Origin of the sequence: Mycobacterium sp. 134 (genome assembly GCF_048282715.1) — a bacterium.
Classification (GTDB): Bacteria; Actinomycetota; Actinomycetes; order Mycobacteriales; family Mycobacteriaceae; genus Mycobacterium; species Mycobacterium septicum.
The window spans coordinates 4,192,764-4,250,434 of sequence record NZ_JBLVUN010000008.1 but is presented as its reverse complement, the minus strand read 5'-3'; the positions used below and the strand labels follow the sequence as shown (position 1 = coordinate 4,250,434).

Here is a 57,671-nt window from a genome sequence, read left to right as displayed (position 1 = left end):
GTCTGGGCTCTGCATTACTACTTTGGGAACTCGCTCGCCCAGATGGATTTCGGATCGTGACATCACCGAGCGCATGTCTACAGAGTTGTGCTGTCGTGCGCGATCCGAAACCGAAACGTTGACCATCGTCGGCGACAGTCGAGCACACCTGACAGGAACCTACGGATCACCGTTCAGCACTCTATTCGAATTCTGCGTCCGCGTGGTGCGAGCCGAGAGTGATGGTGCGGGTTCCTACACTTCCGGCTGGCCGTTGGCAGCCAGAAACGCTTGCACGCTGGGCGGAGGCCCCCACCACCTTCCGCCGAAAGAAAAGGATTCCTGCATTGTCCGGCGCACCACATCGTGAATCGCGGCGGCGATCGTCGGGTCGTCGGCGTTGGGGAATACTGCTGATCGCACCGCTTTGTCTCCAGATATTCTCACCAGGGCTGGATCTGCCCTCGCCTCGTCGAACGCGGCGCTGGACGGGTACATACTCTTCACCGAAGTGGGGCCGTCGACCACCACCAGCAGACAGTACAGAATATCGAACTGACACAGGCTATTTAGCAAAACATCTTCGGGCGCTCCAGAGCGCGCCAGCATGCTCTCGGGGATGTCCGGATGCATAGTGGGCTCGGTTGTCTGTAGTTCCCGGCTCGCGGCGATCAGATACCCTCCGTCGCCATCGTCGGTCCTGGTTAAGCCGGCACGGGCAGCTTCGACGTGACCGTGTCGAATCCACGAAGAATGGATGTAAGCAGTATCGGCTTGGTGAATCTTCGCTGGCTTCAACACAATAGAACGCATGGTTGACCAATCGTCCAATCGCACCGCGAGGCTTCCCAGGATGTACAGTCGAATCACAATGGCCAGACGCTTTTTCGCGAGCTCTTGTCCCGGGTCGTGATCGGCCAGATAGCCCTCGTACACCTCGTGCAGCAGTACCAGAGCGGATTCGACGATGTCGTGGCGTTCGAAGTTGAGCGCCTGGCACGTCACGATCGTCCATTTGTCGAGTGCTTGCTCAGTTTCAGCGAGCGTGTTGTGTGCGCGGAGGTGATGCTGCAGCGACCGGAGGAACTGCCGCAGTGCGACGTCCTTGTCAGCCATTGCCAGACTCCAGATGCTCGATTACAGCGGCGGCGAAGGTGTTGTTGTCCATATCCATCAACAGCGGAGCTGGAGCCTTCGGCGACCGCGCGTTGGCCCTTTCCTCCAAGAACGTCCGCAGCATCCCTTGAGCGACTTTCTCCGCTTCGGCGCGGACCTGTGCATCATGTTCCTTGAGGATGTCCTTCCAATGCACATGCCGTAAAAGAACATTCGCTGGACCCTCGCGTACGAGTACATCGCCCTCGCGGAATACCACTTTGTCCCTGTTCTTATGGTCTTTGTACTGGCCTGTTGCGCTCATCGGCACCGGCAGCCCATCGCGATGGTGCGGGACCCACACGAGGACGAAGTCATGCTCATCAATGGTGTGTAGCTGGGACACTATGTGAATCTCGGCTTCGATGAATTTTCTGACCTGCTGATTAAGATTTGCACCGTCGAACTGGCGCGGGTTCACCAATGTTCCTGCGGGGATGGCTGGCTTGCCGTCATCGGTTACGCCGATGAGGATGTATCCGCCTGGCGGACGGTTAGCCATGGACACCGCATCTTTCACGAACTCGATCCGGTCCTTGGTGTTCGAGAAATCAACACTGGACTTGAAATCCAGGTGTGTTTCTTCAGGCGCAACGAGCAGCTGCTGCAATTTCTCCGCGTCGGTCCGCCCATCAGCAACGATCATCGAACACCGCCATCAGGCACTGCCGCGGCGCAGGGCAGGCCAGACGCCCGCCCGCGCTGGCACGTTTGTTGCTCTTGGTCGGATCGCAATTCCCACCTCATCACGTCAACACAAAGAACGAATAGACACGATACGGTCAGTCGCGGTTGCCGGGCCCGCCGTTTCTTTCAGGTCTAGGTCACTGTACGACCGCTCTCCGCCGAGGTCCGGCGACATGCTTGCTCGTGGAGTGTAAACACACTGACAGTAGACCTACTAGTAGTACACTCGCGATCGGCTCGCTTCGCCCGACACTGAAGGAGGGCCAGGTGCGAAAGCATAGGAGTGGCTCCGAAACTCGGCAACGCACAGAGCAATTGACCCTTCGTCTCCTGCCTGCCGAACGGGAGGCGTTGTCGATCCTGGCACGTCGGTCTGGCCACCGGACCATCCAATCGTGGATACGAAAGGAGATGGAGCCGTATTTCGTAGCGCTTCGCGCCTCTAGGCCGGGTTCGGCCACCGCACGCATGGACGGTGGGAGTTTTTGCGGCGTCAGCGGAGAACCGCTCGGGTAAGTACTACTAGTAGTGCTACGCTTGGTGTGCGGGGGTCTCCGGAGTGGCTAGTACTGAAGTGCCGGGACAGACGAGGTGGCAAGCCGGCCGCGCAGGTTGCAGGAATCTGCATACAAGTCGCCCTCGATTGCCCTCCGGGGACTCTCGCCTCGGCTTGTACTGTCTGTTGCGCGGGTGCAGATGCGTCGATGCGTCGGTGGCCTAGAATGGCAATTTTGAATAGCAGAAACAAATGGATCGCAATAAACCTGCAGGTTGGTTGAATTTCATTTGCAGCGCTGTTCTGGAAAGCGACGCCAGGCTGCACGAATGGTCGTTGACGACGAGTGGCGCTCGACGCCGGGTGCGGTCAGCTCCTAGATGCGGGGAGATGACGCTCAGCGAGTTGGCGGAACTCTTCGTCGTCGAGCAGCCCTTGGTGGAACGCCATCTCGACGTCGTCCCAGTCGCCACGTTCGTACGCGTCGGTGGGCGCATCGTTAAGGCGGATGACGCCGCCGAATGAGTATGACTTGTGCATGAGTTGGTTCATCATCTCGTCGCTGTCGATCAGGCCGGCCGTGCGGCGGTCGATGATCTCGGCGGGTGCCTGCTCAAACTGCGACGGACCTAATTCCAGGATTCGACGCAGGCTACGTTGTGCCGACGGCCGCAAGGAAACGCCAGTAATCTCGTTGATTTGCCGGTCGGAAAGCCCTCCGGCGGTGGCGGCTTGATAGATGGCGCGCAGAAGTTCCCGTTCTTGGACACGAACCAACGCCGCCAACCGTAGTTGCGCCCGCGTGTGAGCGGTGGCCATTTGTTTGCGCCCCTCATTGATTCATTGCGCTTCCAGAACCCAGTGTAGGCAGCCCTACGCACTCGGGCACCAGCTCCATTTTGCTCGCGTGCTGCTACCTGAGTCCATGGCTCCCCTCCAAGATCTGTCCGCGTCAGAAGGCTGAGCGGACCTCCTGGCCTCTGGATCTTGGGAAAGCGGCAATTCTGGCTTCGTCCCCGGGTAATCGCCACGGCAGGGGACCCACGGATAAACCGTCGTCAGGCCTCCGAATGCCGCGTCGGTGATGTGTCGACTAGCAATTCGGTCACGGGCACCTCCAGCGCGTCGGCAAGATCGTAGAGGCGTTCGAAGAGCAAGCTTCGCCGCCCGAGTTCGACGTTGATCAGCACGTTGCGTGTGACTCCGGACCGAATCGCCAAGGCCTCCTGGGTGAGGCCACGCTCCAGGCGCAACTGCCGGATGCGTGACCCCACCGTCTCACGTCGGTTCGCCCACACGGCTGCACGTTCCGGATCGGTCTGGCTGGGTCGGGTGGGCACCCGACAAGTAGCTGGTAAATATGCCAACAAGTCTGCCCTACTAGTAGGGCATTCGGAGTGAGTTGCCACATGTTATGCGAGCGAGTCGCGCGGAGTGGTCGCGCGAGACGTGCCGCCCGGGAACGAGTGTGGCTCTGTCTCGGCTCGCTCGGCTCGGACATGGGTGCACGTGGATCTTCCATAGTTGTGGCGCGCCGTCGCCGTCGATGAAAACTCTCGCCATCTTTCGATCCGGTCGAGGGCATTGTTTGTGCTGCTGCTGCTGCTGCTGCTTGGTTGGTTGCACTGTTGGGTAACCGAAATCGGAATGTTCGATGACCGGTGGGGTCAGTGGACCGACCCCGGCACCCGCCCGATAGCCGAGCATCTGTTGACTCACGGCGAGGCGATGTCTGTCCGTGAGACGGTGTCCAAAGGAAGAGGCAAGCGCGTTCGCTGTACACCGGCGGCGTCTTTCGGGCCACCTCGGTGGAAGGGTCGATGATTGCTCACGCAGCGACGGCCACGCCGGGCGACCCGTTCTCCAGGTCTCAGGGCATGGAGGGCTGTGCAGCAAGGTCTGAAAGGTCTGGCGGTTGCATTCCTCGTGAGGCGTACGCATCGGTGGTGAGCCGCGGAGCATCGACCTTCCAGAATTTCCCGAGACGAGCGGTGAGTTCGTCGATCATCAGTCCAAAGTGCTGCAGCTTGATTTGTAAGAGGCGCTGGTCGAGTTCGGAAGGAACGGAGCGCACTGAGTATGCCCGTGTCATAGCCGCGAACGAACTTCGCAACGCCACCGCGATATCGCCGACAGTTGCGGCGTAATGCACTGCCTGCATCTGTTTTGAGTCGCGCCACATGAGCTCATACAACGACGTCAGATCGCGTGGTGACGCGTGTGCGAGACCAGACAGTCTGCGGTATGAACCTTCAGCTACGGCCTCGTGGGTGAAATCGGTGAGCAAGCTAGCCACCGCCTTGGTGATACTGCCGAACGGAGGGGATGGTGTGGGTAGCGATGCGCCACTGTGCCAATCGTTGAGGACTCGGTTCACGGCGACGTACAGCTCATGGACGCCCGGTGCCGGCAGGTGTTTCTGCAAAAGGCCCTTTTTGTACATGCTCAGCATCTTGGCTATCCGCATCTCCCGCGAGTCGTGCGGATCGCACAGATAGTAGGCACTCGCGCTGTACTCGACAATCTGGCGAGTTAGCACCGCGGCAGGAATATGCGAGTGTGCATGCTGGCTGAACATCTGCGAAAGCGCAAACAGCCCGTCTCGCACGCCATTAAGATAATATCCGATCAATTGATGCGTGTATGAGAGCGGCGCGGAAAAAATGGCCGAGGAAAACGCCTCATCAATTTCCTTAATTTCACCGCCCGGTTCGTGGGGCGCATAGTGTGCGGTATCGTCAATTAGTCGTGCGATGGACAAGCAGTACTCACGAACTGTGCCATCGTCAATGCCGGTCACGGTGGCGGGGGTGTCGGAAGTGGGCTCGTTAATTTCGGTCATGTCCTCGTACCTTCACCTGAAGGGTCTTGGATAGATATAGCGTAATCCGGGGGCGTCTCAATACCTCTGAGACCTTGGCCAGCTCCATCGACTGGCAAGTAGGAGCGGGCGAGTTCTGGGCGAGCCCCACCCCTGGCCGAATGGAGCATCGACCGGAATCTGCGAGGGTTTGACTCGTCACCTCTGGGCCGTCGACGTTGTTGGGGATCGGACGGACAGACTTCGAGCTGCTGATGGAAGCCGTCGAGTGATGAGGATGCAGATCGATCTTCACCTCTGGCGGAAGAATCGGACTCACCTCAGTCGCGGTGTGCTGGGAGGCCCGGGCCGATGTATCGATGCGGCTACACGACCCGTGGGTGCCCAAGTCAACTAAAGTCCGCAAGGACTTCGTGGTACGCAACTTGTGCATCATGGCCTCTGCCGACCTTGATCGGAGGCAATGTGGGGTGGCCAATCCTGGGGGATTACGACGGCGGGCATTGCCAACGGGTCACCGTCCCAAGCGAAGTGGACGTTCCAACGCTCAGGGTCGTTGAACGACACTGTGCCGTCGCCGGCGAAGGTGGCCGTCTCGAAATCGATGCGGCCGTCTGGCATCGCCTCAAAGTCCACTCCATCAAAAGCAATACGGCTGTCGCGGGAAGCGGCGACAAATTTGGTGTCTGGGAATGAGATATGCCCGGTACGAGCTTCGAAGTGCGTGCCGAAAAAGGTTATGGTGCCGCCACTTTCAGCGGCGAACGTAGTGGTCTGGAACAGAATGCTTTCCGGGCGCTTGGTGTGGAGGTGGCGGTCGCGGCTCCGATCGGAGCTGAAGAGCGCCCGGTCGAAGGTCACGCGACCTTGATTTGATGCCGTGAATTCCGTTCCGTGAAACGATATTCCTCGCTCATAGTCTGCGAAAAAAGCTGTTTCGTTGAAGTCGATGATTCCACCACGGTCTGCGCAGAATAGCGTCTCGTTGAAGCTGACTGCAGCGCCTACCTTCCCATGAAATGTTGTTCCTTGGAAGCTGATAGTAGCCGAGTTGCCGTCCGCAATAAACGTAGCTCGGTTGAACTTGATGGCGCCAGGCTTTTTTCCTCTGAATTGAGCGTCGTCGAACAACGCCTTTCCTTTAAACACGGTGCCAGAAAAATCTGCGGCGTGGATGAGGGCCCAGGACAGGTCGGCATCGTAAAGGTGGGCACCCGAAAGGTTGAGGGTGGCGTCCGACCAGCTGGGCGATGCATCTGGATGGAGGTGTTGGCGCAGTGTGGCGTAGATGGTTTCGCGTACCGCACGTTCCTCGGCGAGGTGTGTCGTCTGTTTGTCGGTCGCGTCGTAAGCGGCGCCCCCATCGGTGCCGATGTCATTGTCGGGTGCCCATGGCTTTCGAAGGTAGGAGCACAGCACGTCGAGACATGTTTGGATGTGGCGGCTTTCAGGATCCAGCGCGTGCCAGTCGTCTGCGAGGGCGACGATCGCATGGACACCCGCTTGCCGGGTCATCAAGGTTTTGCTGTCTAGCTGGGCGGTGGCGGTAGTGAACCGGGCGTGAAGATCCCGGCGGATCTCATGAATTCGTTCGTCACGGTGGCGGTTCTGTTCGGTGTCGTGGCGGGCTTTCTCCGCTTCTCGGGTGTAGTGGCCGTTGTAGTAGGCGAGCACACCGGCGGTGATGGCGCCGATGCCGGCCGCGAGTGTGGCGTAGGGCTGCGCGGCCTGTTCCCAGAATGTGTCCCACTTGACTGGTCGTTGGGCCAACCATGCATACAGTGCCGGTGGCACGGCGTAACAGGCGATCGCTGCGGAGCCGAGGACCGACAGGGTGCGTTGTAGACCCACTCTGCGTATCGGCTGTCCAGCATCACTTGACGTGTTGGTCATCAATGCAGGCACTGTCCTTTCGACTCCTGGCGGGCCGTCTGATCTTTGGGCTCACCGCCCGCGGTGTCCTGCCGGGGCTGCTTCGGAGATCACCATGCAACGATTCGGTGCTTCCGCCATCGATATTTGATTCGACAGCGGTGAACACATGCGAATCGTCCCAACAGCCCGCGTGCCGGCCGGCGAGCCGTACGGCGATGAGCGCGTCGCGCATCTGAACGCCCCCGGGATCGGCCCGAACAGCGTGCGTCAGTGGCAGTGTCATAGCGTCGGGGTAGCAGCCGGCGTGCGAGTGGGCGACGAAGGCCATCGAGTGCCGGGGCTGCGATTCAATGGCGGGCTGGGTCTGCTCCATCACGGGATCCATTGTCGCCTCTGGATTGCCAGGGTGCTGACGCTAATCGGGCCGTCTCATGGATCGGGCGGATCCGTGCCGGGCGTCTATCGGCAATGACGCCTATGTTCGAAAGTTCTCGCGTCTGCGTTCGTTTGTCGTTGCATGTTTCGTCTTGGAGCGTGGTGAGTGTTGTTTGGAGTTTGCGATTTGGGCGTCCCGAGGGTTGAGATCTGCGCTGCTGTACGGCGGTCGTCGCGTCGACGTTCGAACTCGTTTGGTGAGGAGTCGGTACGCGCTGTAGCGCGCGACGCATGAGATGCAAGTATCTTGGCGTCCTCATGGATGCGCTGATGGGGCTCGCCACGCGGCAGTGCGGTCGGCGCGGGCGCAGATATGGTTCGTCGCTGTGACGGGTTCTGCAGCGGGCCGCCACACTGTCGGCACCGTGGTGTTCACGGCGACCGGCGGTCCGCCGAACCGATCGGCTCCTCGAATAAGCTTGTTCTGCAGGGTTTCTCAGTGTCACGGGTTTTCTGGCACAATCAGGCACGAAACGCTGCGAAGTTGGCTATTGCGAACAGCGCCGGCGAGCCTGACTGCCACCAGAGATACTTCCAGCACGGTGGCGTATGTGGGCAACGCCCACTGGCTGCCCGCGATGTCACCTGTCTGTTCTCACGCTGCGTGTCATTTTCTCCGCGCCCATGTCATGTAGTCGTCACCCGAATCGAGTCGGTGTCATCCACCGTGAGACCGACCACCACTCGTACCCCTCGGTCGCACCCACCAATACCCCAACCCCGACGGGGATACAGCCCCAGCGCCTCTCGAATCGCAGTCAGCGATTTCGCTGCGACACCGACGCCCGAATTCGTGATCAAACGACTCCTGAATCGGCCGTCAAAGTCAGACATGGTTGGAGTTCTGGGTCGGCGGCAAGAAAGTTGGTGCGTTCGTTGCTGTTGAAGGGGTTGTATCGTGAAAAGGCGCATTCAGCCGATTGCTGTTGAGTGCGCAATCGTTATGCGGGAGGGGGTAGATGATGGGAGACCATCTAGGAGTCGATCCGGTCGACCTGCACATGTCATCGGATCACATGGACATGCACCATGCTGACTTGTCCGCTGCTCACGCGGCCGCAGATGCTGATATCGAGGCCGCACAGTCGGGGTGGGTGGGGGCATCGGCCGTGGCGTTACGTGCGAAGTTTGCCGAGTGGCAGGCCGCATCGCAGGAGATGCAGGCCGACGTCGCTGCCCACGGCACAGCTTTCCGCGCGGCAGCTCATGGTTACACGACTGTGGATACCGAAAGTTCACAAACCATCCAAAAGAGCTCAGAAGCCATCGAAAAACAACCCTGATGGGCCTTACCCTTGCTGACATCGAGCGTTGGGACGCCTCGACACTTCGGGAGGTCGCTGCTGCGCTCGGCAAGCGTGGTGCCAGCGCCAACGACGTCCGTTCCGGTCTGACGAAACTCCCGCTCATCGAAAGTTGGCAGGGCGGTGGGGGAGACGCGGCCCGTGCCTCATTGGACACACTGAGCGCCTACCTCGCCTCCCATGGCGAGGAAATGGCCAGGGTCTCGTCGGCGACGAGGTCCAGCGCTGACGAGATCGAAGGCGTCAAATCAGCACTGCACCGCATCTACGAGGACGCTCGCAACGAAGGATTCAGCATCGACCCCGTCTCCGGGGAAGTAACCGCTACCGACCAGTCGAAGGTCGGCGATCCGCTGTATGCGCTGCAACAGGCGGACCTTGAAGTGCGGATCAAGGATCTGCTCGTCGCAGCAGATGAAGCCGACGACGGCTTGGCGAAGGCCATCACGGATGCGGGTGGGCATTCGGCTGGCACCGATCCGCCTGATGTGCGTGGCGCCCTTGCGAAGCCGGTTCCCGATGATCCAAACCAGTTCCGTGATTTCTGGGAAGGTCTGACTCCCGAAGAACGTGACGCGCTCTATCAGCGCGATCCCACCATCGCCAACCACAACGGTATGCCTGGCGTCGACCAGGATTACTACAACCGCCAGACGTTGGACCGCGAACTGCCCCAGGCACAGGCTGCCCAGGACCGCGTCGATGCACTCAAGGCGCAGCACCCGGACTGGGCTGACGGCAAGAACATCCCGCCCCCTAATGAGCCCGGCGCCATCTTCGCTGACCGGCCCAAGTATGAGGCGTGGCAGCGGGAACTGAGCGACGCCCAGAACGGCGCCAAGTACCTGCCGGACCTGCAGGCCATCGACAGGGCTGTACGCGACAATCCCGAACGCAAACTGATGCTGCTGGACACCAAATCCGGCGAGCAGGTCCACGCCGCAATCGCTGTGGGAGACCCTGACACCGCCGATCACGTCTCGGTGACGGCTCCTGGCCTGAACACCACCGTGCACGGTTCCATTGAGGGCATGGCCAACGAGGCGATGAACGTCCGGAAGGAAGCGCTTGACCAACTCGATTTGGCCGAGCGTGGCGACGAGACCGTCGCTGCCATTGCGTGGATCGGTTATGACATCCCGCAGGTTCCCGGCTGGGATCAATTTGGCACGTCGGCGGACGGTGTGTGGGACGTCATGCATGACGACCTGGCTCGTGCCGGCGCGCACGACCTGGCCGGGTTCTACGACGGCATCAACGCAGCACACCAGGGCCCGTTGGACCTCACCGCGATCGGGCACTCCTACGGTTCGCTCACCACTGGTCTGGCCCTGCAGGAACCCGGCAACCACGGTGTCGACAACGTCCTGTTCTACGGTTCACCCGGTATCGAAGCGTCCACACCGCAAGATCTGCAAATGCAACCCGGCCACGTCTACGCGATGGAGGCCCCTGACGATCCCATTCAGGGTGTGTACGACACCAGAGCCGTGATTCAAGGAATCCCGATTATCGGTTCTTACCTGAACAACGAATTCGGCGACTTCGGCCCGAACCCCGCCACCAATCCCAACTTCACCCAGCTCGCGACCGCCCCCACCACGTTGCCCATACCCGACGGCCGCACGCTAGAAGGCGTTAGCGGTCCGCACGCGCACAGCCAGTACCCTCAACTGGGCGATAACGGCCAGCCCCGCATCAGCGGCTACAACATCGCCGCCGTCGTGGCAGGCACAACACCGATCCCGGACAAGTGAGCACAGCGCCTATGACCTTGAACCGCACCGTCCGCCACCAAATCAGCGCGATAACCTGCCTCGCCTCGATCGCGCTACTAGGGACAGGATGTCACGTGAGCAATCCATACAAGCCCACCGATGCCAGCCAAGCCAGCCACGCAGCAGACGCGCTGAAAACTCTGCCATCGCTTGAAGACACACAAACGCAAGTGGAGTCTGCGATCGTAAAGCTGGGCCAGCAGATCACCGCCATCGCTCCGTCTGTGACATGGGAATGGCGACGCACAGACAGCAAAGGCGGCTGCAATCCACCCTACGAGCAATCCGACGGCCAACTGATACTGCTACGAAACTACGTATCCGACAACCCAATTCCCGAACGGAACTGGAAGCAGGCCGTCGACCTGGCGCAACAAGCCGCCTCTTCGTTGGGCGCAACCGAGCTCACCGTATTCAAAGACCATCCCAACAATCACGACCTACAATTCACCAGCGACACCGGGACAACGCTGCGCTTTGGATCCCAAGCCGCAGCACTGATCACCGGCAACACCGGGTGCAGACTGCCAAGCAAATACAAGTAGCGGCCCCACTATCGTCGGAGTGCGCATGCTGCTCACCAAGTGGGTCGGGGAACTCATTGCACGCTCTGTCACTGACCGGCCTCGATAGCTGCCACTTTTACTGCTGCGTCTTCTCCGCAGAGGCGTTGCAGGTCGACAGGTCCTGCGGTAAGCAGAGCGTCGATACGTGTATGCAGATCCCCGGATACGAGATGAGCGTAGAGGTTGGCGCCGGGGCAGGCGGTGTCGGCGAAGTCTCGATGCCCGCCGAGGGTGCCGCTGGCCAGGTGGAACTGTTGCGCAGCCCACGCGAATGCTGTTGCAGCACCGTTAAGTTGAGCTTCAGAGACGGATTCCTGGTCGAAGTCACCCTCGCAGAGAACCAGGAAATGCCCAGCTGGGTCGTAGTTGGTTGCGGTATCGCCAGCGAGTTCCGGGCTGCGCAATTCGTAGATGTTGCCGTTGCGGTCAACGCCGACGTGGTAGGCGATGTCGATCCATCCGCGGTCGTTCTGGTGGAAGCGTTGGTGCTGACGTAGTCGGCTGGGGGCATTGCGATTGTCGCCGAGGACAACGGCGGTGTGGTGCAGCGTCATTCGCGTAATGGTGTGCGGACGGCCACCGGTCTTGGCCGGTGCCGCGCCCCAGGCTTGACGGCAGATCTCCACCATCGGCTTTCTGCTGGCCATAGTGGCGGTGGGTGGGCCAGGTTCCAGTGGTAGCGGACTGACCGCGATCGGTTCCGGAGGTAGGGCCGGCGTCGTGTGTGTCGGCGATGCTGCGGGCGTCGAAGTCGATTCGGTGTTGCCGGCGCAAGCACCGAGTGTTGCGGCCAACCCGAGGCTGCCACTGAGCTGGAGCATCCGCCGCCGACTCAGAGCGTCAAGTCGCGGCCCGTATCCCCGACTGGGCTGCATCTCCATCGTCGTCACGATACGCAGCAACTCAGCACGCCAGGGGGCGGTTGGCAAAAGCGGCCGGCATCCGGCACTGAGGGAATCACGCACGATGATGGGCCGTAAAAGGCCTGATCAACTCGGTGCGGTTGGGTAATATGCGCCCATGTCGATTGCCGAAGGGCAGGTGTTCGCCGGCTACCGCATTCTGCGATTGCTGGGAACCGGGGGAATGGGCGAAGTCTATCTCGTGCAACACCCACGGCTGCCCCGTCAGGAGGCGCTGAAAATTCTGCCTTCGGCAGTCAGCGCGGACCCGCAGTTTCGTGCTCGGTTCGCTCGCGAGGCCGATATCGCCGCGACGTTATGGCATCCGCACATCGTGGCCGTCCACGACCGCGGTGAGGACGACGGCCAACTGTGGATCACGATGGACTACGTCGACGGTGAAGACGCCGCCCAGCTTCTGCGGAACCGCTACCCGCACGGCATGCCACCCATCCAGGTGTTCGAAATCGTGTCAGCGATCGCCGAGGCGCTCGACTACGCCCACGAACGGTACCTGCTGCATCGCGACGTCAAACCCGCCAACATTCTGCTCACCGACAAGCGCCAAGAAGATCGACGAATCCTGTTGGCCGACTTCGGCATTGCCCGTGACACCTTCGATAGTGGCGGATTGACCGCCACGAATGTGACGGTGGGCTCGGTCGCCTACGCTGCCCCCGAACAACTCACCGGTCAGCCGCTGGACGGCCACGCAGACCAATACGCCTTGGCTGCGACAGCGTTTCACCTTCTGACCGGCACCCCGCCGTTCTCCAACTCGAACCCTGCAGTGGTGATCGGCAATCATCTGTCCTCACCACCTCCGCGGTTGGCCTCCATTCGTGCCGACCTCGGTGATATCGACGACGTGCTCGGCAAAGCGATGGCGAAAGAACCACACCAACGGTTCGATACCTGCCGGGCTTTCGCCGCTGCGCTCACCCAGCGAGGGGCCCGTGTCGCTGGCTCTGGCGATGCCACCCAGCTCGGTGTCCCGGCATCGGCCGCTCCTACTATGTATGCGTTCGCGGCTTCTGCGGCTCCCGAACCAGTTGTGCGTCAGGAGCGTTCATCGCGGCGATGGCCGCTGATTGTGGCAGCCGTCGCTGCCGGATTGCTGGCCGTCGGCCTGGTCGCCTTCCTCGGTGCCCGACTGGGCCAGCCATCTCCGCCCGCCGCACAACCTCAACCGACGGCCTCACCGTGGCCGGAATCCATCGGCACTCCGGTCCGGCCGCCGACTACCACCTCGACAGCGCCGCGAGATCCCCCGACTCAGTCGAACGCGGCGCCGCCGCCGCCACAGGCCGCCCCTCCTCGGTCAACCACGCCCTCGGGCGATCTGGGGCTGCGCCAACCGATAAGCCGTCCGGCCTGCAACGGCCAATACATCGTCGTTTTGGGCTCGGTTACAACTCCAGGACTGTATGAGGCCGGAGTGCAGAAACTTTTGGACGCCCACCCGGGCGCTTTCTACCTGCGCACCGACCAAACCTGTCCGTCATTGCGTGCCGAGACAGAAGAAGGAAACCCGATATACGCGGTGTTCGTGCCAGGCGGAACTACTCAAGGCCAGATGTGCGCCAAGATGCGAGCCTACGGTGGTGACGCTTATGGAAAAGTGCTGGATTACGTCACCGACCCCGGAATTCCTTTCCGCTGCTGAATCGCAATTGGTTCAGGACGATTGGGCGCCGCGGATTGCTTCCAGCAGCGCTGGCCGTAGCGTGTCCCAGACTTGAAGAGGGGCAGAGCCTCGGAGTGCTTCGATGGTCACGGGCGATACCGCGGTCGCGACCCACATACGAGCCCAGCGACCCAGGTGTCGGGGCGAACGCACCTGGACTCTTCGATGTCCGACCGTCGATTCATCGGGTCCGGCTGACCGGCAGCCTGACGGCTTCCGTCCGACGCGGGTTCCCGTCACCCCGCGGCGATACGCTCGTATCAGGACAAGCGAGGGAGAGCCGATGTCGATTCTCAACGAAACTCAGCGGCGGATCCTGACGTTCATCCAGGCCGCGAATCATGGGGGCTATTCACCGACGCCCGAGGAAGTAATCGAGTGGGTGGAGCGGCCGGACCCCCTCCCGGGGAAGGTGACGCGACGCGTTGTGAAGACGCCGGGGGTCAGGATGCCCGACCTTGGTTCAGCCTTGGCGGCGGGCGCCTACTTCGACAAGATCAACCGGGATCTCGCGAAGTCGATGGATGTCTTCAACCGTCAGATGACGCAGTCTTTCAAACCGGTAATGCCTCATCTCGCGGCTCTGTCGGGAATCTGGGAAAGCGAACGGGTAGTTGAGGAGCGGGCACCCGACGAGGCGGCGATTGAGCAATTGAAGCGACTGCACTGGATTGAAGCGTCAGCGACTGGAGCGGGCTTGGTCCTGACAGGATTGGGCCGAGCTCTCCTGCGTCAGGACACAGATCAAGCCACCGACGCAGAAGTAACGGTGCTCGACGGTGATGACCCGCTGGCGTGGGGCAGCCTGGTCGGGACCATTGCCGACGTCGGGCCCTGCCTGATTGTTGACCCCTACCTCAAGCCCGAGCAGTTCCTGGACGTAGCGAGCTTCACCGGCGCGACACGTGTGATCCTGAGGCAACCGAAGAAACCGAGCGAAAAAGTAGCGTGGCAGGTTTACCAGACGCTGCCCACAGTGGAAATCAGTATCAGATTCGCTGATCCCCGACTACTGCATGATCGCTATATCGTCGGCGAGAACCGCGTCTATCAGCTCGGATGTTCGCTCAATGGCGTTGGACGTAAACCGACTACGTTGGTGCCGGTCAATGGGGAGCCCGCTGATCGGATCCGCGAGATCGTCGAACAGTGGTGGGAAACCGCCGACCCCGTCGGCGATCCACCCGTCGACGAAGACGCCGGGCCAGAACTGGACGCCACGGGTGCGGGCGATGACTCCTCGGAGGGTGAGTAGGGACGACTACGACCGGATTTCTTTGTGGAAGAACGCCTCTGAGCGAAACGTTGCGACTTGCGCGACTGATCCAGCCCCATCACGTGACGCGCCAGCACGGTTGAGCCCGTGGCGCCTCGCGGAAAATCGATCGGGCTGACTGGTGCTGTCATCGGGTCCTCCCGAGAAGATGACACGAACATGAGACGAAACCTGGATGGCACGACTTGAGATAACTCGTGTTACCGCCGGTCCGGGGAGTTCCTGAGTGCCGCGCGAAATGAGAACCTACATCACTGCTGTTGACGTCAGCGGACTATCTTTCATGCCCCACCGGTTTATACGTCGGCCTGCCGCTTTGGCACCATGGGCAGCCCGCGTGAAACTCTGGGTGCTGCAGCCGGTGTTGTTGGTCGGCGATGGCGTCGAAGGCGCTGCGCATTGTGGTTGCCTTCTGCAGAATGCGTGCGTCCACAGTTCGTGGTGCGAACATTCTCACTCTCGACCCGATTTTCTGTAACGGCGGCGAGAGATCAATCTCGCGTCTTCGTTCAACGATGGCCTCGACGCATCGCATTGCGACTTCACTGGCCGGTCGTCGAGCAATGTCGTTGTGGCGGTGCACCGATAGATCGACCTTGTATTCCTGCCCATCGGGGCCGAACACTGTCCGCCCGGCTCCGTCGTCGCTGTACATGTCGCCGGGATTGATGGTGAGAACGTCGACGGCGTGTGCTGCAAGCTCTAGCCTCAAGGCCTCGAAGAAGCCGTTCATGGCGTGCTTGCTTGTGGTGTAACCCAGATAGCCGGCCATGGGCAAGTGCCCCGCGCCTGAGGTGACGTAGGCGATCAGACCTTTGCGCTCGATCAATTCTGGCAGAGCGTAGAAAGTTGGTGCGACCGCGCCGAAGAGGTTGATTTCCAATGCGTTTCGCAGTGGTTCCAATGTGCGCAGTTCGCTGAGCGACCCGTAGGTGGCAAACCCGGCGTTCAAGACCAAGCTGTCGATTCGGCCAAACTTGTCGAGAGTTTCGGTGATCAGATCGCGGCAGTTGTCTTCATTGGTGAGGTCAGTTGGGAAGGTCTTTGCTGAACCTCCTGCCGCCACGATGCTCGCCTTTATAGCGGCGAGACGTTCGTCGTTGCGCGCTGTCAGCATGACACTGGCGCCTTCAGCGGCGAGTTGCAGGGCAAGGTGCTGCCCGAGTCCTTGGGAGGCGCCAGTAACGACGACGACCTTCTCGTGCAACGGCATGCTCAAAACCTCCGGATATATTGACTGATTATCAATCAATCGGTGAGCATATCGGGCGCCTCAAAGGGCGTCAAGGCATACCGCCGGCGACCTCGACTGCGGAGCGGGATGTCAAGTCAGCCGGGACTCTGCCGTTGCTGGTTGTGGAGCTGTGCGTTGAGTCGACCTTCGCGTCCCGCCACCGCACGCCGGACCGTTGTCGCAATTCGCATTAGCGGGCGCCGATTTCGACGTCCGCATCCGGCGCCTCGGCACCGTCGCGCGGGTATTGACGCCGGAGGCGCCCACCTCTAGGTTCATTGATTGATAATCAGTCAAGGAGGCGATGATGCCGAGAATGAACCCGGCCTCGGCCGATGGCACTCACGTTTCGAGTCGCTCCAACGCGGGCGGAACCCGACAGCGAACATGCTTGGGTAGTAGACCCTGGCGCCGCGCGGGTGGTCGCGGGCAAATCGTCATTGCGAACGGCCTCGGCAGGATCGAACGGTGGGAGATTGAGCCGCCGTACAAAGTGGCCGGTGCTGTGATGCTCGTGTGTGCCACCACGGCGCTGGCGTTCATCTGGGCTCAGTTTCGTGGTGACTTGCTCGCTCGGGTGCCTTTAACGGTCATGACGGCCCGCTCGGGTCTGTCGGTGAATCCGGGAGCGAAGGTGACCCTCAACGGCGTGCAAATCGGTCGGGTCGACATGATTGAAGAAGTAGACGGTGAAGGCAGTGCCAAAGCCAGATTGACGTTGGAGGTTGATCCGAAGTATCTCGGGTACCTTCCCCGCAATGTAGCAGTCAACATCAACGCCTCAACTGTATTCGGAGACAAGACGGTTGCTTTCACATTGCCGACGGCTCCGGTTGCAAGCCGGCTGACTAGTCATGACGTGGTCGACGCTACGGCGGTGACCACAGAATTCAATTCGCTGTTCGAGACATTGACGGCGATCCATGAGCAGGTGGACCCGATCAAGCTGAACCAGACGCTCAGTGCCGCCGCTCAAGCACTCGACGGCACCGGCGACGAATTTGGCCAGTCGTTCCTCGACGGAGTCGACATACTCGCCGACGTGAACTCGAGGATGCCTCAGATTCGCCGGGCAATGAGGGGCTGGGCCGATGCGAGTGATGTGTACGCCGGTGCAGCGCCGCACGCGCTCTCGGGACTCGACGCTGCAGTGATCACGACCCGGACTTTGAACGAGCATCAAAGTGCAGTCGACCAAGCATTGATCGCAGCCCTCGGGTTCGGAGATACGGGCAGTCCAATCCTGGAGGAGGGGGGCCCTTTTCTGGTCCAAGGAAGTAGTGATCTCATCGCCACGTCCCAGCTGCTGGATGTACACAGCCCGGCCTTGTATTGCGCAATCCGCAAGTATCACGATGCGGCCCCCGCGGTCGCTGAGATGGTGGGGGGCAACGGATACTCGACAGAAACCCTCACCGAGGTCACGGGGCTCGCCAACCCCTACGTGTATCCCGACAACCTGCCGAGGGTTAATGCCAAAGGTGGCCCCGAAGGGCGACCCGGTTGCTGGCAGGAGATCAATCGCGACATGTGGCCCATGCCGTACTTGGTCATGGATACGGGCGCGTCTATCGCGCCCTACAACCATCTTGAGTTCGGGCACCCGTTTCTGGCCGAATACGTCTGGGGGCGCCAGGTCGGCGAGAACACCATCAACCCGTGACACCACAACAAGTCCGGTAGATGCGGTCACAGATCCGCGATTCTCTGCGCACGGCTGAAATGTGCACAGTGGGCGCGCAGGGGGATGGAGCTGACTGCTTGCGGCTGTCAATGGCGTCGAAACTCTGCAGAGTTGGTCCCTTCAATAGCCAGCGCCATGCGTTCGGCACCTAAGTCATGGCGAAGTGGTCAAAAGTGATATCCCCCAATGCGACTGGCGCTGAGGGTCGCGGCGATCTCCGACAATCAGGCGTGAATCACCGCGCAGCGATTGTCGGGTGGCCCAATAGGCCGGACGTCGATCGATCGTGCCCTCGTCGCCCGACGATAGCTTCGCCTGCAGTCGGAGTTGCTTCGCGCTCATCGACTCGTCTGGGTCGGCGGTATCGGTACGGCACAGAATCGATTCTCGGAACCGCTCAGCCCCAACGTCTTTGCGGGCTTCCCGCAGCACTGCACGCGATGAAACAGCTATTGACTGATTATCAATCAATATGGAAGGGTGGAACGGTCGGAAACGTCCGGCCATGACCGAGAGTGGAGATTCGATGTGACCGTGCAGTATGAGTGGCCGATTTGCGGTAGCCATCACGATCTAGCTCGCATTGAGGAAGTTCCTCTCGCTGCGCGTGCGTTACCGGAGTCCACCTACGCTGTTGTGGCTGCTGCGGAGGCGCGGTGGCCGGAGCGAATCGCCATGCACCTCTTGGGTTCGGGTACACAATGGGACAAGGCGGACTCGTGGACGTACGCCCGGTTGGCGCAAGCTGTGCGTGGATGTGCGAATTTGTTTCACGCGCAAGGCGTGTCCCGCACTTCGGCGGTCACTCTGATGTCGGCCAATACCGGTCTGGTGCTCGCGGCGACATTCGGTGCCCAAGCGGCGGGGATCGCTGCCCCGGTCAACCCGTCCCTCGCTGCCGAGCGTCTGGTGGCACTAGCACGTCTAGCGGACTCCCGTGTGATCGTGGCGGCGGGGCCCGAGCTTGATCCGGACACCTGGGCCAAGGCGCGACACGTGGCCTCCTCTGTTGGTATCAAGGCCCTGTACGCGGTCCGGCCCGAGGGTGCTCTCGGCAGCGGCCCTGACCTGCAGCCGTTAACCGGAACGACCGTCGATTACCTCGACACTGCGCTAGCGGGGCAGCCCGAGGATGCTCTCGAGTGCTCGGAACCTGCCGCCGACGACATCGCCAGCTACTTTCACACTGGCGGTACTACTGGGACACCGAAGCTGGCGGCACATACACACCACAACGAAGTAGCAATGGCGTGGTCGCTGGCACTACTGTCGACACTGCCCGAATCGTCAACGGTGCTCGCCGGCCTGCCACTGTTCCACGTCAACGCCGTTTTGGTGACAGGCCTGTCGCCGTTGCTGCGCGGCTACCCTGTGGTTTGGATTGGACCCGCAGGCTTTCGTGATCTCACCGTGTATCAACACTTCTGGAAGATCGTTGAGCGATACCAGGTGGCCGCGATGTCAGCGGTACCAACGGTATACGCGGTGCTCGCCGAGATCCCACTGAACGCCGACATCAGCTCAATGTTGATCGCGGCCGTCGGCGCCGCGCCGTTGCCCGAAGCGGTGCGCGCCAGCTTTCGGGCCCGCACGGGAATCGAACTCAGCGAGGGCTACGGCCTTACAGAAGGCACATGTGTCAGTGCCGCTTCACAGTTCGAGATCGCCCGGCGCGGCTCAGTCGGCTTGCGCCTTCCCTACCAGCACATCGTCGCAGTAGAGCGTGACGGTCAAGGGAATTGGATTGAACTGCCTGCCGGCAGGAGTGGGCAACTGAAGATATATGGCCCCAACGTGTTTCCCGGTTATGTCAGCGACGGTGGAGAGTTGACCGGTGGCGATGCACTGCACGAAGGTGGGTTGCTGACCGGTGACCTCGGCTACGTCGATCCAGACGGCTATGTGTTCCTTATCGGCCGAGCCAAAGACGTGATCATCCGGGGGGGCCACAACATCGATCCAACGGTGATCGAGGACGCACTGCGTGAGCACCCCGCTGTCGCCGATGTCGCAGCTGTTGGCCGACCCGACACATACGCCGGCGAGGTGCCGGTCGCCTATGTGGTGGCCAACGAACCGGTCAGCGAGGCCGAACTACTGCGGTGGGCGCAGCAGGCCATCACCGAACCCGCTGCGGTGGTCAAAGCGGTGTACATCGTCGATGCCATACCTCTTACGCAGATAGGAAAGCCTTTTAAGCCTGCTCTGCGCGCAGACGCCGCCCGCTGCGCAGTTGCCGAGAATTTGGCTGAGGCGGGCTGCGACAGTGGCCATCTCGATATCGAATCCGATTACAGCGATGACGGCCAACTCGTGGTCCGCGTGAAAGGAGTGAACACCGACGACCTAGTGGCCGCCCGCAAAAGTCTCAACCTCCTTCCTCTGACGATCCATCTGCCCGACTAGAAAACATCTGGTACACCCAGCGCAACTTCTGAACACGAAGGAGTAAAGATGGCCACAGCGACGACCAGTGCGGTACGACTTCCACCAGGTCCGCGTCTCCCCAAACTCGTTCAGCTGGCAGTGTTCCTGGCAGCGCGCGATCGTGCGATCGCCGCCGTCCAGCGCCGCTACGGAACATCGGTGACCGTGAGACTGCCCGGCTTCGACAACTTGGTCGTGGTGAGCGACCCAGCGCTGGTCAAAGAGGTGTTCGTTAGTGGTGGCGATCTTCTGGGCGAAGGGGCCAACCTCGGCCAAGTGCTGGGACCGGGGTCGACGTTCAGCCTTGACGGCGACGCCCATCTTCAGCGACGCAAACTTCTGGTGCCACCGTTTCACGGTCGCCGAATCCGCGCCTACGAACGAATCGTCGAAGAAGAAGTTCTACGCGAATGCGCCGACTGGCCTGACGGAACCGAGTTCGCCACGTTGCCGTCCATGATGCGGATCACCCTCAACGCGATCCTACGGGCAGTATTCGGCGCCGAAGGCGAGGACTTCGACGAGTTACGGCAGCTTCTGCCTGCTGCCGTACTCTTCGGCTCCCGAATGACGACGTTGCCCGCAGCGATCCGCCGCGACTACGGTCCCTGGAGCTTGGGTGGGCGGCTTGCCGACTACAGATGCCGTTACGACGCGGCGGTGCAACGCCTCATCCGCAATGCTCTTGCCGATCCCGCGCTGGATACCCGAGCCGACATCCTCGCACTGCTGTTGCGTGCTCGCTACGAAGACGGCACGAGGATCAGCGACGAGCACCTGGCCGATGAACTACTCACATTGCTCACCGCAGGCCACGAAACGACCGCAACCACCTTGGCTTGGGCGATCGAGCGTTTGCGTCGACACCCGACGCTGCTGGACCAGCTGGCCGATGACCTCGATGCAGGAAACTCCGAGATGTGCCAAGCCACCATCTGGGAAGTGCAACGCACGCGACCGGTCATCCAAGCCGCAGTCCGCAGCGTCAAAACACGACTTCAGCTAGGGGAGTGGGTCATACCAGAAGGCAGCGCAATCGCTGTGGCCATCGGCATGGCGCATACATCGGAGAACAACTTCGCTTGGGCCAACTCATTCGACCCAACACGATTCCTTCACGAACGTCCCAACACGCACGCTTGGATCCCCTTCGGAGGCGGCGTCCGGCGTTGTGTTGGTGCGGCGTTCGCGAATATGGAGATGAACGTAGTGCTTCGGACGTTGTTTCGAGAATTCACACTCGTTCCCACATCGGCACCGGACGAACGTAAACAATCGCGCGGCGTTGCCGTGGCACCAGGACACGGCGGTCTGGCTGTCGTCTACCGCAAACGATCTGCGACCGTCGCGGTCACCTCGCCCGATCATTCGGTGGCGCACTTGGCGCCGTTGCGTTCACCAGATTTCGGAGTGTCGTGACGGTCTAATTGATCGTCGCTGCAGGGTGCGGCTCGGTGCGCGTCGCAGTGTTGCCTGCCCCTTTCCGCTGCCTGTAGCCGACGGTTGACTCCCGCGCATAGGCAGCAACATCCGCGGTTCACGTCATCGATCGACGTCGCCATCACCACAGGAACGAAGTGGGATACCGACGACTCAAGGGAACGAATTCGCAACCGTCGTTGTGCAGAACAGGTGTAATCACGGAGTATTGAACGATGCCCAAAATCATCGGGGGCTGCTCGTCACGATTGAACGTCCCGTGTAGGCGTTCTCGAGCGGTGGAAGCCAATAGGCTGCCTGTTGGTTGGCTGCCGGTCATTGCTTCGTCGCTCGACCAGCAGTCTCGCCTCGCTCCTGCAGACGCGACGTAATGCGAATTTCGGACGAATCGGTATCTCCTCCGCAGCGTCCAAAGTCCAGCCTGTGACCGCACCAGTGCGGCGGCGGATATTCGCTATGGATATCCCACGGGGATCCAATGCTTGGCTGACGGATGTAGCGCAGTCGCGGATGCTGAGCGCTCATAGGCTTCCGAGACGTCATTTGATGACATCAGTGATGCCGCTGAGGAAAGATGCTGCGACATCGAAGGCCGAACCGGCCAGAATCTGCTGACCCAACGTGATGACAAGCAGCGCCGCGGGCACCACCGCAGCGACTGTTTCGCCGTAGGTGTGCAGGGCATACACCTTCTGCAGATCGCGCCAGCCTCCTCGGGCTTTCGTTATGGTCGCGTAGTCCATGACGATCGCCAGCACGATGATGAATAGTGCGAACTGTGCACTGCGGTAGATGAATTCGTTGAGCATGTCGATGCCGAATGCATGCGCGACCGCGAACGGCACCGCAGCGCTGAGCACCCACAGCCCGGCGAACTCCAAGGCTTTGAATGGGCCGATGCGGCCAAGTAGCTTCGGATAGAAGTAGCCGAACACAAAGCCGGCGACGATCCAGCGCGCCGCCTCAGTGAGCAGCCCGGTCAAGATGATCAGAGCGCCCCAGCCGAAGGTCAGATTAGCGCCGAGCGCACCGAGCGCGTTCCATAAGAAATAGGCGACGGGGACCACTGCGATGTAGCCCGCGCGAGTCGCGGCGAACGATGCGGTAGCTAATTGGCCGTCGCAGGGTCCCAGTGCAACGAGCTGGCGTCCGGCGTCGATCGTCGGTGACACGGCGTCCTCGTCGACGCGCGGTGCGTCAGTGTTTGCCTTGCGATTTCGGCGGATCCTTTCGTGCTCGGCCGCCTCGGCACGCACGGCCGCCAGCAGCGCTTGACGACTCTCGGTGACGGGGGAGGCTGTGCGCGTCGCGAACCGACGCTGCCCGAGCCACAACACCAGCCACTGAAGAAGCCACAACGGTATCGCGATTACCACGACGAGTAATCCCGCGTCCGACCACGGCGCGGCGAGACTTAACATCAAGGCGCAGGCGCCGATAGGCAGAGACCATTTAGCCGGTGTGAAACGGCGCGCAGGCAGCAGATAGACGGCGAGGACGGAAACCACAATTAGCGGCACGAGCTGAATGAAGGCGTGCGCGGCAGCTTGGCCTGAGGTCGACAGCTCGTGTGCGATATCGGCCGGGAGCGGCGTGGTGTCGTTCTTGTCGCCGAGTGCGGATCCGACCGGAAACGTCAATACCGCGCATGCCGCTAGTACGGCCGCGGCGGTTAGTGTGTTGCGGAACTGGTAGTCGGTGGTGCGGTTGTCGTCGCGGACGTCGAAGACGTGCATCACCTGTCCGAATATTTGTGTCACCGCGGTGACGGTGAGGGCGAGCAGCGCGACGGCCAGCACGACAAAGGTTGGTGTCGCGCTTTGAGGACCGTCGGGGACTATCCACAAGACGAGTGCCGCAGCGAGACCTGTGAGCAAAAGGAACGTCGCGAGTAGCTGAGTCCGGATCCGGGCGATGCCGACCGTAATGAAAAACCACCCGAGCAAGACGAACGGCGCGTAGTCGATGAGGTAGGTAGAGGGTGACTGATCGAGACGCAGCCATAGACCACCGAGCGTGACCGTTCCCACAGCGATCGCGATGAGCTTCAGGATGGTTTTGGGGTCGCGCACCGCGCAGGCGCCCATGATTAGCGCAGTGACGGCTGAAGCGCCGAAGGCGAGGTAGTTGAGGTTGAGTCCGAACGTGTAGCGGTCACTACTGGTGACCTCGAATCGACTGGCCGCATTCGACTGCAGGTAGGTGGTGGCAGCCGCCGTCAGTGGTGTGTCCATCGAGACGCTGACTGGCGGAGCGGGACCTGAAAATATCCATGAATAGTCGGCGTGCCCACCGGATTGGTCGGTTCGTTGTGGGAACGGTGCCGCTATCGGTTGCGTCTTGAGTGATTTTGGGTTGTTGATGCGGATATTGATGGTTGTGTCGGCGTCGTCACGGCAGACCAGACCACGGCTTTCGAGTTCTTCCTTGGGCGGTCGGCACAGATCGATTCGTATCCTCGACGTGCTCATCCCCAGCGCGGCAGTGACTGGTGGCTCATCGGCATACCGTGAAGGTGACCGGTCGACGGTGATGTGATCGCTGAGGTCAAATCGCGCCGTCAGCTGCCCCTTCGACCATTCTATGTAGGTCAGAGTGGCAAACCGGGGCAGGAAGCATTCGCTGAAGTGGAATGCACCGCCCATGAGATCGAGCCGGTCCCAGTTCGGCTCGGGAGGATTCACACCGGTCATCTGCACCCGCAGTGTCGGGTGAATGTCGAGCTTCTTGTCTCTCTCAGCGACGTCGACATGTATTTGCGATGTGACGTGCTGAGCCGATGGGCACGGACCGTCGCTCGTGAATGTGCCGATGGTTGCACCGGATCGGTAACCGAGTGCCAGGCCACCGAGAATGCCGATGACCGCTGGGACCAGAAGTAGCCACACGCGCGCACTCTTCATGAACGGCCTCCCTAAAGTGCTGTGAACGCTCGCGTGACTTGGACATTGCTACTGGCAGATGTTAAATCTCCACTGCATTGCTCGTCGCCCTCTTCAGGCATCTGTATGACTCGGTGCCGGCGGTATCGCGAGCAACTACACACACCACGGATGTGCGCAGAAAGTAGCCGCGATCGTGAGGCAGGCCCGGGGCGCCGACGCGCATGCAGTCCGGACAGGCACTCTATCGTGGCGGGTCATTGAAGTTGTTACCCCTCCGTTGGGTCTGCAGCAAATCGATACTCAAATCCGCGTTCGACGTTGCCCCAATATATTTGGTGCGTAGTACCAACCTCGTGGTCCGCCGAATCGCCGGCACCACCTCCAGTGATGGGCGACCGAATGGCGTGGAGATTATCCATGGCTACGGGTCGGCGAAGCTCCCGGACGGCGATCGCGGACCAACACGCGGGGCGTGCTGCTGGTGCTCAACCGGGCGTCACCATGGCTTAGAGATATGGGCGACCACACAGAAGGGCAGGCAGACAGGAGCAGGATGAGCAGCAATCCGGTCGCGTTGTGTCACTTGTGAATACTCGCAACCGATTGGCCGTACGAACCGCTAATCTCGTTCCGAGTAGCTATGATTCGGCTACCGAACGTGAAGGGGTGCGAATGGCCGATCCGCAGACTGCAGAGGGATCAAGTGATCCGTCACCACAGACGGCGACGCAATCCGAACCGTCCATGGAGGGGACCTGGGAACGACCCGCGTGGGTGCAAAGCGATGGCACCTTCAATCAGCGGCCGAGTGGGGAGTCGCGACGCGGGCGGTGAGTGACGACCCAAAGGCGCATGCTGGGTACGAGGCGATCTCTGCCTACATCGCGGATCGTAAGAAAACGGAATTTGAATCACGGAAGCGCGTCGAGGATCGTGGTTCTGCGATCGTCACGACGAGTTCCGGATTACTCACGCTGATCTTTATTTTGACGGTGGTCATTACGGGGAAAGGCAATGATGCGGAGAAGTTCACGAACGCCAGTGCATCCGTCGCGCTAGTAGCATCTTTGGGCGCGTTCGTCATCGCAGCTGCTCTCGGAATTTTTGTTCAGAACTCAGCATGGCGATACAGTGCTGCAACGAACGAGACGCTTCGTCATCTTGTGCGGCAAAACCCGGTATGGAACGGCGATTATCGGACGGCGGCCAGAATATGCGCCGATCTGGATATCGAATCGATCGAATCGCTTCGTCAAGGCACTCAGATCAAAGCAGTAATTGCCACGATCGCGTTGACGATTCAAGGTCTCGCGGTCACCCTAATCGTGATCGCATTGGCAATCGAATTGGTTGCCCGCGGATGGTTCTAGACGATCGGATATGCGCTCGTGTTCTGGCGGCGAGTCCCCACCGTTGGTCGTTTTTTTGCGATCTGGTTGAGCGTGTAGTTTCCAGCCCAACCAGATCGGCGTAGACCTGTTAGATGTGTCGTGTCTTGCTAGTGATGTTGTCGCGGACGTGGAATGCGTTGAGCGCCTCGATGATTGACGGATCAAGGTCGATCGACGCATCAAGAGCTTGGGCGGCCTGCAGCGTCGAGACCAGGCCGGCGGCAGCAAGCTCGACGACAACCTCGCGGTCGAGGTCGCCGGCAATGATCCGGTCGATCATCATCTCGTCGAGGTAGCCGACCCATCCGCGCATTGCGGTTCTCAGGACGGCGGTGATCGGCTCGGTGATGCCGACGGCAAGCAGTATCCGTTGGGCACCCAGCCAGCGCAGTTCGTCGATACTGTTGCGTTGGTCCGGATCGGATCCCAGCTGGCCGCGCGCTAATGCGACGAAGCTCTCTGAATAGCTGTCGATAAACGAGATGTGGCTGCGCAGGGCGTGGCGCAACTGGTCAGCCAGTGAGGAGCCTTCAGGAGCCGGAGTGAGCTGGACTGCGGCAATCTCGTTGGCGATGTCGTTCATCACGGCGAGATACAAGCCTCGCTTGTTTTCGAAGTGATGCGCAATCAAGCCGTACGCCACCCCGGCGGTCTTCGCAATCTCGGTAGTTGTGACCTGCTCGTAGGGGCGCTGAGCAAACAATGTTCTCGCGGTGTCGATCAGCTGTTGTCGCCGGTCAGCGATCTTCCGGGCACGTCTGGCGCACATTCGGTTAGGTTATCCAACCTGTGTCGGGATTGCCGAAAGACGCGCTAACGAGCGGGCGCTGTACGCGACGACCGGGTTTGCCAAGTGTCCCAGACCGTCGATCTCGATGTGCACCACATCGCCGGGGCGGAGGAACCGTCCTTTCGGCCACCCTGTGCCACCGAAAGTGCCGCATGCAACGATATCGCCGGCCTGTAGCACGCAGAATTGGCTGAGGTGGCTGATGATCTCGGCGGGCGAGAGGATCAGGTCACCGATACGTCCTCGTTGAGTCAAGCGGCCGTTGATGTAGGTGCGCAATTCCGCAGAGGCGGTGTCGAACTGATCGGGTGTGGTCAGCCAGGGGCCCAGCGGGCCGTGTGTGGGATAGCTCTTGGCCAGCGCAGAAGCCGTCGGGTTGTCTGTTTGCCAGTCGCGCACCGAAACGTCGTTGGCGATCATGTAGCCGGCGATAGATCGACTGGCCACCGCCGGCGATACGTCATGAATCGTGTCCCCGATGACCACAGCGAGTTCGCCTTCCCAATCGACCTGCTCGCCCCGCAGGGGCAGCACGATGGCATCGGTTGGGCCGACGATTGATGAGGTTGCCTTGGCGAAGAAGAACGGATGTTTGGGCCGCGGGTGGGCTAGCAGATAGCCCGCCCCGATGCGGACCAGTTTGGGTTCTCGAAGCAGCCAGCGTGCGTTGACGTCCTTGCGGTGATCACGTGAGTTCATACCTATAGCAAGGTATTTGGGGGGAGCTGGTATGGGTGCGTGCAGCGTTGCGTCTGCCAGAGCGAGTCGCGGAGCGCGATCACACAGCGGCGCGATTTCAGTCGACCACTCCGGGCTGCGAAGCAGGTCGAGAACCGAGGCAGGACCTCCTTCGGCGGCAGTCAGATCGACGATGTCTTCACCGTCGACCAGGCCGACATGTCGACGTGACGTTGCTGTAGAGAATGTTGCTAAACGCATGTTTTCGTCGCTTTCAGCTAGAGGGTTTTCCAGCGCAAGGTGCGTAGGCCGGCTCGGGGGTTGCGTCCGTCTGGCGGGGCTGATCCGCGCGGTGTGAGTTGTGCCTTCGGTGTGCCTGCGATGACGAGGCGTTCGAGGGTATTGGGATCGAATTCGACTCCTATTGGGTTCTTCTCGAATTCGCCGCCGGCTACCCAGTTCATCAAGTCCCGATTGGACTCAAAGTTGTCGACCTGTAGCTCGACCCGGTTGCCATCGGGGTCTTCGTAATACATGGAAGTGGTGGGACCGTGGTTGATGCACCACACAGGAAAGATCTCGGCATCGGCGAGACGCCGATAGGTGGCAACCAGAGTGTCGAAGCGGTCAAAGGTGAAGGCGACATGGTCAAAGCCCCAGAATTTTCGGTGGATTTTCCAGACGGCGCCGGGGATCCGGAGCGGGCGTGGGACCTTGATCAAGGCAACACGATGGTGCTCTTCGTCGTAGGTGACGAAGCAGATTCGCTTGTCTTTGAACACGACAACCCCGTCGAGCAGCAGCGTGTACCAGTCGGCCATTTCGTCTAACCGGGGTGTCTTGAATACGACGTGCGCTAGTTTGGCCGGCGCACCTGGACGACGACCCTGTTCGAGTTCATCGGGCCCGATTCGGATCGCGGATTGGCGATGGGTCGGGTTCACGGCGCAGAAGCCTTCGACTGGTTCGGGCCGGGGAGTGATTCTCGCTCGAACTGATGAGCCAGGGCGAAGCCACCGATCGCCAATAGGAGGTCACTGAGAATCACGAGGAAGCTCAATGGGCCGCTGCGTTTGCCGCGCAGTGTTGCCAGGGTCCGCGTGCCGGCCATGAGGGTACCGCTGAGTGCGGTGGTTTTAAGGAAGGTCGCGTCGCGGTGGCCCTGCAGGATCCTGATCATGCCGAAGGCGAATCCCGCGTTGACCGTGCCGGTCTCGCGTCGGAACCACGGGTCGGCGCGCAGCCCGAGGGGCTTTTCAAGCGACGTTGGTACAGCCCAGTGTGCGATGAGGGCACCTACCACGTGGGTGATGCCCAACCAGGCGCCGATCCGGATTTGCTTGTCGCTGAGTTGGATGGTTGATGCCATCAGTTTGTTTTCCTGTCGTCGAAGTGGCGCAATTCGAGTGCTCCGCGGGTATTCACTCGTCGCCCACCGATGTGGGCCACCAGCCGACCGAACGCTGGAAGTTCGAGCGGTACAAGCGAATATCGCGGGTAGACGATCCTGTTCTTGCCCCGCTTGAGGCCGCGCACAATCGCCTCTGCGCTGGACTTTGGGCTGACCGGCGGCAGTGTCCTGGGCGGGGTGGTTTTCCAGGGCAACTCGTCAATGTCGCGCAGGGCGGTATCGGTGGCTCCCGGCACGACTTCGACTACTCGTAGCGGCGTTTCGGCCAGTTCTAGTCGCAGTGACCGAGTGGCCTGGGCGAGGGCGGATTTCGAGGATCCGTAGTAGCCAAGCAGGGGAAGTGGTACCGACTGGATCGTCGAGGTGACGTTGACGATGGTGCCCTTGCTGAGCGCCAGCATCGTCGGCACCAGAGCTGCGCTCAGTGCTAGTGGGCTCCACAGGTTGACTTCGTATACCGTGCGGGCGGTGTCGGTATCGCCGATGCGCGACTGGGCTCCGGTCAGGCTGGCTCCGGCGTTGTTGATCACCAGATCGATTTCGTAGCCGAAGTGCTCTAGGGCCTTGGCTGCCAGTGCTGTGGCTGCGCCGGGGACGCTGAGGTCGGTAGGCACGGCGAACGGTCGGGGGTGGCCAGCTGCGGCGATTTCTTCGCTAAGGATGTGAAGCAGATCGGCGCGTCGCGCGGCGATGACCAGTTCAGCGCCTTCGCTTGCCAGTTGTAGGGCCAACTCACGGCCTATCCCGGTGGAGGCTCCGGTCAGCAGGACCCGGGCGCCCGCGAGTTTGATCCGTTGGCGCCTCATCTGGAGATGCCTTGTTGAACAAGGCTGTTGACGGATCCCCGGTGGCGCATGTCGGTTGGCGGTTGTGATTGACGTGCATCGTTCATGGCTCTATCGTTCCAGTTGATTGATAATCAGTCAATAGGAGGACTTGAATGACTGCCGACATGTCGCCACAGCGACAGAACAGCCGGGCGCAGGTAGCGCTAGGGGCCGGCGCACTCGCGATGGCAGCCGGCGCGTTCTTCGGACACCTGCTGGTCCCAGATCGCGTCGCTGATCACTACGGGTGGAATCGGGACCGCTGGTACCAGCGCGAGATCGGGGCGTTCAACGCAGGGCTCGGCTTTGGGGTGCTGGCCTACGCTCGGGGCAGGACTGACGAAGCGTTTCTCGGTTCGTGGGGGATTGCAGCGCTGTTGTTGGCGATTACCCGAGCTGCGGCTATCTGGCGTGGCTCGCGGCGGGGGTTCTGGAACAAGGCCACTGTCGTTGAGGATGCAGTCCTGGGGATCGGCGCACTGGCTCTACTGCAATGCGGCCGGCGCCAGCGATGAGGACGGGTGCCCAAGCCGTCATTGACGCGCTGCTCAATGGTGGAGTTGACGTGTGTTTCGCCAACCCGGGAACATCAGAGATGCATTTCGTTGCCGCACTTGACGAGGCACCCCAGATGAGAGCGATTCTCTGTTTGTTCGAAGGTGTCGCAACAGGAGCGGCAGATGGCTACGCGCGGATTGCCGGCAAGCCCGCGTCCACGCTGCTGCACCTCGGGCCAGGACTGGCCAACGGACTAGCCAATCTGCACAACGCGCGTCGCGCACACAGTCCCATCGTCAACATCGTCGGCGATCATGCGACCTATCATCACGACTGCGACGCCCCGCTGGAATCTGACATCGAGCTGCTCGCTGAGTGGCTGCACAGTCCACTGCACCATCCGCAATCCCCGCACCAAATCGGAGCAGCAGTCGCCGGTGCCATCGCTGACGCCGGCCGCGGACGCGTGGCCACGGTGCTCCTCCCCGCCGATGTTTCCTGGAGTGCCGCATATACCCCGCCGGCATCACCAACACCGGCAGCCAGGTTGGACAACCAGGACGTTGAGTGCCGACCCGAGCCCGAGGAACTCGAGACAGTCCTCCGGGAATTGAAGACGCACGCAGAGTGCGCGACCCTTCTGCTCGGCGGTAGCGCGACTACCCTTAAGGGGCTTGCGGCGGCACAGCGCATTGCAGAGGCATTCGGTACCCGCGTATTGGTGGAGACGTTCCCGGCCCGTGCCGAACATGGGCTCGGGGCGCCGTATTTCGAGCGACTGGGATATCTGCCTGAGCAGGTTCGTCACCAATTTTCCGGCATGACTCATCTAGTGCTCGTCGGCGCTCGAAGGCCCGTCACATTCTTCGCCTACCCGGGCCAGCCGAACGATCTGGTGCCGGCTACGGCGAAGGTGCTGACTCTGTCGCAGCCCGAGGGTCCTGAGTCGGTATGGGCATTGCAGGAACTCGCGAAAACACTCGACAGTGCAGACGTTGTGGTTGCGCCACCGCAATTGCCCGCGGATCCGATCGATCCCGGTCCCTTGACAGCACTGAACTGGGCAGCCGTGATCGCACGTCTGCTACCGACTGCAGCAATAATCTCCGACGAGTCGAATACCAGCGGGTTGGTCCTGCCCATGGAAACGGCACGATCGCCGCGGCATGACGTGCTGACCCTCACCGGCGGTGCAATAGGGCAAGGGCTCCCTGTCGCCATCGGCGCGGCGGTGGCAGCGCCAGACCGACCGGTGATCGCGCTCGAATCCGACGGCAGTGCGCTCTATACGATCACCGCACTGTGGACGATGGCTCGGGAGCAACTCAACATCACCACGATCATCCTCAATAACCGCGCCTACGCGATCCTGCAGCTGGAAATGCACAGGGTGGGCGCCACTCAGTCGGGCTCGAAGTCGCGTCGTCTGCTCGAATTAGACTGTCCAAGCATCGACTTCGTTGCAACTGCTCTAGGGATGGGTGTCCCCGCTTCGCGCGCGAGCACCGTCGAAGAGCTCGCGGAGAAATTCCGGGCCGCCACCAGTGAGCCCGGCCCGCACCTAATCGAGGCTGTGCTGGCACCGATGTAAACGTTGCCGCGATCCAGCTGCGCCACGACCTGCGCGACGGTATCGATAGGGCGTCGTTTCTGAGCGTCATCCGAGGCTGTCAGCAGCTCGAAGCGCGATGAAAAGCGCTATGTCAGAGCCAATCCAATTTTTGTCCCTCCGAAGTCCCTAATCGCCTGAAAGAGAAGTGGTCATGAGTCATTACCGGTCCAATGTGCGCGACCAGAAGTTCATTCTGTTCGAGTTCCTTGGCTTGCAAAAAGTGTTGGGGGAGGGACGATTTAGCGATCTGGACGCAGCAACGGCAGTGCAGATGCTGAACGAGATCGCCCGGCTGTGTGAAGATCGCGTGGCTGAGTCGTTCGCCGACGGTGACCGCAACCCGCCGGTGTTCGATCCCAAGACTCACAGCGTCACGCTGCCCGAGTCGTTCAAGAAGTCGGTGCGCGCGGTCATTGACGGCGGCTGGGACAAAGTTGGCTTCGACGGGGCGTTAGGCGGCGTGCCTGCCCCCAAGGCGCTGCTGTGGGCGCTGCATGAGCACATCCTCGGCGCCAACCCCGCCGTGTGGATGTACGCCGGCGGACCAGGTTTCGCCAGCATCGTCTATAAGCAGGCCACTGAAGAGCAGAAGAAGTGGGCTGTGCTGGCCTCCGAGCGCGGCTGGGGCGCCACCATGGTGCTCACCGAGCCTGACGCCGGTTCCGATGTCGGCGCCGGCCGCACCAAGGCCGTCCAGCAGGAGGATGGCTCCTGGCACATCGACGGCGTGAAGCGCTTCATCACCTCCGCCGACTCCGACGATCTGTTCGAGAACATCTTCCACCTGGTGCTGGCCCGCCCCGAGGGCGCCGGCCCGGGCACCAAGGGCCTGTCGCTGTTCTTCGTACCCAAGTTCCTCTTCGACCACGAGACCGGTGAACTGGGCGAGCGCAACGGCGCCTTCGTCACCAACGTCGAGCACAAGATGGGCCTGAAGGTCTCCACCACCTGTGAGCTGACCTTCGGTCAGCACGGCGTTCCCGCCAAGGGCTGGCTGGTCGGCGAGGTGCACAACGGCATCGCGCAGATGTTCGACGTCATCGAGCAGGCCCGAATGATGGTGGGCACCAAGGCCATCGCAACCCTGTCGACCGGTTACCTGAACGCCCTCGAGTACGCCAAGGAGCGCGTCCAGGGTGCCGACCTGACCCAGATGATGGACAAGACCGCCCCGCGCGTCACCATCACCCATCACCCCGATGTCCGTCGCAGCCTGATGACCCAGAAGTCCTACGCCGAGGGCATGCGCGCGCTGTACATCTACACGGCGACGTTCCAGGATGTCGAGGTTGCCAAGGCGCTGCACGGTGTCGAGGGCGAGTTGGCGCACAAGGTCAACGACCTGCTGCTGCCGATCGTCAAGGGCTGCGGCTCCGAACGGGCCTTCGTCCTGCTGGGCCAGGAGTCGCTGCAGACCTTCGGTGGTTCCGGCTTCCTGCAGGACTACCCGCTCGAGCAGTACGTCCGCGACTCGAAGATCGACTCGCTCTACGAGGGCACCACCGCCATCCAGGCGCAGGACTTCTTCTTCCGCAAGATCGTCCGCGACAAGGGCCAGGCGCTGGCGTTCGTGGCCGGTGAGATCGAGCAGTTCATCAAGAACGAGATCGGCAATGGCCGCCTCAAGACCGAGCGTGAGCTGCTGGCCACCGCGCTGGAGGACGTGCAGGGCATGGCCGCCACCCTCACCGGGTACCTGATGGCCGCCCAGGAGGATGCCGCAAGCATCTACAAGGTGGGTCTGGGTTCGGTCCGCTTCCTGATGTCGGTCGGCGACCTGCTGCTCGGCTGGCTGCTGGCCCGCCAGGCCGCGGTGGCGATCGAGAAGCTCGACGCCGGCGCCGGTCAGTCGCGGGGGGCCGAGGACGCCGCTTACTACCAGGGCAAGATCGCTGCCGCATCGTTCTTCGCCAAGAACATGCTGCCGCTGCTGACCAGCACCCGTCAGGTCATCGAGACCCTCGACAACGAGGTGATGGAACTCGACGAGGCCGCGTTCTAAAAACCACTTTGAGGCTGGAACCGGGTCAGAGGTCGAAACACGCAGCAGCGCAGAACCGTTCGTGATAATCAGGGACTGGACGTGATCGAAAAATCAGATGTCACCGTTATCGGGGCTGGGCCGGTCGGGGCTTCGGCGGCGCTCCTGCTGGCGGCACATGGCCTGGAGTGCACACTGGTGGAGCGGCGGGAAGCGCCGTCGAGACATCCTGCGGCCCACGTGATGTCCACCAGGTCGATGGAAGTGTGGCGTGCGCTCGGACTCGACGAGGAAATTTCCTCGCAGGGAGCACCTATCGAGGATCTGAAGTCGATCGTCTACTGCACGACTATGACCGGCTTGGAACTGGGAAGAGTACAGCTGGCGGATCTGCCCGACGGGCAAATCGAGGCGATTACGGCGCTGAGTCCGACGCATGCGGGCCACATCCCGCAGAATGTCCTTGAGCCGCTGTTGTGGGAACAGGTGAGACGTAGCCCCCGAATTCACTTTCATACTGGATGTGAGTATGTCGAGCACAAGGAGGGCAGCGACGGGATCGAAGTGCTGCTGCGCACCAGCGGTGTAGATCCCAAGCGCATGGTGCAGTCGCAGTATGTCATCGCTGCCGACGGTGCCGGCAGCGCCGTGCGCAGGCGCTCAAACATCACTATGGACGGACCGATCCTGCAGCACGTGATCAGTGTCCATTTCGCCGCCGACCTCGATCGCTTCCGCCGGCACCGTCCTGGTCCGGTCGTGTGGACTCACACAGCGGCTGGAGTGGGGGCATTGATCGTTCACCGCGCACCGGGAGATTTGGTATTTCAGATTCCGTATTTCCCTCCATACCAGTCCATTGCGGACTTTCCGGCGGAGGTATGCCGGGGCCACATTCGTGCTGCGATCGGTGAAGACTCAGCTCTGGTCGACATCAAGTCGATATTGCCGTGGGCAATGACTGCGCAGGTGGCTACCGCGTATCGCAAGGGACGGATTTTCCTGGCCGGCGATGCAGCGCACCGATTCCCGCCAACCGGAGGCCGTGGTCTCAACACCGGAATCGCCGATGTGCACAATCTGGCATGGAAGCTGGCCTGGGTACTGGCTAATCGTGCCGACAACGCACTGCTTGACACTTATGAACTGGACCGCCGCCCGGAGGGGCTAGTCGCCTGCACGGATTCGGTCGCCAACTTCGATGGCGTGTTCGAAGTGCTGGCCGCTGTGGGGGTTCCATCCGCAGCGGCGCGTTCGCTGACCCAAGTGGTTACCGCCGTACCAGATTGGATTCCACACAGTTGGGTGCGTCGGCTGATAGCACTGACGGTAAACCTTGGAATGCAGCCACTACGGCTCGCCGCATGGCAAGGGGTGATCGGCCGCACCATGCGCAAGCGCGCGAGTGTGGCGATTGGTCGACAGGGCCCGCACTATCGCAGTTGGGGTAAGGATCTAGGGGTCGTGTACTCGGTCAGCTCGGATTCGAGCGATCGTCAGACACGTGCAGAAATTGGCGCTGGAGAGTTCTACCTGCCTAAACTGGTTGTGGGAGGGCGATTCCCGCATGCCTGGATCGACCAATCAGCGACGCGGACCTCAACACTGGACGTTGTTGCCACCGATCAACTCACCGTGTTCCTGTCGCGTGCTGGACACAGTCGGTTGTCGCCCACGGTTGGGTCTCTAGGAGTCCGCTCGGTGCGGCTTGGTGCGGGCTTTCCCGACGAATGGTGGACCGAACTTGCAGGGGAACCTGACGCTGTGCTCGTGCGTCCCGATGGCCATATTGTTGCGATCCTGACCGCCGAAGATGATCCGGAATTACTGCATGAAGTCGTGCATCAGAGCCCGGATTCTGAGTTCACCGGTGAACGACGAGTCACAGACTTTGCAGCAACTGCTATTGACGGTGAACTGCGAATGCGGCACCCGACGGCAATACCAGCGACGATGAGCTTGCAGCGATCCTGACCAAGTGGCACAGGACCCAGCAGCTTTTGACGAGGGTCCTTTCAGGTGCCCTCGCTGCCAGACGGTATGAAGGCGACCCAATCCGACGCAGTGAACCGGGCCTGCACCTAAGACGTCATCGCGAGAAGCCCTAGTCTCAGAGAGGATCGGGCTTGACACACACGGGTTACGTCAGCGGCCTAGCTGCGTGTATTTGTTGTTTCCCGGTTGAATTGGTTGGCCAAGTGAATGCCACCCACGCCGAGCAACACATCGCTGGCGATGACCATCGCGCTCAACGGACCACGGCGTTGACCCCGAAACGTGGCGGCCGTGCGCACGGTGGCCATCAGCAGTGCGCTGACGGCCGCCACCCGCAGAAATGTCACATCACGATGACCCTGTAGTAGACGGATGAGACCGTAGGCGAAACCTGCATTGACAGTGCCGGTTTCGCGCCGGAACCATGGGTCGGATCCCAGGCCCAGCCGGTCTTCCAGCGACTCAGGCACGACGAAGTGCAGGATTAGAGCGGCGACCACATGTACGATGCCCGCTTTCGCTCCGAGACGTATTTGGGATTCCGTCAGTTTCGGTCGTGTCAGTGCCATCAGTTGAGTCCCTTTCGGTTTCATAGCGCTGGTCGGAGATGTCGAGATAGTTGAGATCGGCGTCGCTGGGTGTGCGCATCGTGCGAATCGAGCTAAGGCCGGCTGGGTATGACAGAAATCGGGTCTGCGACCGCGCCGCGGTAGGGCACAATGCCCCTACGATGTTGGGCGCGCGACAGGACGGCTGGTGTCGATCTGGCGCGCAGCGATCGCTGCGATGAACCGACCGAGCACTGGGACTTCTGCTTGGATCCTCGCGAATGCTGGATGGGTGATGCGCTCAGCGCCTCGTTCCAAGGCTCGGAGTACCGCTGCGGCCGACGACTCCGGGGAGGACGGAAACATCGGGGGAGGCCCCGTTTTCCATGGAACAGCTGCCGTGCCCAGCTTTCGCGCTGCGGTGTCATTCGGGCCGGGAGAGAACTCGATCACCCGGATCGGAGTGTGCCGAAGTTCGTGCCTCAGTACACGTGTCGCCTGAGCGATCGCAGATTTGGAGGCGGTGTAGTAACCCGCGAATGGAATCGGCAGGTTTTCCATTGTGGCCGTCACATTCAGGATGGCGCCCCGACCGTTGGCCAGCATCGTCGGCAATACTTCGGAGGTCAACGCTAATGGCGCCCACAGGTGGAGCTCGAAGAGCTCCCGTCCCGAGGGGCCATCGCCCACACGGGCAAGCGATTCGACGAAGTGTGACCCTGCGTTGTTGACCAGGAGGTCGACACAGCCGAATTCTTCAAGTACGTGGGCTGCGACGGCCGCGGGCGTGCCAGGCTCGCTGAGATCTGCTGCCACGACCAATGGCGGGTGTTGTGCGCGGCCTTCGAGTTCAGTTGCCAGCCGACGCAGCGCATCCTCGCCACGGGCCACGAGAGCTACCCGTGCTCCCCGCTCGGCCAACTGCACACTCAACGCACGCCCCAAGCCTGCAGAGGCGCCGGTAACTACTACACGAGCATCCGAAACGTCGAATCCACTCATTGAGACCGCCCTAATCTCTAGTGACTGATTATCAGTCAGTTGAATCTAGGCGGCGGCTGATTGGGTGTCAACCCAAATAGACGCCCTTATTCATGGCCTCTTCGCAGTGTCACCGTGAGATTGACGGGCGTGCCGTCCGCCTGACTCTGTTGCATCCGACTCGTGCAGTTGCACGGCAGCAAGATTCGGTGGAAGCGAGCAACGTGCGCCGCCTTACAACATGCAGACGGGCCAGTGGTCTCACTCGCCCGAAGGCGAAACAGCGTCGCGCCCCGGCAAAGTGAATGAACCGGTTGAAACGGGCTGCGCCGTGTCCCAAGTGGGGCGAAAGCTCCGTGTCCGAAGATCGGGTGACGCGTCAACAATGTCATAGCCAGAAGCGCCGAAGGTTAAGCAAGCGCCATTAGCCGGCGAACGTTAGGGCCGGCGGGTTGGGATAGCCGAGAGAATGCGGGCCCCAATCGGGCTAGAGATCGTATCTTTGATCGTATACGATCAGCGCATGGTTGGCGTCGATGCAGTCACACGCTTGAGAGGTGTACGACCGGGGAAAGTAATTGCAGTACATGCCAATTACCCCAGCCGCGCTGCGCAGCGGGGCACGCGACCGGCCAACCCGTCCTACTTTTTCAAGCCGTCATCGTCGTTGGCCGCCGGCGGAACGGTAGGGCGTCCGGAGGGCACGCAGCTGCTCGGGTTCGAAGGTGAGATCGCTCTAGTGATCGGGATTGCAGCGCGTAACGTGGTGCCTGAACGCGGGTGGGCTCACGTCGGTTGGGTGACGGCCGCCAACGACCTTGGCTTGTACGACATGAGAGCCGCAGATCGTGGCTCCAACGCGCGGTCTAAAGGCGCAGATGGCTACACGCCACTAGGACCGACGCTGCTTGACGCGTCCGCTATTGCACCCGAACAACTTCGGGTGCGGACTTGGGTTGACGACGTGCCGGTCCAAGAGGACACCACCGGCGACGTGTACTTCCCCTTGGGATTCTTCGTCGCAGATCTGTCTCGCTTTATGACACTTGAGGTCGGCGACATCATTCTCACCGGAACGCCAGCGGGTGCCTCGGTCGTGCATCCGGGACAAGTCGTTGAAGTCGAAGTTGATTCCCTGACAGATCCCGCGCTCACGACTGGTCGATTGCGAACTGCGGTTGTCGAGACGCCCGCGCTCGGCACGTGGGGATCGCTGCCCCGTATCGATGACGATGTGCGCGCGGCCGCATTGGGGACAGCAGTGGGAAACCAAGGAAAGTCGCTAAGTGACTCGATGCGCTCACGCGTGCTATCGGTTGGCGTTGCCACGTTGTCGGCTCAGCTGCGTAGACGTGGGCTGGAATCTACCCATGTTGAGGGCGTCCGACCGGTGGGGGCCAGCAGCAAGTTCGCTGGACCAGCGCGCACATTGCGCTACGTTGCGTTCCGGCCAGACCTGTTCCGCACACACGGAACGGGATTCAACCCCCAGAAGCGTGCGGTCGAGCACATCGGCCGTGGCGAAGTGTTGATGATTGAGGCTCGCGGTGACCTGACTGCCGGAACCATCGGCGATATCTTGGCCCTGCGTGCACAAAGCCGTGGCGCGGCTGCAGTCGTTACAGACGGAGCGGTGCGCGATGCCTCGGCAATTGCCGAACTCGAGATGCCGGTATTTAGCGCTGGCCGCCACCCCGCGGTGTTGGGTCGGCGCCACGTTCCGTGGGAGACCGACGTCGCGATCGTATGCGGCGGGGCAACTGTCGTGACCGGCGACATCGTCGTAGGTGACGAAGATGGCGTCGTGGTCATTCCCAGTGACCTGCTCGCCGATGTAGTGACCGCCGCAGAAGATCAGGAACGTCAAGAGCAGTTCATCGCTGCCGAGGTGGCCCAGGGGGCCAGCATTGATGGGCTGTATCCACTTGGCCCGCTATGGAAATCCCGCTACGACGCCCTCGGCCCCCGCTGTGACGACGCAGGGAGCGCATCGCAATGACTGCTAGTAGACCAGGCTCGAAGAGGGTCGAACCGTCGTTGTCCAAGTCTGAACGCGCGTACCAGGCGATCCGTACGGAGATCGCTACTGGCAAGTGGTCGGCCGGCCACCGATTGGTGCTCACCAGGATCGCTGAGAGTTTGGGTATTTCCGTTGTTCCAGTACGGGAGGCATTGCGACGGCTGGAGGCCGAAGGCCTCGTGACATTCGAGAGAAACCTAGGCGCGACTGTCTCCTTCCTCGACGTCGATGAGTACACGTGGGCGATGCAAACCCTTGCTGTTGTTGAAGCTGCGGCAACTGGCTACTCGGCACCTCTGCTGTCCAAACGTGCATGCGACTCCGCACGTGCGATCAATGCCCGCATGCGTGAAACATTGTTGAATTTCGACCCAAGTGACTTCACCGAACTCAATGAGCAGTTTCATCGCACTCTATGTTCTGCGTGTCCCAACACTCACCTCAATGATCTCGTCGACGTCGGCTGGGCACGCATGGCCGTCCTGCGGACATCGACCTTCGGCTTTGTTCCCGGAAGGGCCGAAGCGTCAGTCAATGAGCATGAACACCTCCTCGATCTGATCGAGGCGGGAGCGTCGCGAACGGATATCGAGAGGGCTGCGCGCGAGCATCGAGAAAGCACACTGAACGCGGTCCTGTCCAACCCGCCGAAGGGCGGACTATTTCCGTCGCTTACTGCAGGAGAAGGCATCTCATGAGATTCCGACAGCATCCACAACGCATCACCGGCTCGATCGCGCCCCTGATCACACCAATTCTCGCCGACGGTGCTATCGACCACGACAGGTTGCGTGCACTAGTTGACTGGCAACTGTGCGCTGGAAGCCACGGTATCTCGTTAGGTGGATCAACCGGGGAGCCGTCGTCTCAAACTATCGAAGAACGCGCGTCGGCGATTCGCACGGTGGCAAAAGAGGTAGCCGATCGCGTGCCGTTCATGCCGGGAACCGGTTCGGCGAACCTGGAGGACACGCTTACGCTGACCGCGCACGCGGCCGACGTAGGTGCCGACGCAGTCTTGATCATCACGCCGTACTACGCCAGACCTACCCAGGACGGGTTGTATCAATGGTATTCCACTGTCGCGCAGGAGTTTCCGTATCTTCCGATCGTCGCATACAACGTGCCCTCACGCACGGCCGTCGGCCTCGCCCCTGAGACCATCGCCAGACTGTTCCGGGAATTCGACAACTTCGTTGGTGTGAAAGAAACCACGACTGACTTCGAGCATTTCTCACGCACCCTGCATGCTGCGGGTCCTGAGCTTCTGGTGTGGTCGGGAATCGAACGACTATGCCTGCCTGCTCTGACCCTTGGTGCTGTCGGGTTCATTTCCGCAGTTTCCAATATCGCGCCAACGGCGGTCGCTCAGATGTACGAGAACTACGAAGCCGGCGACCTCCGCGCGGCGCGACAAATACATTACGGCCTGCACCCGTTGGTCGACCTGTTGTTCATCGAGACCAACCCCGCGCCGGTCAAGTGGCTCATGCACCAGCGTGGACTCCTCAGCAGCCCTGATGTCCGGCCGCCGCTATCCCCATTGAGTGAGGTGGGCCGCGCGCGAGTCAGCGCACTGGCGGGCCAAGGCGCTGCGTACCTCACCGCAGCGCCTGCCCTGCCGACTGCTGCAACCCCGGGGGCGGTGCTGTGAGCACACCGGCACTCGCGAAGCGGCGGACACCTGCGCCCTTGGGCTTACCGCCGCGGATCCAACATTTCATCGACGGCCAGTTTGTGGACAGCATTGACGGCCGGACCTTCACCGTTCTGGATCCCGCAACGAACCAGACTTACATCGACGCGGCATCCGGCGGGTGTGCTGACATCGACTGCGCAGTCAGCGCGGCCCGGCGAGCTTTCACAACGGGAGACTGGCCCCACCTCAAGTCCCGCGACCGCGCGAAAATTCTCCACCGCATAGCTGATGCCGTTGCTGCATGCGACATCCGGGTCGCGGAATGGGAGTCTTTCGACAGTGGCCTGCCCATCACTCAAGCGCGCGGACAGGCACAACGTGCATCCGAGAACTTCCGATTCTTCGCCGATCTGGCAGTCGCTCAAGCCGACGACGTCTACCAGGTCCCAGATTTCCAGCTCAACTACGTCCACCGGAAGCCGATAGGTGTGGCCGGGCTTATCACACCGTGGAACACACCGTTCATGCTCGAGAGTTGGAAGTTGGCTCCGGCACTGGCGGCCGGATGCACCGTGGTCCTTAAGCCGGCTGAGTTCACGCCGCTGTCGGCGACACTGTGGCCCGAGATCTTCCACACCGCAGGGGTGCCTGACGGGGTGTTCAACATTGTGCATGGTCCCGGTGAGGAAGCGGGCGACGCACTGGTGAAACATCCTGACGTTCCGCTGATTTCATTCACCGGGGAATCCTCCACGGGTGAGACGATCTTTCGCAACGCCGCAGCTCAACTCAAGGGCCTGTCCATGGAGCTAGGAGGAAAGTCGCCGGCGATTGTGTTCGAAGACGCACCCTTTGATGAAGCTCTCGACGCCACGCTGTTCAGCGTGTTCTCCCTCAATGGTGAGCGTTGCACCGCTGGATCACGAATCCTGGTCCAGCGCAGTATCTATGATGAGTTCTGTGCGCGATTTGCTCAACGAGCTGAGCGGATCGTCGTCGGCCACCCCGGTGATCCAGCAACTGAGGTCGGGGCACTTGTGCATCCCAGTCACCATGCGAAGGTCTCCCGGTACATAGAGCTCGGTCAGGCGGAGGGGCGATTACTGGCGGGTGGAACGACGCCACCGCACCTTCGTGAGGGAAACTACATCACCCCAACGGTGTTCGCAGATGTCGAGCAGGAAGCACAGATTTTCCAGGAGGAGATCTTCGGACCTGTCGTCGCCATCACGGCGTTCGACACAGAGGACGACGCTCTAAAGCTGGCCAATTCCGTGAAATACGGACTTGCAGCGTATGTTTGGACTAGCGATCTGCGGCGGGCACACCGATTCGCACAATCGCTGGAGGTCGGCATGGTCTGGCTGAACTCGCACAATGTGCGCGACCTGCGGACCCCGTTCGGGGGAGTGAAAGCCAGTGGCCTCGGCCATGAGGGGGGATATCGCAGTCTGGACTTTTACACCCACCAACAGGCCATCCACATCACCCTGGGCGATGTGCACGTGCCGCGCTTCGGTACGCATAACCCGGCCGCGGGTGAAGGAGCCTGAACATGGCTGCACAGAAGGAGCCCCAGGTCCTGCCGCCAGACGTTGTCAGGGCAGCCTACGTCGAGCTCGTTGTGACCGATTTGGCTGCCTCGCGGCATTTCTACGTCGATGTTCTAGGCCTGGTTGTGACCCACGAGGACGATGCCGCTATCCACCTGCGGGCATTCGAAGAATTCCTCCACCACTGCCTGGTGTTGAGGAAAGGCTCAGTCCCGGCGTTGGGACGCTTGGCCTACCGCCTGCGCTCGCCGAAAGAGCTCGATGTGGCAGAGGAGTTCTTCCACCAACAGTCCGTACCCACGCTGCGCGTGCCAGCGGGCGCTGAGTTGGGAATCGGGCAAGCGGTGCGAGTGCAGGATCCTTTGGGTTTTCCAGCGGAATTCTTCTACGAGGCAACGCATGTGGAACGGTTCACCCAACGATTCGATCTACATGGCGCCGGCGCAATCGCGCGCCTCGATCATTTCAATCTGGTCGTACCCTCTGTGCCGGTAGCACGCACATACTACGAGCAGCTGGGATTCAAAGTCTCCGAGGAAATTCAGGATGCCGACCACACCGTGTACGCAGCGTGGATGTACCGCAAGCCGACAGTCCACGACGTCGCCCTCACCGGCGGAGACGGGCCCCGGCTACACCATGTTGCATTCGCGACTCAGCAGTCGCATCAACTGTTGCACCTGTGTGATCGCCTAGGCGCGTTGAGGGAGACCGATCGGATCGAACGCGGCCCGGGAAGACACGGTGTCTCCAATGCCTTCTATCTATACCTAAGGGACCCCGACGGACATCGTGTCGAGATCTACACTCACGACTACTACACCGGGGACCCGGACAATCCGGTAATTACCTGGGACGTCCACGACAACCAACGCCGCGACTGGTGGGGCAACCCCGTCGTTCCGTCGTGGTATAGCGAGGCATCCCTGGTGCTTGATCTTCAGCGCGTGCCACAACCTCTCATTGAGCGCTCCGATGCCAGGGAAGCCGACGTCACGATCGGAGCTGATGGATTCTCCTATACCCGAACTGCGGATGCCCTGTCGGGATTCAAGCTCGGTGAGCAGGTGTGACAGCACGCTTCATAGCACAGATTTTCACGCTAGAACTCCACTGCCGGAAACCCCTCCGCGGCGCCAGACAGGACAACGCAGAAGAGAACGCAGTGCGACGAGCTCCCGCAACGCACGGGCAGCCGCCAGCTGGCGATGGGCTGTGGGCGGTCAACACCTACCCTGGTACGCGTCGGACGTCGAATCGGCAGGTGCTGCATGAGCGATCCCACCGGGCTGCGCGAAAGAGCCGCGCAGTAGGACGCGGGCCGCGCCTCATGGCGAGCCTGCTCCTGCGCCGGGGGACTAAAGGCCTGAGAGCACCGGCTCGGCGGCGCCTATTTGGCCCGTGCGAACCTCACACCGGTCACCTGTTCGGATATGTCCCAAAGCTGCTCTGCTAGAACCGGATTACTTGCATCTGCTGTGCGGCCGACCAACGTAGGTTCCCCACGGTATTCCCCGAATCCGTCGGGGCCCACATAGCTTGCCGGTGGCAGCGGTTGGCTGGCGGCGTACAAGATTGGGAGCGCACCGGCATCAGCGTCCTGAGCGACGATCCTGTTGCCCAGTTGCATCGCGGCATGCTGAAGTCGATTACCGGTGTGGCTCTGCAGATTTGTTGCGGCCCAGCCGGGATGCGCAGCTAAAGAGAGAACGTGTCCCACGGAGGTCAAACGGTTCTGAAGGTTGAGCACGAACAGGAGGTTGGCGAGTTTCGATTGAGCGTAAGCACCTGCCGGACTATAAGAACGCCGTTCCCAGTTCAGATCGTCGAGGACAACAGCTCCACGCCGGTGCGCCTGTGAGGACACGGTAATCACCCGGTCGGTGATGTGCGGTAACAGCAGGTTCGTGAGTGCAAAATGGCCGAAGTGATTCACTCCGATCTGACTCTCAAAGCCATCACGGGTGTGTCTCTTGGGCACCATCATCAAACCGGCGTTGTTTACGAGTACGTCGATATCGCCACGCCAATCCGCAGCGAACTGCTTGACTGAGCCGAGGTCAGCAAGATCGAGGTGGCGCACGTCGGTGTCACCGCCAATGCGATCGGCCGCATCTTCGCCGGCAACGACGTCGCGCACGGCAAGGACGACTTTCGCGCCGACTCTGGCCAACTGGCGAGCAGCGGCGAATCCCAGCCCGCTGTTCGCGCCGGTGATCACAACGGTTCGACCATCGGAACTGGGGAGATTGGCTACGTTCCATCGGGCCTGCGACATAGAATCAATGTAGGCGTTGACTACAATGTAGTCAACGCCTACATTTATCGCCGGTCGGTTACGCTGGCTTGACCATGACCGCATCCCGTTCGCGCTACCACCACGGTGACCTGCGGGCTGCAGTGCTTCAGCAAGCGGAGCTGACGCTGAGTCGTTCAGGCGTTGACGGTCTGTCCCTGCGGCGGCTTGCTCGCGATATCGGTGTCAGCCATGCTGCTCCCAGCCGGCACTTCCGTGACAAGCAGGCGCTGCTGGATGCGCTCGCCGTCTCTGGATTTGAACGACTCGGCAGGTCTATAAATCGGCGCGCGTCATCTGGCTCGTTTGATGAGCGTCTCCGCGCCGTTGCGCATGCATACGTTCACTTCGCGATCGCCAACCCTGCACTGTTGGCCTTGATGTTTTCTCGAAAGCACGATGAAGCGCCTGGTTCTGCAGTGGCACAGGCGGCGGCTGAGGCTTTTGCCACACCAATCGCTCTGATCGTGGATGGTCAGGCTCGGGGTGACGTCGTGGCCGGGGATCCGATGCGGATCGGCATGACGGCGCTAGCAACATTTCAAGGGCTAGTCGTATTCATTGGGTCCGGCATGATCGACGCGGGCGCGACTGAAGAGCTGCTTGCTGATGCGATCACCCATCTGGGGCAAGGACTGCGCCCACGCTCCTGACGCTCGCATCGATAACCACCCCTTCGGCCCGGCAGGGATAGTCCCGGAAATGCTGAGGTGCTCAGTCGCGGCGCCGTGCCATCCGGGCATCAACCAGGGCCACCGTTCGACCTGCATCGGTGGTTACCTCGCTCAAATAGAAGCTCGTGCGCCCCGCAGCGTGCCTGCGGTGACAGGCGACTTTCAGTATGTCGCCCACCCGCGCCGCCTCGCAGAAGGTCACATTCGCGCTGGCGGTAACCGACCCAGCCGACGACTCATCTGCGCTGGCAGCGTAGGCGAAAGCGGTGTCGGCCAACAGGAAGATCACTCCGCCGTGGCAGATTCCGTGTCCGTTGGCCATGAGCGGAGTGACTTGCAAATGGAGTGCAGCGTAACCGTCCTTCGCCGCGACGAGCTGTATGCCGAGTTGCTGGGCGACCGCATCACGATCATGAAGTGCCTGCACATTGGGGGCGATTCGCCGCGGCGTCGCCGTCATGAGGCGAGTATGGGGTCGAGTGTTACGACCGATTGTTGGTCCACGACCGGGTGGCACAGATTGCGCTCTCGGTTCACGCATCCGCCGGATGTCAGTGTGCGGCAATAGTTCCGATGTTCCACTGAACCGTCCCGTTCTTTGATGGATTGCCACTGCCCAAAGAAGGCTTTGCGAACCCGGCGCACCAATCTGACGCCTCGAGGTTCGACCCCCCAGCAAGTTACACCGCACATGGTCTTGTCGCGTAGTCGTTGTCCGGGGTGTTTCGGCCAGTGAAAGTTTTCGAATCGACACTGCTGGAAAGGTTTCGACGATTCGGCTACCAATGTTTTCCGCCTTGCTCGGGGCTATCCGAGCGAGGCCCGGATGGATTGTGCGGTCGTGAGCAGGTCGACTGCTACGGCTTCGGGATCGACGTCCTCGTTCACATACACCACCGCGACTGCTGCCGGCGGATGGCCACTGATTCGCAGCGGGACAGCGATTGATGAGACGCCGGGTATCACCTCGCCGCGGCTTGTCGCATACCCGACTGGACCGTCGAGGTCATAGGAGAGCGGGATATCCAATTCCTGGCGTTCGGCGTCGGTCAACATTGACCGGATCGCCGCACCTGGCGCTCCGGTCAAGACCGAATGCCGCGCGCCGGGTCGCGGCGCAACGCTGGCGTAGGTGTGCCGTGGCTCCACGCTGACCAGGGTGATCACGTCGTCGCCGTCGAGCACTGCGACAAATGCCGTCATTTCCGCCTTGTTCGCCAGCTCGGCCAGTGCAGGCAGGGCGACGGTCTGCAGGTTATAGGAGACCGACCGCGCAAGCACCGCTAGGCGAGGAGCTAGCCGCAACGCGCCGGCGGCATCACGGGCCACTAGCCGATGTTCTTCGAGTGTGCGCACGATCCGGTAGGTGATGGATCGATGTAATCCCAGCCGTTGTGACAGCTCGGCGATCGTCAAGGGAACGCCTGCATCGGCCAGGATCTCCAAGGCGGTCAAACCGCGAGACAACGTCTGCGATGTGGTTGCTGCGGGTGGCACCCCACGAGTCGTCCTGTCGCTCATGTCTATTCATCCTGCCTGGCGGTGAGTAAGGCCTTGTGCGGCCCTGGTCGTTGACGTAACGTTTACTCGTATTACGAATACGATGTTCTATTATAGAACAGGAATTGCTATCGTGACCAACCGTCAGCCCGTCTTTAGCCCAGGCTCGCCGCTGTATCGGCCGGATCGGCATCATCTGCGCGGCTCAATGGGCAGATTTGCCACAGGGGTGGCGGTGGTGACGTTTGATGCGGCCGAGAATCGACACGGCGTGACGGTGAACTCTTTCGCCGCAGTCTCATTGGAGCCGCCGTTGGTGTTGGTGTCGATTCAGCATTCGACGCGCGCGTACCCCATGATGCGAGATCGCCCATTTGTGATCAATGTTCTTGGGGCCGAACAGGAACAGGTCGCATGGCACTTCGCGGGAAAGCCTTCGATGACGCCGACCTGGATTGAGGGGCCGTATGCTCCGAGGCTCTGTGGAGCCCTGAGCTATTTCGAATGCGTGCCGTGGGCCGAATTCGAAGCAGGTGACCACAGTCTTTTCCTCGGGCAGGTGCAGGACTTCGACTGCCGTTCCGGGGATGCGCTCGGCTTCCTCGACGGCCAGTTCATTGCCATCCCCGAGTTGGTACGCGGGCACGAATCACTCATCTAGCCGCCGACGCCTTGGCGGGCGCGTGACACGAATGGAGCAATCACATGGGTGTACGTACTGGTCGCGAGTTTCTCGACAAGATCAATGGAATGAGACCACATGTGGTCATCGGCGGGGAAGTGGTGTCGCACAACATTGCTGAGCACCCGGCGTTTCGCCACGTTGCCAACAGCTATGCGCAGCTGTACGACATGCAGCACGACTCACAACTGCGCGATCGGTTGACCTTTGTCTCGCCGAGTACCGGTGCGCGCGTGAACTCGTCGTTCCTGATCCCGAAGTCGCTGGACGACATCGTGAAGCGTCGGGAGGCAATGTCGGTGTGGGCTGACGCGGTGAACGGGTTCCTTGGCCGCACTGGCGATTACATGAACAGCTCGTTGACCGCGTTGGCGTCGGCTGAAGCATGGTTCGCACAAGCCGATCCCAAGTACGGGGCTCGAATTCGTTCGTATTACCAGTACATGCGGGAGAACGATCTGCTGGCGACTCACACGTTGATTCCACCGCAGGTCAATCGAAGTGTGACCGGGTCCGAGCAGGCCGGGGGCGAGGTCTCTGCGCGCGTGGTCGAAGAACGCGTAGACGGCATTGTTGTTCGCGGGGCACGGATGCTGGCCACCGTCGCACCCATTGCAGACGAACTGTTGGTCTTTCCCTCAACGGTGCTGCGAGGCACCGCCGCCGACGCCGCCTACAGCTATGCATTCGCTATCGAGAACGATGCGCCGGGGCTGCGCTACTTGTGCCGGTCGTCGCTGCACCACGGGGGTGGAGCCTTCGATGAGCCTCTGGCGGCAAGATATGAGGAAATGGACGCGGTAGTCGTCTTCGATGATGTGTTCGTTCCCAACCATCGGGTCTTCCTTCTAGGGCATCCCGAGATGTGCAACGGCTTCTATTCACAAACTGGCGCCAGCGCCCTGATGACCCATCAAGTGCTCATTCGCACGATCGCCAAATCTGAGTTTTTCCTGGGCTTGGCCTCCGAGATCGCGGCGGCCATCGGGATCGAATCATTTCAGCACATCCAGGAGGACCTGGCTGAAATGATCGTCGACCTCGAGATCGGCAAGGCGCTCCTTCGGGCAGCTGAGGTCGACGCAGCACCCAACGAATGGGGGGTGTATCTGCCGAGGTGGGAGACGCTTAACGCCGCGCGAAACTGGTATCCCAAAGTGGCACAGCGGTTTCCGCAGATCATCAGGAAGTTCAGTGCCTCGGGACTCATGGCTCTTCCTAGCCAGGCCGATGTTGAGTCCGACGCGCTCGCCGATATCGAAACGTACCTGCAAGGCAACGCTATTGCCGGCCCGCAGCGCGTTCAGTTGTTCAAGTTGGCCTTTGATGCGTCGATTTCGAGCTTCTCGGGGCGCCAGGCGCTGTATGAGTACTTCTTCTTCGGGGATCCAGTGCGCATGGCAGGGGCCCTCGTCGCTGGTTACGACCGCGGTCCCGCCAGACAGCGGGTCAAGACTTTTCTCGCGGCGTCTGCTTCGGATTCGGCACCCGTGTGACCTCGGCGCGTGAGCACTCAATCTCAACGTCACTGCTGGTTCGGTATGAGGAAGTTGACCGGTATCCGACAGTGCTGGAATGAAGCCCTGCCCGGCGTGGCCGTATGTCCTGCAGGACTGACGTTCGGCTCGGTACCGCGGTGGCCGGCGATCGCTGCGGATCGGAAATGCTCACGACTCCGTGCCAGCGGAATGAGGGACGCGGTGAGGATTCGCCCTCTACGGCTGCTCGGAGTCGCCGGTGGCCTCGGAACCCCTGTCGTGCCATCATGCGTACGGCAGAACGGTATGGAAAATTGGCGGTATGAGCGCGTCCAACAGGGCAGCTACCGTCTTTCCCAGCAGCCAATGACCATCGAAAGTTCCCAGCGGACCAGGTCGATGGCCGCGACCACGTGGGGGTCGTCAGGGTCGAGGCCTTCTGCCTGCAGTTCTCGGCGCTCTTGACTATCCACAATGGGTTAGACGGTCCCTGGGGGCGGACGGTGCCCAAAAATGTTCCCGGCGCGGAGATCACCGCCACTGTAGACGCACCGGCTGTGACGTGGCCGTGCCTCTGGCGACCTTTTCAAAACGACTCAACAAGCGAGCTGACTTGAATTATCCCGAGCGGGTCGGGCTGTCGAACGCCTAGTCCTAAGGCATCTAGCGGTGTCGCCGGATCAATATACGGCAGCGTCTTTCGAGAAGGTTGACGGCCACGAAGAGGGTGCGAAAGTCTCGGTTGGTGGTCTGCTTGTGGTGATAGCGGTAGTAGATCTGTTGGCAGATGACCGCCAGCCGGAAGAGGCCGAACACCTCGTAGAAACACCATTCGTCGTCGCTGAGGCCGATACCGGTGCTCGTGCAGTAGTGGTGGACGACCTCGCGGCGTGTCAGCATCCCGGGCTGATCGGTGGGCTGTGTGCCGAATGCTTTGAAGTGCCGCGGATCAGTTCTCTGTGTCCAGTAGGCAAGGGCTGCGCCGAGGTCCATGAGCGGATCGCCGACTGTGGCGAGCTCCCAGTCCAGCAGTCCGATGGGTTGGGTGGGTTCTGCGCGACTGTAGACCATGTTGTCGATGCGGAAGTCATTGTGGATCAGGCATGTCCCACGATCGCCGGGTTGATGTTCGTTCAGCCAGGAGATCACGGATTCGAAGGAGCCAACGTTCCAGGTCTTGGTCCGTCGGTAGCGGGCCGACCAGCCCTGCACCTGTCGGTGTACGTACCCGTCTCCTCGTGTCAGCCACGCCAATTCGCCGGTTGAGATGTCTAGTTGGTGCAATTGGATGAGGACGTCGAGGGTTCGGATGCAGAGCTGACGGGTCTGCGGGACGGACAACGCCATTTCCACTGGAAATCGGCGACGGGGGATATGCCCGTCTATCCGCTCCATCACGTAGAACGGAGCCCCAATGACCGTGTCGTCCTCGCAGAGACCGACAGTGCGTGGGACGTATCGGAAGATGGGCTGCAATGCGGTTTGAATCCGGTGTTCTCGGCCGATGTTGTGCGAGCCGGCGGCCTGGTAGCCGTGGGGAGGTCTTCGCAAGACCAGGTCACGGTCTGGGAACCGAAGCAGGTACGTCAAGTTGGATGCACCGCCGGAGAACTGGTGCAGTTCGGGCGCGCCGTGCAGGGTGGGATCCTGCTCGATCAGCCAGCGTGACAGTTGGGTGATGTCGATAGCGTCCTCGGCACGTACGTCGTGTGTGTTGCTCTCGCGATGAGTGGTCACATCAGTCTCCTGGCAAGTCGGTCCGGCAGATGCTTGACGGCGACGCCGATGGGTGCCCATGGCCATCGCGGGACGTATGCGCGGTCGCGTCGCTTCTCGATCGCCTCGACAATTGCGCGGACCCCGGTTTCGGTGTCGACCATGAATCTGGTCTGGTCGGCGACCGCGGCGTTCATTTCTGAGCGGATATACCCCGGATAGATGACGGAAACTTCGATGCCCGGAATATGTTCGGCACGTAGGCCTTCGGCGATTGCCGCAATACCTGCCTTGGTGGCCGCGTAGGTGGTCATCGATTTGCGCATGCCGCGCAGAGCCGAGATTGAAGAGATAAACACGAGGTGGCCGTGCTGTTGGGTTCGGAATATCTGCATTGCATATTCGGCCGTGGTTAGGGCACCGACGAAGTTGGTCATGGCGGTGGCGCGATTGGCAGCGTGACGGCCGGTCCCCAGCGCGGCTCCTGATCCGACACCGGCGTTGACGATGACGCGGTCGATGGTCCCGCAGGTGCGGTGAAACTCGTCGAACACCGTCGCAACCGCTTGGTCGTCTGTCACGTCGAAAGATGCGATCTGCACTTTGCACGTGGGATGGTCAGATTCAATCTCGGTCTTCAAGGCCATCAGGCGTGGGTGCCGGCGCGCGCATAACGCGAGGTCGTAGCCGAGGTCGGCGAATTGGCGCGCCATCTGCTCGCCGAGTCCAGAGCTGGCGCCGGTGATCAGTACGGTTCCCGTGCTCATTGCTTCACCGTGTGGTAGCTGGCCAGTTCGAGGCGTGCCACCGTCTCCAAGTGAACTTCGTCGGGGCCATCGGCGATGCGAATCGCTCGGGCGGCCGACCACGCGGCCGCCAGGGGGAGATCGTCGGAAAGCCCTGCGCCGCCGTGCAGTTGCATGGCCACATCGATGACGGCTTGGGTCATCTTCGGTACGTGTGCCTTGATCTGGCTGACCTCCTTGATGGCTCCCATCGGGCCGGCCACGTCCAGCTTCCAGGCAGCGTGCAACACCAGTAGGCGGGCGGCGTCGATTGCGGTGCGGGCATCGGCAATGCGCTCCCGGTTGCCGCCGAGATCGGCGAGGCGCTTTCCGAATGCTGTTCGATTGAGGCTGCGACGGCAGGCAGTCTCAAGCGCGTACTCGGCCAAGCCGATCAGGCGCATGCAGTGATGGATGCGCCCAGGCCCCAGTCGACCCTGGGCGATTTCGAACGCTCTGCCCGGCCCCAACAGGATATTGGACGCAGGCACACGGACGTCGGTGAAAGACACCTCGCCGTGGCCGAACGGTTCGTCATAGCGGCCCATAGCGGGCAGCATCCGCTCCACCTTCACGCCGGGGGTGTCGCGCGGTACCAGCACCATGGTGTGCCGGGATCGCCGCGGTGCTTCGGGATCGGTCAATCCCATGAAGATCAACAGCTCGCAGTCAGGATGACCGATGCCCGTGGTCCACCACTTACGGCCGTCGAGCACGACTTGGTCACCATCAAGCACCGCGGTCGCGGCCATGTTGGTCGCATCGGACGAAGACACCCCGGGTTCGCTCATGGCGAAGGCGGAGTGGATGGATCCGCTCAACAAGGGGTAGAGCCACCGGGCCTGTTGCGTTGTGGTGCCGTACTTCAGCAACACCTCCATGTTTCCCGAATCTGGTGCATTGCAATTGAATACGTATGGTGCGAGCATCGACCGTCCAGTTAGTTCCGCGACGGTGGCATACTCGGCGTTGCTCAGGCCGGGCCCACCCAGCTGGCCCAGCGCGTGCGCTTCGGAGTCGAGCCGAGGTGGGGGCAGGAACAGATTCCACAACCCGGCGTTCTTGGCTTTAAAGCGCAGGTTGTCGAGCAGCGGCAGCGGCTGCCAAGGATCAACGCCGTACTGGCGTCGCTGCGCGATATCGCGGTGGTAGTTCGCCTCGACGGGTATGATCTCGTCGACCATAAAATCCCAAACCTGCTCGCACAGCGAGGCAGCAAGGGGTGAGGGTTCGAAATCCATTGCTGAATGCTCCCGTCGGTGCTCAGATGCAAGGTTGATGTGTCTGGAAGTTGCCCCTGTTGGTGGGCGGGGCGTGATGTGCTTGTCACGCGAGAGGTTCAGCGTGGGGCCCCGGCCAAACCTGTCATCGAAATATATTTGGGGCCAGTGTATTTGGTGAAGTTATGGACGGTGAGAGTGTCAGGAACCGGCGGCCGGGATTGATGGGTTGGCCGCCGGTTCCTGCGTCGTGATCTGGTCTTGCCCGTGTTGGTCAGGGGCAGTAACTAGCCGCGGCGGCGCTATTCGGGTTCGCCGAAGGGAAACCACCCGACCTCAAGGTAAGGGCGTTTGCCTGCGGCGAGTTGATCGATGACTGCCTGTGCCATATTGGCCGCGGCGGGAAGAGCCGTCAGTCGCTCTTGGGTGCGCAGATACTCGGCGAACGCGGTGTGCACGTCGAGATCGTGTGCGGTCTCGATGGTGTGCTTGCATGCTGCGACGCTGGCCCAAGAATCGGCGGATAACGGTGCGACGATCTTTTCCCACGCCGAGGCCAAGTCGTCGACTGGCACCACCTGATCAATGAGGCCCCATTGCGCGGCCTGCTCTGCGTTCAGAACTGCGCCACCGAGCAAGATGGCCTTCGCGCGACCGACTCCGAGTAGTCGCGGCAGATACCACGTCGTCAGACCACCCAAGATGCCGACCTCGCGTGCCGCGGGAATGGCGAAGATGGCGCGGTCGGTGGCGACCCTGATGTCGCATCCGACTGCCAGTTGAATGCCGCCGCCCAGACAGTATCCGTCGATCAGCCCGACAACGATTTGGTCGAGTGATCGGAGATTGGTCAGCATGGTGTCCCAAATCTCGGCAGAGTTGGGATCTGGCCCGCCGCGTTCGGCCGCCTCTTTCATGTCCAGGCCGGTGCACCAGTGATCGCTGGAAGACCTGATCACCACTGCGTCGAAATCGTCGCGGTTCTTCAGGCTTTCGGTGATCGCGAGCAGATCGCGCATGAACGCACTGCTCTGGGCGTTGTGGATCTCGGGACGACACAGCGTGATGAAGATGCGTCGGCCATCCTGCTGGACGTCGGCGGTCTCGTGTGTCGGGTTCTGGATGGTAATCACGTCGACCTCAGTCCTGCCAGAAGTCCTTGACCAGAGCGCGTCGCGCATTGCGGCCGTCAGTGGTAACGAAGTCCTTGATGCCTTGACCGAACGGCTCGCGCTGCGGCGCACCCTCGAACCACAAGCTCTGCCACATGTCGAGATCGGCACCGTGATCGACGAAGTACTTGGTGCAGCCCAGAGACTGCGGACTCTTATCGAGCAGAACGTCGACCAACTCCTTCACCGCGCCGTCGAGCTCACCGGGCTCGACCAGTCGGTTCACAAGGTCGTGCCGTTCTGCGGTCTCAGCCGAGAACAGGGCACCGAGCAGGTTCCACTCCTTGGCTTTGCGCCGCCCGGCGAACTTGGATAGACGGCCGGTGCCTCCCCAACCTGGCGTGATAGCCCAGTTGATCTCCGGCATTCCCCATCGGGACCGATTGGTGGCAACTACAAAATCGCAGACCAGCGTCAGCTCCAAACCGCCGCCGGTGCAGATCCCATCGACTGCGGCGATGGTGATCGGGGCCAGGTTGGAGATGATGTTCACCGTTTCCTGGTACTGACGGACCTGCCATGGGACGTCCTCCAATGCCCAGGTGTTGAACTCCTTGATGTCGTCGCCGGCGCAGAAGGTATCGCCGGCGCCACGCAGGATCACGATGCGACAGTCCCTGTCCACATTGATCTCTTTGACCACCGCGTTGAGCTCAGCCGACACTTCGCGGTCCAGCGCGTTGTGCACGGCCGGGCGATTGAGCGTGATGGTGGTGATCGGACCTTCGCGGTTGACGATCAACTTTCCTGATGCAGAAGGTATTTCAGCCATTGTGACTCCCTGGGTGAAGTGATGGTGCACTCCGACGGTAACACTCATAGTCTCGTTATGGAAGTAACTACTAAAAAAAGAGTTGGGTTACACTGTGTCGATGTCAGAGGCCAGCGGCATCGCGCCTGCTCGAGACTCGATCCTGGATGCGGTCGACGCGATCGGCGATGCTTGGTCGTGGCTGATCCTGCGGGAAGCGGTATTGCACAGGGTTGATCGATTTGGCGAGTTTCAAGATCGCCTCGGCATAGCGCGTTCCACCCTGACTGCAAGGCTCAACCAACTCGACCGCAGCGGAATACTCATTCATGACCCGCAGGCCCGCAGGTATGCACTCAGTCCGGCCGGCGAGGACTTTTTCGGTTGCCTGTTGGTAGCTCAACGCTGGGGTGATAGATGGCGCCCGAATGTCCAAGCAGCGCTGCCCGTCACCCATGAGGGAACAGCGGGAGCGCGACATGCCGTGTCAGCGATTCTGTGCTGCACAGCTTGTGGGCAAGAGTTGCGGGCTGGTGAGGTGATCGCCCATCGCGGCTCTGGAGCATTCTCCAACCGTGTCGTAGCGACGCGTCGCCGCACGCCCGATCTTGAACTGCTAGAGCGAGTGCGTCCCTGCTCTATCGCCCACACACTGACCGTTACTGGGGACTGGTGGAGCTTCCTGATCATTCGGGAACTTTTCTTCGGCGTACATCGTTTCGACGACCTGCAGCGTCACCTGGGAGTAGGCCCGAACATCCTGTCCACGCGGCTACGGAATCTCGTGAGCTTGGGCGTCGTCGACCGGGTCGAGTACCAATCATGGCCTGCGCGTTACGAGTACCGACTTAGCGAGAAAGGACTGGACTACTATCCGATCCCGTTGGCGGTGGCCATGTGGGGTCGTCGTTGGCTGCCGCCGAACCCTAACGAGCCCACTCTCACTCATGCCTGTGGCGGCGAGGTGCAGGCAGTCTTGCGCTGTGCAGAATGCACCGCCGAGATCACTCGCCAGGACGTCGATATCGTGGACCGCTGGAAGTCATAGGCCTATGAGTTGGGCAGCGCAACAACGGGTCGCGCGACCAGCGATGGCGTCGCCGGTTGATATGCGTGCGTGTGTCATCTGATTCGGAAGTCACACGCCCAGGCTGCGGCCCACGATCTCTTTCATGATCTCCGTGGTACCTCCGTAGATGGTCTGTACTCGCGAATCCAGATACGCTTTGGCGATTCCGTACTCCCTCATGTAGCCGTAACCTCCATGCAGCTGCAGGCATCGATCCACAAGTCGCACATGAGCTTCGGTGGCGAGCCATTTCGCCATGGCAGCCTGTTCGGCAGTTAGGCGATCGTCGATGTGAAGCCTGATGAACTCGTCGACCATGATGCGAACGGTCGTCGCTTCGGCGGCCAAGCTGGCCAAAAGGAACCGGTTGGCCTGGAAACTGCCGATCGACTTGCCGAACGCCTTGCGCTCTCTGGCATATTCCAGCGTGGACTGCAGAGCGGACTCCATCACGGCCGCCGACGATAACGCCAGCGCTAATCTCTCCTGCGGCAAGTTCTGCATCAGGTAGATGAATCCCTGGCCCGGTTCCCCCAGCAGGTTCGTCGAGGGCACGCGGACATTGGTGAACGACAGCTCGGCGGTGTCTTGGGCCACCATGCCGACCTTGTCGAGCTTGCGGCCCCGCTCGAAACCATCCATCCCTCGTTCAACCACCAGCAAGGAGAAGCCTTGTGTGCCCATCTCTGGATCGGTCTGTGCGACAACGATCACCAGATCAGCGTGAATTCCGTTGGTGATGAACGTTTTTGTACCGTTGAGGACCCACTCGTCCCCAACTTGTACCGCACGCGTCTTGATTCCCTGAAGATCGCTGCCGGTGTTCGGCTCGGTCATTGCGATCGCGGTGATCAGCTGCCCAGAGCAGAAGCCGGGAAGCCAACGGTGCTTCTGCTCGTCGGTGCCCAGCCGTAACAGGTAGGGAGCAACGACATCGTTGTGAAGGCTAAAGCCCAGTCCGTTGTAGCCGCCGGCGGCGATCTCCTCGGAGATGATCGCGTTGTAGCGAAAGTCGGGACAACCCCCACCGCCGTACTGTTCTGGCACCGCTGTGCCGAGAAACCCCTGTCTGCCTGCCTCAAGCCAGACGCGCCGGTCGACGATCTTGTCGCGCTCCCATTGGCTGTGAAACGGCGCCACGTCGCGGTCCAGGAAGGAGCGGAAGGCGTCGCGGAAAAGTTCGTGCTCGGGGTCAAACAGCGTGCGTTGGTACATCACTGGACTGCTGTTCATCGGTCAATCCTTCGGCTGATCGCTGCCTCGACCCCAACGATGCTACTATTATATAGAGCATTCAACAAACTATATTTGAGGGGCGGCACACTCGCCGGTGGTTGTCAGCGGACTGCGGAAAGGTGAGAAATGAGTCCAGTGCCCTGGCGGATTCGGATGGGATTTGACGGTCATTCGATCGAGGGGAAAGCTGGCCGCGTGGACTCGAAGGCCGCCGAACAGGATGGACGCCGTCTGCGCGGCTTTACTACGCGGGCGAAAGCGTTAGAGGTCGCCGCAGAGCTCTTTGCATCCCAAGGATATTCAGCCACCAGCATTTCCAGCATCGCGCAAGCCGCCGGCCTGCATGCTGCGTCTCTGTATCACGCCTTCGGTAGCAAGGAAGGATTGCTGGCCGCAGTTGTGCAGCATGCCAGCGACGAGTTTTACGGCTACCTCGAAGCAATGGGCGACCAGCTGAGTCCGTCGGCGGCCATCAGCAGACTCGCCGATGCACTTGAGAGCCGCCCGCTATTCCTTCGGCTGCTGCTGATTCTGGTA

Annotated in this window: 49 protein-coding genes (1 of these 49 only partly in view); 23 read left to right on the top strand and 26 right to left on the bottom strand. The window is 61.0% G+C overall.

The window, feature by feature from the left end; all coding sequences use genetic code 11:
• Positions 1-234: 234 nt before the first annotated feature.
• The 6 genes from ACNQVK_RS24990 to ACNQVK_RS24965 form a co-directional block, all read right to left on the bottom strand.
• Positions 235-1,095: a hypothetical protein gene (locus tag ACNQVK_RS24990; protein WP_418031672.1), complete on the bottom strand. Its 861-nt coding sequence runs from the start codon at positions 1,093-1,095 to the stop codon at positions 235-237.
• A complete protein-coding gene (locus tag ACNQVK_RS24985) occupies positions 1,088-1,780 on the bottom strand; it encodes a helix-turn-helix domain-containing protein (RefSeq protein ID WP_418031671.1) in 693 nt (230 codons plus the stop codon). The genes ACNQVK_RS24990 and ACNQVK_RS24985 overlap by 8 nt, the downstream gene beginning before the upstream one ends.
• 906 nt (positions 1,781-2,686) lie before the next feature.
• On the bottom strand, positions 2,687-3,136 hold the full coding sequence (locus ACNQVK_RS24980; protein WP_418031670.1) for a winged helix-turn-helix domain-containing protein: 450 nt from the start codon (positions 3,134-3,136) through the stop codon (positions 2,687-2,689).
• Between the two features lie 239 nt (positions 3,137-3,375).
• Positions 3,376-3,657, bottom strand: a complete 282-nt coding sequence (locus ACNQVK_RS24975) for a helix-turn-helix domain-containing protein (protein WP_418031669.1) — start codon at positions 3,655-3,657, stop codon at positions 3,376-3,378.
• Between the two features lie 530 nt (positions 3,658-4,187).
• Positions 4,188-5,159, bottom strand: a complete 972-nt coding sequence (locus ACNQVK_RS24970; RefSeq protein WP_418031668.1) for a hypothetical protein — start codon at positions 5,157-5,159, stop codon at positions 4,188-4,190.
• Positions 5,160-5,570: 411 nt separating this feature from the next.
• Positions 5,571-7,031, bottom strand: coding sequence for a hypothetical protein (locus ACNQVK_RS24965; protein ID WP_418031667.1), 1,461 nt, complete (start codon positions 7,029-7,031; stop codon positions 5,571-5,573).
• 1,376 nt (positions 7,032-8,407) lie between these two features.
• On the opposite strand from ACNQVK_RS24965, the gene ACNQVK_RS24960 reads away from it, so the two are divergent.
• From ACNQVK_RS24960 to ACNQVK_RS24950, 3 genes are all read left to right on the top strand, one after another.
• Positions 8,408-8,731, top strand: a complete 324-nt coding sequence (locus ACNQVK_RS24960) for a WXG100 family type VII secretion target (RefSeq protein WP_418031666.1) — start codon at positions 8,408-8,410, stop codon at positions 8,729-8,731.
• Entirely contained in the window at positions 8,731-10,509 is a 1,779-nt protein-coding gene (locus ACNQVK_RS24955; protein WP_418031665.1) for an alpha/beta hydrolase, read from the top strand. Before ACNQVK_RS24960 ends, ACNQVK_RS24955 begins: the two co-directional genes overlap by 1 nt.
• A gap of 95 nt (positions 10,510-10,604) precedes the next feature.
• Positions 10,605-11,075: an LppA family lipoprotein gene (locus ACNQVK_RS24950; RefSeq protein WP_418031664.1), complete on the top strand. Its 471-nt coding sequence runs from the start codon at positions 10,605-10,607 to the stop codon at positions 11,073-11,075.
• Between the two features lie 68 nt (positions 11,076-11,143).
• Here ACNQVK_RS24950 and ACNQVK_RS24945 read toward each other — a convergent pair whose 3' ends face one another.
• Positions 11,144-11,743, bottom strand: coding sequence for a peptidoglycan recognition family protein (locus ACNQVK_RS24945; RefSeq protein WP_418031663.1), 600 nt, complete (start codon positions 11,741-11,743; stop codon positions 11,144-11,146).
• Between the two features lie 373 nt (positions 11,744-12,116).
• Between ACNQVK_RS24945 and ACNQVK_RS24940 the strand changes: the two genes are divergently transcribed.
• Together ACNQVK_RS24940 and ACNQVK_RS24935 are read left to right on the top strand one after the other, a co-directional pair.
• Positions 12,117-13,664, top strand: coding sequence for a serine/threonine-protein kinase (locus ACNQVK_RS24940; protein ID WP_418031662.1), 1,548 nt, complete (start codon positions 12,117-12,119; stop codon positions 13,662-13,664).
• Between the two features lie 304 nt (positions 13,665-13,968).
• The gene (locus tag ACNQVK_RS24935; RefSeq protein WP_418031661.1) at positions 13,969-14,940 is read left to right on the top strand and encodes a hypothetical protein; all 972 of its coding nucleotides are present in this window, start codon (positions 13,969-13,971) and stop codon (positions 14,938-14,940) included.
• Positions 14,941-15,235: 295 nt separating this feature from the next.
• Here ACNQVK_RS24935 and ACNQVK_RS24930 read toward each other — a convergent pair whose 3' ends face one another.
• On the bottom strand, positions 15,236-16,174 hold the full coding sequence (locus ACNQVK_RS24930; RefSeq protein ID WP_418031660.1) for an SDR family NAD(P)-dependent oxidoreductase: 939 nt from the start codon (positions 16,172-16,174) through the stop codon (positions 15,236-15,238).
• 481 nt (positions 16,175-16,655) lie between these two features.
• Here ACNQVK_RS24930 and ACNQVK_RS24925 point away from each other — a divergent pair, with 481 nt between their 5' ends.
• Positions 16,656-17,858: an MCE family protein gene (locus ACNQVK_RS24925; RefSeq protein ID WP_418034310.1), complete on the top strand. Its 1,203-nt coding sequence runs from the start codon at positions 16,656-16,658 to the stop codon at positions 17,856-17,858.
• A 174-nt stretch (positions 17,859-18,032) separates the two neighbouring features.
• Here ACNQVK_RS24925 and ACNQVK_RS24920 read toward each other — a convergent pair whose 3' ends face one another.
• Positions 18,033-18,386, bottom strand: coding sequence for a hypothetical protein (locus tag ACNQVK_RS24920; protein WP_418034597.1), 354 nt, complete (start codon positions 18,384-18,386; stop codon positions 18,033-18,035).
• On the opposite strand from ACNQVK_RS24920, the gene ACNQVK_RS24915 reads away from it, so the two are divergent.
• Positions 18,360-20,285 carry an acyl-CoA synthetase gene (locus tag ACNQVK_RS24915; protein ID WP_418031659.1) on the top strand — a complete coding sequence of 642 codons (1,926 nt, stop codon included), beginning with the start codon at positions 18,360-18,362 and terminating at the stop codon, positions 20,283-20,285. The two genes, ACNQVK_RS24920 and ACNQVK_RS24915, sit on opposite strands and share 27 nt — an antisense overlap.
• Before the next feature lie 48 nt (positions 20,286-20,333).
• Positions 20,334-21,725: a cytochrome P450 gene (locus tag ACNQVK_RS24910; RefSeq protein WP_418031658.1), complete on the top strand. Its 1,392-nt coding sequence runs from the start codon at positions 20,334-20,336 to the stop codon at positions 21,723-21,725.
• Between the two features lie 560 nt (positions 21,726-22,285).
• Here ACNQVK_RS24910 and ACNQVK_RS24905 read toward each other — a convergent pair.
• Complete coding sequence (locus ACNQVK_RS24905; RefSeq protein WP_418031657.1) at positions 22,286-24,649, bottom strand: DUF6185 family protein; 2,364 nt, start codon at positions 24,647-24,649, stop codon at positions 22,286-22,288.
• Between the two features lie 812 nt (positions 24,650-25,461).
• Here ACNQVK_RS24905 and ACNQVK_RS24900 point away from each other — a divergent pair.
• A complete protein-coding gene (locus ACNQVK_RS24900; protein ID WP_418031656.1) occupies positions 25,462-26,001 on the top strand; it encodes a hypothetical protein in 540 nt (179 codons plus the stop codon).
• A gap of 109 nt (positions 26,002-26,110) precedes the next feature.
• Here the strand turns inward: ACNQVK_RS24900 and ACNQVK_RS24895 are convergent, their stop codons facing one another.
• From ACNQVK_RS24895 to ACNQVK_RS24875, 5 genes are all read right to left on the bottom strand, one after another.
• Complete coding sequence (locus ACNQVK_RS24895; RefSeq protein ID WP_418031655.1) at positions 26,111-26,791, bottom strand: TetR/AcrR family transcriptional regulator; 681 nt, start codon at positions 26,789-26,791, stop codon at positions 26,111-26,113.
• A 9-nt stretch (positions 26,792-26,800) separates the two neighbouring features.
• The gene (locus ACNQVK_RS24890) at positions 26,801-27,511 is read right to left on the bottom strand and encodes a fumarylacetoacetate hydrolase family protein (RefSeq protein WP_418031654.1); all 711 of its coding nucleotides are present in this window, start codon (positions 27,509-27,511) and stop codon (positions 26,801-26,803) included.
• Between the two features lie 257 nt (positions 27,512-27,768).
• Positions 27,769-28,434, bottom strand: coding sequence for a VOC family protein (locus tag ACNQVK_RS24885; protein ID WP_418031653.1), 666 nt, complete (start codon positions 28,432-28,434; stop codon positions 27,769-27,771).
• Entirely contained in the window at positions 28,431-28,859 is a 429-nt protein-coding gene (locus ACNQVK_RS24880; protein WP_418031652.1) for a hypothetical protein, read from the bottom strand. Before ACNQVK_RS24880 ends, ACNQVK_RS24885 begins: the two co-directional genes overlap by 4 nt.
• Positions 28,859-29,707, bottom strand: coding sequence for an SDR family NAD(P)-dependent oxidoreductase (locus ACNQVK_RS24875; RefSeq protein WP_418031651.1), 849 nt, complete (start codon positions 29,705-29,707; stop codon positions 28,859-28,861). The genes ACNQVK_RS24880 and ACNQVK_RS24875 overlap by 1 nt, the downstream gene beginning before the upstream one ends.
• A gap of 134 nt (positions 29,708-29,841) precedes the next feature.
• Here ACNQVK_RS24875 and ACNQVK_RS24870 point away from each other — a divergent pair, with 134 nt between their 5' ends.
• The 4 genes from ACNQVK_RS24870 to ACNQVK_RS24855 all read left to right on the top strand — a co-directional run bounded on the left by ACNQVK_RS24870 (position 29,842) and on the right by ACNQVK_RS24855 (position 35,793).
• A complete protein-coding gene (locus ACNQVK_RS24870) occupies positions 29,842-30,243 on the top strand; it encodes a hypothetical protein (protein WP_418031650.1) in 402 nt (133 codons plus the stop codon).
• Positions 30,240-31,817 carry an acetolactate synthase large subunit gene (locus ACNQVK_RS24865; RefSeq protein ID WP_418031649.1) on the top strand — a complete coding sequence of 526 codons (1,578 nt, stop codon included), beginning with the start codon at positions 30,240-30,242 and terminating at the stop codon, positions 31,815-31,817. Before ACNQVK_RS24870 ends, ACNQVK_RS24865 begins: the two co-directional genes overlap by 4 nt.
• 172 nt (positions 31,818-31,989) lie before the next feature.
• Positions 31,990-33,840 (top strand): acyl-CoA dehydrogenase, encoded by a 1,851-nt coding sequence (locus tag ACNQVK_RS24860; RefSeq protein ID WP_418031648.1) that lies wholly within the window; start codon positions 31,990-31,992, stop codon positions 33,838-33,840.
• Positions 33,841-33,921: 81 nt separating this feature from the next.
• Positions 33,922-35,793: an FAD-dependent oxidoreductase gene (locus tag ACNQVK_RS24855; RefSeq protein WP_418031647.1), complete on the top strand. Its 1,872-nt coding sequence runs from the start codon at positions 33,922-33,924 to the stop codon at positions 35,791-35,793.
• 179 nt (positions 35,794-35,972) lie between these two features.
• On the opposite strand, the gene ACNQVK_RS24850 is transcribed toward ACNQVK_RS24855, so the two are convergent.
• Both ACNQVK_RS24850 and ACNQVK_RS24845 read right to left on the bottom strand, forming a co-directional pair.
• Positions 35,973-36,383: a hypothetical protein gene (locus ACNQVK_RS24850; RefSeq protein WP_418031646.1), complete on the bottom strand. Its 411-nt coding sequence runs from the start codon at positions 36,381-36,383 to the stop codon at positions 35,973-35,975.
• A gap of 156 nt (positions 36,384-36,539) precedes the next feature.
• Positions 36,540-37,364 (bottom strand): SDR family NAD(P)-dependent oxidoreductase, encoded by an 825-nt coding sequence (locus tag ACNQVK_RS24845; RefSeq protein WP_418031645.1) that lies wholly within the window; start codon positions 37,362-37,364, stop codon positions 36,540-36,542.
• Positions 37,365-37,866: 502 nt separating this feature from the next.
• Between ACNQVK_RS24845 and ACNQVK_RS24840 the strand changes: the two genes are divergently transcribed.
• The 5 genes from ACNQVK_RS24840 to hpaD are packed head-to-tail and all read left to right on the top strand — an operon-like array spanning position 37,867 to position 43,628.
• A complete protein-coding gene (locus ACNQVK_RS24840) occupies positions 37,867-39,342 on the top strand; it encodes a fumarylacetoacetate hydrolase family protein (RefSeq protein WP_418031644.1) in 1,476 nt (491 codons plus the stop codon).
• 38 nt (positions 39,343-39,380) lie between these two features.
• Positions 39,381-40,061 carry a GntR family transcriptional regulator gene (locus ACNQVK_RS24835; RefSeq protein WP_418031643.1) on the top strand — a complete coding sequence of 227 codons (681 nt, stop codon included), beginning with the start codon at positions 39,381-39,383 and terminating at the stop codon, positions 40,059-40,061.
• Positions 40,058-41,017 (top strand): 4-hydroxy-tetrahydrodipicolinate synthase, encoded by a 960-nt coding sequence (gene dapA, locus ACNQVK_RS24830; RefSeq protein WP_418031642.1) that lies wholly within the window; start codon positions 40,058-40,060, stop codon positions 41,015-41,017. Before ACNQVK_RS24835 ends, dapA begins: the two co-directional genes overlap by 4 nt.
• Complete coding sequence (gene hpaE / locus ACNQVK_RS24825; protein WP_418031641.1) at positions 41,014-42,555, top strand: 5-carboxymethyl-2-hydroxymuconate semialdehyde dehydrogenase; 1,542 nt, start codon at positions 41,014-41,016, stop codon at positions 42,553-42,555. The genes dapA and hpaE overlap by 4 nt, the downstream gene beginning before the upstream one ends.
• Before the next feature lie 2 nt (positions 42,556-42,557).
• Positions 42,558-43,628, top strand: a complete 1,071-nt coding sequence (hpaD, locus tag ACNQVK_RS24820) for a 3,4-dihydroxyphenylacetate 2,3-dioxygenase (RefSeq protein WP_418031640.1) — start codon at positions 42,558-42,560, stop codon at positions 43,626-43,628.
• 317 nt (positions 43,629-43,945) lie between these two features.
• Here hpaD and ACNQVK_RS24815 read toward each other — a convergent pair whose 3' ends face one another.
• Positions 43,946-44,833 carry an oxidoreductase gene (locus ACNQVK_RS24815; protein WP_418031639.1) on the bottom strand — a complete coding sequence of 296 codons (888 nt, stop codon included), beginning with the start codon at positions 44,831-44,833 and terminating at the stop codon, positions 43,946-43,948.
• 74 nt (positions 44,834-44,907) lie between these two features.
• Between ACNQVK_RS24815 and ACNQVK_RS24810 the strand changes: the two genes are divergently transcribed.
• Positions 44,908-45,504 carry a TetR/AcrR family transcriptional regulator gene (locus ACNQVK_RS24810; RefSeq protein WP_418031638.1) on the top strand — a complete coding sequence of 199 codons (597 nt, stop codon included), beginning with the start codon at positions 44,908-44,910 and terminating at the stop codon, positions 45,502-45,504.
• Positions 45,505-45,565: 61 nt separating this feature from the next.
• Here ACNQVK_RS24810 and ACNQVK_RS24805 read toward each other — a convergent pair whose 3' ends face one another.
• A complete protein-coding gene (locus tag ACNQVK_RS24805; protein ID WP_418031637.1) occupies positions 45,566-45,985 on the bottom strand; it encodes a PaaI family thioesterase in 420 nt (139 codons plus the stop codon).
• Between the two features lie 347 nt (positions 45,986-46,332).
• Positions 46,333-47,046, bottom strand: a complete 714-nt coding sequence (locus ACNQVK_RS24800) for an IclR family transcriptional regulator (protein WP_418031636.1) — start codon at positions 47,044-47,046, stop codon at positions 46,333-46,335.
• Positions 47,047-47,158: 112 nt separating this feature from the next.
• Between ACNQVK_RS24800 and ACNQVK_RS24795 the strand changes: the two genes are divergently transcribed.
• On the top strand, positions 47,159-47,686 hold the full coding sequence (locus tag ACNQVK_RS24795) for a flavin reductase family protein (protein WP_418031635.1): 528 nt from the start codon (positions 47,159-47,161) through the stop codon (positions 47,684-47,686).
• A 44-nt stretch (positions 47,687-47,730) separates the two neighbouring features.
• Positions 47,731-49,203 (top strand): 4-hydroxyphenylacetate 3-monooxygenase, oxygenase component, encoded by a 1,473-nt coding sequence (gene hpaB, locus ACNQVK_RS24790; protein WP_418031634.1) that lies wholly within the window; start codon positions 47,731-47,733, stop codon positions 49,201-49,203.
• Positions 49,204-49,848: 645 nt separating this feature from the next.
• On the opposite strand, the gene ACNQVK_RS24785 is transcribed toward hpaB, so the two are convergent.
• The 5 genes from ACNQVK_RS24785 to ACNQVK_RS24765 all read right to left on the bottom strand — a co-directional run bounded on the left by ACNQVK_RS24785 (position 49,849) and on the right by ACNQVK_RS24765 (position 54,850).
• Entirely contained in the window at positions 49,849-50,922 is a 1,074-nt protein-coding gene (locus tag ACNQVK_RS24785) for a phosphotransferase family protein (RefSeq protein ID WP_418031633.1), read from the bottom strand.
• Positions 50,919-51,668: an SDR family oxidoreductase gene (locus ACNQVK_RS24780; protein ID WP_418031632.1), complete on the bottom strand. Its 750-nt coding sequence runs from the start codon at positions 51,666-51,668 to the stop codon at positions 50,919-50,921. Before ACNQVK_RS24780 ends, ACNQVK_RS24785 begins: the two co-directional genes overlap by 4 nt.
• Positions 51,665-52,927, bottom strand: a complete 1,263-nt coding sequence (locus tag ACNQVK_RS24775; RefSeq protein WP_418031631.1) for an acyl-CoA dehydrogenase family protein — start codon at positions 52,925-52,927, stop codon at positions 51,665-51,667. The genes ACNQVK_RS24780 and ACNQVK_RS24775 overlap by 4 nt, the downstream gene beginning before the upstream one ends.
• A gap of 281 nt (positions 52,928-53,208) precedes the next feature.
• Positions 53,209-54,087 carry an enoyl-CoA hydratase/isomerase family protein gene (locus tag ACNQVK_RS24770; RefSeq protein ID WP_418031630.1) on the bottom strand — a complete coding sequence of 293 codons (879 nt, stop codon included), beginning with the start codon at positions 54,085-54,087 and terminating at the stop codon, positions 53,209-53,211.
• Positions 54,047-54,850, bottom strand: coding sequence for an enoyl-CoA hydratase/isomerase family protein (locus ACNQVK_RS24765; protein ID WP_418031629.1), 804 nt, complete (start codon positions 54,848-54,850; stop codon positions 54,047-54,049). The genes ACNQVK_RS24770 and ACNQVK_RS24765 overlap by 41 nt, the downstream gene beginning before the upstream one ends.
• 100 nt (positions 54,851-54,950) lie before the next feature.
• Here ACNQVK_RS24765 and ACNQVK_RS24760 point away from each other — a divergent pair, with 100 nt between their 5' ends.
• Positions 54,951-55,877 (top strand): winged helix-turn-helix transcriptional regulator, encoded by a 927-nt coding sequence (locus tag ACNQVK_RS24760; protein ID WP_418031628.1) that lies wholly within the window; start codon positions 54,951-54,953, stop codon positions 55,875-55,877.
• A gap of 90 nt (positions 55,878-55,967) precedes the next feature.
• Here the strand turns inward: ACNQVK_RS24760 and ACNQVK_RS24755 are convergent, their stop codons facing one another.
• Positions 55,968-57,131 carry an acyl-CoA dehydrogenase family protein gene (locus ACNQVK_RS24755; protein ID WP_418031627.1) on the bottom strand — a complete coding sequence of 388 codons (1,164 nt, stop codon included), beginning with the start codon at positions 57,129-57,131 and terminating at the stop codon, positions 55,968-55,970.
• Between the two features lie 198 nt (positions 57,132-57,329).
• On the opposite strand from ACNQVK_RS24755, the gene ACNQVK_RS24750 reads away from it, so the two are divergent.
• Positions 57,330-57,671: the 5' portion of a TetR/AcrR family transcriptional regulator gene (locus tag ACNQVK_RS24750; RefSeq protein ID WP_418031626.1), read on the top strand. 300 nt of this gene lie beyond the right edge of the window; the window shows 342 of its 642 coding nt (coding positions 1-342); it begins with the start codon at positions 57,330-57,332; its stop codon lies beyond the right edge, outside the window.

Excerpts from the sequence above, each read along its gene's own strand:
- ACNQVK_RS24990 (WP_418031672.1), bottom strand. The coding sequence starts at position 1,095 with ATGGCTGACAAGGACGTCGCACTGCGGCAGTTCCTCCGGTCGCTGCAG.
- ACNQVK_RS24985 (WP_418031671.1), bottom strand. The coding sequence starts at position 1,780 with ATGATCGTTGCTGATGGGCGGACCGACGCGGAGAAATTGCAGCAGCTG.
- ACNQVK_RS24980 (WP_418031670.1), bottom strand. The coding sequence starts at position 3,136 with ATGGCCACCGCTCACACGCGGGCGCAACTACGGTTGGCGGCGTTGGTT.
- ACNQVK_RS24970 (WP_418031668.1), bottom strand. The coding sequence starts at position 5,159 with ATGACCGAAATTAACGAGCCCACTTCCGACACCCCCGCCACCGTGACC.
- ACNQVK_RS24965 (WP_418031667.1), bottom strand. The coding sequence starts at position 7,031 with ATGACCAACACGTCAAGTGATGCTGGACAGCCGATACGCAGAGTGGGT.
- ACNQVK_RS24960 (WP_418031666.1), top strand. The coding sequence starts at position 8,408 with ATGATGGGAGACCATCTAGGAGTCGATCCGGTCGACCTGCACATGTCA.
- ACNQVK_RS24955 (WP_418031665.1), top strand. The coding sequence starts at position 8,731 with ATGGGCCTTACCCTTGCTGACATCGAGCGTTGGGACGCCTCGACACTT.
- ACNQVK_RS24945 (WP_418031663.1), bottom strand. The coding sequence starts at position 11,743 with ATGGCCAGCAGAAAGCCGATGGTGGAGATCTGCCGTCAAGCCTGGGGC.
- ACNQVK_RS24940 (WP_418031662.1), top strand. The coding sequence starts at position 12,117 with ATGTCGATTGCCGAAGGGCAGGTGTTCGCCGGCTACCGCATTCTGCGA.
- ACNQVK_RS24935 (WP_418031661.1), top strand. The coding sequence starts at position 13,969 with ATGTCGATTCTCAACGAAACTCAGCGGCGGATCCTGACGTTCATCCAG.
- ACNQVK_RS24930 (WP_418031660.1), bottom strand. The coding sequence starts at position 16,174 with ATGCCGTTGCACGAGAAGGTCGTCGTCGTTACTGGCGCCTCCCAAGGA.
- ACNQVK_RS24920 (WP_418034597.1), bottom strand. The coding sequence starts at position 18,386 with ATGGCCGGACGTTTCCGACCGTTCCACCCTTCCATATTGATTGATAAT.
- ACNQVK_RS24910 (WP_418031658.1), top strand. The coding sequence starts at position 20,334 with ATGGCCACAGCGACGACCAGTGCGGTACGACTTCCACCAGGTCCGCGT.
- ACNQVK_RS24905 (WP_418031657.1), bottom strand. The coding sequence starts at position 24,649 with ATGAAGAGTGCGCGCGTGTGGCTACTTCTGGTCCCAGCGGTCATCGGC.
- ACNQVK_RS24895 (WP_418031655.1), bottom strand. The coding sequence starts at position 26,791 with ATGTGCGCCAGACGTGCCCGGAAGATCGCTGACCGGCGACAACAGCTG.
- ACNQVK_RS24890 (WP_418031654.1), bottom strand. The coding sequence starts at position 27,511 with ATGAACTCACGTGATCACCGCAAGGACGTCAACGCACGCTGGCTGCTT.
- ACNQVK_RS24880 (WP_418031652.1), bottom strand. The coding sequence starts at position 28,859 with ATGGCATCAACCATCCAACTCAGCGACAAGCAAATCCGGATCGGCGCC.
- ACNQVK_RS24875 (WP_418031651.1), bottom strand. The coding sequence starts at position 29,707 with ATGAGGCGCCAACGGATCAAACTCGCGGGCGCCCGGGTCCTGCTGACC.
- ACNQVK_RS24870 (WP_418031650.1), top strand. The coding sequence starts at position 29,842 with ATGACTGCCGACATGTCGCCACAGCGACAGAACAGCCGGGCGCAGGTA.
- ACNQVK_RS24865 (WP_418031649.1), top strand. The coding sequence starts at position 30,240 with ATGAGGACGGGTGCCCAAGCCGTCATTGACGCGCTGCTCAATGGTGGA.
- ACNQVK_RS24860 (WP_418031648.1), top strand. The coding sequence starts at position 31,990 with ATGAGTCATTACCGGTCCAATGTGCGCGACCAGAAGTTCATTCTGTTC.
- ACNQVK_RS24850 (WP_418031646.1), bottom strand. The coding sequence starts at position 36,383 with ATGGCACTGACACGACCGAAACTGACGGAATCCCAAATACGTCTCGGA.
- ACNQVK_RS24845 (WP_418031645.1), bottom strand. The coding sequence starts at position 37,364 with ATGAGTGGATTCGACGTTTCGGATGCTCGTGTAGTAGTTACCGGCGCC.
- ACNQVK_RS24840 (WP_418031644.1), top strand. The coding sequence starts at position 37,867 with ATGGTTGGCGTCGATGCAGTCACACGCTTGAGAGGTGTACGACCGGGG.
- dapA (WP_418031642.1), top strand. The coding sequence starts at position 40,058 with ATGAGATTCCGACAGCATCCACAACGCATCACCGGCTCGATCGCGCCC.
- hpaD (WP_418031640.1), top strand. The coding sequence starts at position 42,558 with ATGGCTGCACAGAAGGAGCCCCAGGTCCTGCCGCCAGACGTTGTCAGG.
- ACNQVK_RS24815 (WP_418031639.1), bottom strand. The coding sequence starts at position 44,833 with ATGTCGCAGGCCCGATGGAACGTAGCCAATCTCCCCAGTTCCGATGGT.
- ACNQVK_RS24810 (WP_418031638.1), top strand. The coding sequence starts at position 44,908 with ATGACCGCATCCCGTTCGCGCTACCACCACGGTGACCTGCGGGCTGCA.
- ACNQVK_RS24805 (WP_418031637.1), bottom strand. The coding sequence starts at position 45,985 with ATGACGGCGACGCCGCGGCGAATCGCCCCCAATGTGCAGGCACTTCAT.
- ACNQVK_RS24800 (WP_418031636.1), bottom strand. The coding sequence starts at position 47,046 with ATGAGCGACAGGACGACTCGTGGGGTGCCACCCGCAGCAACCACATCG.
- hpaB (WP_418031634.1), top strand. The coding sequence starts at position 47,731 with ATGGGTGTACGTACTGGTCGCGAGTTTCTCGACAAGATCAATGGAATG.
- ACNQVK_RS24780 (WP_418031632.1), bottom strand. The coding sequence starts at position 51,668 with ATGAGCACGGGAACCGTACTGATCACCGGCGCCAGCTCTGGACTCGGC.
- ACNQVK_RS24775 (WP_418031631.1), bottom strand. The coding sequence starts at position 52,927 with ATGGATTTCGAACCCTCACCCCTTGCTGCCTCGCTGTGCGAGCAGGTT.
- ACNQVK_RS24770 (WP_418031630.1), bottom strand. The coding sequence starts at position 54,087 with ATGCGCGACGCGCTCTGGTCAAGGACTTCTGGCAGGACTGAGGTCGAC.
- ACNQVK_RS24765 (WP_418031629.1), bottom strand. The coding sequence starts at position 54,850 with ATGGCTGAAATACCTTCTGCATCAGGAAAGTTGATCGTCAACCGCGAA.
- ACNQVK_RS24760 (WP_418031628.1), top strand. The coding sequence starts at position 54,951 with ATGTCAGAGGCCAGCGGCATCGCGCCTGCTCGAGACTCGATCCTGGAT.
- ACNQVK_RS24755 (WP_418031627.1), bottom strand. The coding sequence starts at position 57,131 with ATGAACAGCAGTCCAGTGATGTACCAACGCACGCTGTTTGACCCCGAG.